The organism is Streptomyces sp. NPDC012888, from assembly GCF_042900645.1.
Classification (GTDB): Bacteria; Actinomycetota; Actinomycetes; order Streptomycetales; family Streptomycetaceae; genus Streptomyces.
The window spans coordinates 250,726-306,213 of record NZ_JBIBBM010000008.1 but is presented as its reverse complement, the minus strand read 5'-3'; the positions used below and the strand labels follow the sequence as shown (position 1 = coordinate 306,213).

At 73.3% G+C, this 55,488-nt stretch carries 50 protein-coding genes, 7 tRNA genes and 1 pseudogene (1 of these 58 only partly in view); 19 read left to right on the top strand and 39 right to left on the bottom strand.

Annotated elements, in window-relative coordinates:
- Window positions 1-103: 103 nt before the first annotated feature.
- Complete coding sequence (gene rpsD, locus ACFY61_RS17305) at window positions 104-715, bottom strand: 30S ribosomal protein S4 (protein WP_389472684.1); 612 nt, start codon at window positions 713-715, stop codon at window positions 104-106.
- Window positions 716-771: 56 nt separating this feature from the next.
- Here rpsD and ACFY61_RS17300 point away from each other — a divergent pair, with 56 nt between their 5' ends.
- Window positions 772-1,707: a DUF2470 domain-containing protein gene (locus ACFY61_RS17300; protein ID WP_389472682.1), complete on the top strand. Its 936-nt coding sequence runs from the start codon at window positions 772-774 to the stop codon at window positions 1,705-1,707.
- Between the two features lie 17 nt (window positions 1,708-1,724).
- On the opposite strand, the gene ACFY61_RS17295 is transcribed toward ACFY61_RS17300, so the two are convergent.
- From ACFY61_RS17295 to ACFY61_RS17280, 4 genes are read right to left on the bottom strand one after another with little or no spacing between them, the layout of a single operon-like run.
- Window positions 1,725-3,071 carry a replication-associated recombination protein A gene (locus ACFY61_RS17295; RefSeq protein WP_389472679.1) on the bottom strand — a complete coding sequence of 449 codons (1,347 nt, stop codon included), beginning with the start codon at window positions 3,069-3,071 and terminating at the stop codon, window positions 1,725-1,727.
- A 42-nt stretch (window positions 3,072-3,113) separates the two neighbouring features.
- Window positions 3,114-3,719 carry a vitamin K epoxide reductase family protein gene (locus ACFY61_RS17290; RefSeq protein ID WP_389472676.1) on the bottom strand — a complete coding sequence of 202 codons (606 nt, stop codon included), beginning with the start codon at window positions 3,717-3,719 and terminating at the stop codon, window positions 3,114-3,116.
- A gap of 57 nt (window positions 3,720-3,776) precedes the next feature.
- A complete protein-coding gene (gene hisS, locus ACFY61_RS17285) occupies window positions 3,777-5,039 on the bottom strand; it encodes a histidine--tRNA ligase (protein WP_389472673.1) in 1,263 nt (420 codons plus the stop codon).
- A 10-nt stretch (window positions 5,040-5,049) separates the two neighbouring features.
- Entirely contained in the window at window positions 5,050-5,763 is a 714-nt protein-coding gene (locus ACFY61_RS17280; RefSeq protein ID WP_389472670.1) for an MBL fold metallo-hydrolase, read from the bottom strand.
- Between the two features lie 157 nt (window positions 5,764-5,920).
- Between ACFY61_RS17280 and ACFY61_RS17275 the strand changes: the two genes are divergently transcribed.
- Window positions 5,921-6,697, top strand: coding sequence for a peptidylprolyl isomerase (locus ACFY61_RS17275; protein ID WP_389472667.1), 777 nt, complete (start codon window positions 5,921-5,923; stop codon window positions 6,695-6,697).
- A 183-nt stretch (window positions 6,698-6,880) separates the two neighbouring features.
- Complete coding sequence (locus tag ACFY61_RS17270; protein WP_389472664.1) at window positions 6,881-8,110, top strand: DUF349 domain-containing protein; 1,230 nt, start codon at window positions 6,881-6,883, stop codon at window positions 8,108-8,110.
- Window positions 8,111-8,199: 89 nt separating this feature from the next.
- Here the strand turns inward: ACFY61_RS17270 and ACFY61_RS17265 are convergent, their stop codons facing one another.
- From ACFY61_RS17265 to pgsA, 15 genes are all read right to left on the bottom strand, one after another.
- Window positions 8,200-10,635, bottom strand: a complete 2,436-nt coding sequence (locus tag ACFY61_RS17265) for a RelA/SpoT family protein (protein WP_389472662.1) — start codon at window positions 10,633-10,635, stop codon at window positions 8,200-8,202.
- Window positions 10,636-10,933: 298 nt separating this feature from the next.
- Window positions 10,934-11,485 (bottom strand): adenine phosphoribosyltransferase, encoded by a 552-nt coding sequence (locus ACFY61_RS17260; RefSeq protein WP_389472660.1) that lies wholly within the window; start codon window positions 11,483-11,485, stop codon window positions 10,934-10,936.
- On the bottom strand, window positions 11,482-12,552 hold the full coding sequence (gene secF / locus ACFY61_RS17255) for a protein translocase subunit SecF (RefSeq protein ID WP_389472658.1): 1,071 nt from the start codon (window positions 12,550-12,552) through the stop codon (window positions 11,482-11,484). The genes ACFY61_RS17260 and secF overlap by 4 nt, the downstream gene beginning before the upstream one ends.
- 1 nt (window position 12,553) lies before the next feature.
- Window positions 12,554-14,371: a protein translocase subunit SecD gene (secD, locus tag ACFY61_RS17250; protein WP_389472655.1), complete on the bottom strand. Its 1,818-nt coding sequence runs from the start codon at window positions 14,369-14,371 to the stop codon at window positions 12,554-12,556.
- A gap of 156 nt (window positions 14,372-14,527) precedes the next feature.
- Complete coding sequence (gene yajC, locus ACFY61_RS17245; RefSeq protein WP_389472652.1) at window positions 14,528-14,965, bottom strand: preprotein translocase subunit YajC; 438 nt, start codon at window positions 14,963-14,965, stop codon at window positions 14,528-14,530.
- A gap of 162 nt (window positions 14,966-15,127) precedes the next feature.
- Window positions 15,128-16,192, bottom strand: a complete 1,065-nt coding sequence (ruvB, locus tag ACFY61_RS17240; RefSeq protein ID WP_389472649.1) for a Holliday junction branch migration DNA helicase RuvB — start codon at window positions 16,190-16,192, stop codon at window positions 15,128-15,130.
- Between the two features lie 44 nt (window positions 16,193-16,236).
- Window positions 16,237-16,869 (bottom strand): Holliday junction branch migration protein RuvA, encoded by a 633-nt coding sequence (gene ruvA / locus ACFY61_RS17235; protein WP_389472647.1) that lies wholly within the window; start codon window positions 16,867-16,869, stop codon window positions 16,237-16,239.
- The gene (gene ruvC / locus ACFY61_RS17230) at window positions 16,866-17,399 is read right to left on the bottom strand and encodes a crossover junction endodeoxyribonuclease RuvC (protein WP_389472645.1); all 534 of its coding nucleotides are present in this window, start codon (window positions 17,397-17,399) and stop codon (window positions 16,866-16,868) included. Before ruvC ends, ruvA begins: the two co-directional genes overlap by 4 nt.
- 170 nt (window positions 17,400-17,569) lie before the next feature.
- Complete coding sequence (locus ACFY61_RS17225) at window positions 17,570-18,322, bottom strand: YebC/PmpR family DNA-binding transcriptional regulator (RefSeq protein WP_389472643.1); 753 nt, start codon at window positions 18,320-18,322, stop codon at window positions 17,570-17,572.
- 57 nt (window positions 18,323-18,379) lie between these two features.
- On the bottom strand, window positions 18,380-18,973 hold the full coding sequence (gene pdxT / locus ACFY61_RS17220) for a pyridoxal 5'-phosphate synthase glutaminase subunit PdxT (protein WP_389472640.1): 594 nt from the start codon (window positions 18,971-18,973) through the stop codon (window positions 18,380-18,382).
- 12 nt (window positions 18,974-18,985) lie between these two features.
- On the bottom strand, window positions 18,986-19,897 hold the full coding sequence (pdxS, locus tag ACFY61_RS17215; RefSeq protein WP_389472637.1) for a pyridoxal 5'-phosphate synthase lyase subunit PdxS: 912 nt from the start codon (window positions 19,895-19,897) through the stop codon (window positions 18,986-18,988).
- 139 nt (window positions 19,898-20,036) lie between these two features.
- Window positions 20,037-20,576, bottom strand: a complete 540-nt coding sequence (locus tag ACFY61_RS17210) for a hypothetical protein (RefSeq protein WP_389472636.1) — start codon at window positions 20,574-20,576, stop codon at window positions 20,037-20,039.
- A 115-nt stretch (window positions 20,577-20,691) separates the two neighbouring features.
- A complete protein-coding gene (locus ACFY61_RS17205; protein WP_389472634.1) occupies window positions 20,692-21,864 on the bottom strand; it encodes a glycosyltransferase family 4 protein in 1,173 nt (390 codons plus the stop codon).
- Entirely contained in the window at window positions 21,861-22,805 is a 945-nt protein-coding gene (locus ACFY61_RS17200) for a phosphatidylinositol mannoside acyltransferase (protein ID WP_389472632.1), read from the bottom strand. Before ACFY61_RS17200 ends, ACFY61_RS17205 begins: the two co-directional genes overlap by 4 nt.
- Window positions 22,805-23,470 carry a phosphatidylinositol phosphate synthase gene (gene pgsA, locus ACFY61_RS17195; RefSeq protein WP_389472631.1) on the bottom strand — a complete coding sequence of 222 codons (666 nt, stop codon included), beginning with the start codon at window positions 23,468-23,470 and terminating at the stop codon, window positions 22,805-22,807. Before pgsA ends, ACFY61_RS17200 begins: the two co-directional genes overlap by 1 nt.
- A 189-nt stretch (window positions 23,471-23,659) precedes the next feature.
- Between pgsA and ACFY61_RS17190 the strand changes: the two genes are divergently transcribed.
- The 3 genes from ACFY61_RS17190 to ACFY61_RS17180 all read left to right on the top strand — a co-directional run bounded on the left by ACFY61_RS17190 (window position 23,660) and on the right by ACFY61_RS17180 (window position 28,971).
- Window positions 23,660-25,861 carry an elongation factor G-like protein EF-G2 gene (locus ACFY61_RS17190; protein ID WP_389472745.1) on the top strand — a complete coding sequence of 734 codons (2,202 nt, stop codon included), beginning with the start codon at window positions 23,660-23,662 and terminating at the stop codon, window positions 25,859-25,861.
- Between the two features lie 125 nt (window positions 25,862-25,986).
- Complete coding sequence (locus ACFY61_RS17185; RefSeq protein WP_389472628.1) at window positions 25,987-27,657, top strand: hypothetical protein; 1,671 nt, start codon at window positions 25,987-25,989, stop codon at window positions 27,655-27,657.
- A gap of 111 nt (window positions 27,658-27,768) precedes the next feature.
- On the top strand, window positions 27,769-28,971 hold the full coding sequence (locus ACFY61_RS17180) for a hypothetical protein (RefSeq protein ID WP_389472626.1): 1,203 nt from the start codon (window positions 27,769-27,771) through the stop codon (window positions 28,969-28,971).
- Window positions 28,972-28,991: 20 nt separating this feature from the next.
- On the opposite strand, the gene ACFY61_RS17175 is transcribed toward ACFY61_RS17180, so the two are convergent.
- Both ACFY61_RS17175 and thrS read right to left on the bottom strand, forming a co-directional pair.
- Window positions 28,992-29,552, bottom strand: coding sequence for an HIT family protein (locus tag ACFY61_RS17175; protein ID WP_389472623.1), 561 nt, complete (start codon window positions 29,550-29,552; stop codon window positions 28,992-28,994).
- Window positions 29,553-29,654: 102 nt separating this feature from the next.
- The gene (thrS, locus tag ACFY61_RS17170) at window positions 29,655-31,631 is read right to left on the bottom strand and encodes a threonine--tRNA ligase (protein WP_389472621.1); all 1,977 of its coding nucleotides are present in this window, start codon (window positions 31,629-31,631) and stop codon (window positions 29,655-29,657) included.
- A gap of 124 nt (window positions 31,632-31,755) precedes the next feature.
- On the opposite strand from thrS, the pseudogene ACFY61_RS17165 reads away from it, so the two are divergent.
- Window positions 31,756-32,154, top strand: a pseudogene (locus ACFY61_RS17165) (GNAT family N-acetyltransferase); the annotation flags it as partial.
- A 54-nt stretch (window positions 32,155-32,208) separates the two neighbouring features.
- On the top strand, window positions 32,209-32,847 hold the full coding sequence (locus ACFY61_RS17160; protein WP_389472743.1) for a DinB family protein: 639 nt from the start codon (window positions 32,209-32,211) through the stop codon (window positions 32,845-32,847).
- 42 nt (window positions 32,848-32,889) lie between these two features.
- Here ACFY61_RS17160 and ACFY61_RS17155 read toward each other — a convergent pair whose 3' ends face one another.
- Complete coding sequence (locus tag ACFY61_RS17155; protein ID WP_389472618.1) at window positions 32,890-34,089, bottom strand: hypothetical protein; 1,200 nt, start codon at window positions 34,087-34,089, stop codon at window positions 32,890-32,892.
- Window positions 34,089-34,634, bottom strand: a complete 546-nt coding sequence (locus tag ACFY61_RS17150; protein ID WP_389472615.1) for a DUF4365 domain-containing protein — start codon at window positions 34,632-34,634, stop codon at window positions 34,089-34,091. The genes ACFY61_RS17155 and ACFY61_RS17150 overlap by 1 nt, the downstream gene beginning before the upstream one ends.
- A 176-nt stretch (window positions 34,635-34,810) precedes the next feature.
- Between ACFY61_RS17150 and ACFY61_RS17145 the strand changes: the two genes are divergently transcribed.
- A complete protein-coding gene (locus ACFY61_RS17145) occupies window positions 34,811-35,536 on the top strand; it encodes a 3'-5' exonuclease (protein WP_389472613.1) in 726 nt (241 codons plus the stop codon).
- Between the two features lie 106 nt (window positions 35,537-35,642).
- Here the strand turns inward: ACFY61_RS17145 and ACFY61_RS17140 are convergent.
- Window positions 35,643-35,714, bottom strand: a tRNA-Val gene (locus ACFY61_RS17140).
- Window positions 35,715-35,752: 38 nt separating this feature from the next.
- The gene (locus tag ACFY61_RS17135) at window positions 35,753-36,208 is read right to left on the bottom strand and encodes an SRPBCC family protein (protein WP_389472611.1); all 456 of its coding nucleotides are present in this window, start codon (window positions 36,206-36,208) and stop codon (window positions 35,753-35,755) included.
- 55 nt (window positions 36,209-36,263) lie between these two features.
- On the opposite strand from ACFY61_RS17135, the gene ACFY61_RS17130 reads away from it, so the two are divergent.
- Window positions 36,264-38,660 (top strand): SCO7613 C-terminal domain-containing membrane protein, encoded by a 2,397-nt coding sequence (locus ACFY61_RS17130; RefSeq protein WP_389472609.1) that lies wholly within the window; start codon window positions 36,264-36,266, stop codon window positions 38,658-38,660.
- Window positions 38,661-38,732: 72 nt separating this feature from the next.
- Here the strand turns inward: ACFY61_RS17130 and ACFY61_RS17125 are convergent.
- Window positions 38,733-38,804: transfer RNA gene (locus ACFY61_RS17125), tRNA-Val, on the bottom strand.
- Between the two features lie 75 nt (window positions 38,805-38,879).
- A complete protein-coding gene (locus ACFY61_RS17120) occupies window positions 38,880-39,305 on the bottom strand; it encodes a TIGR02611 family protein (RefSeq protein ID WP_389472607.1) in 426 nt (141 codons plus the stop codon).
- Window positions 39,306-39,482: 177 nt separating this feature from the next.
- Between ACFY61_RS17120 and ACFY61_RS17115 the strand changes: the two genes are divergently transcribed.
- A complete protein-coding gene (locus ACFY61_RS17115) occupies window positions 39,483-39,896 on the top strand; it encodes an SsgA family sporulation/cell division regulator (protein WP_030011909.1) in 414 nt (137 codons plus the stop codon).
- 177 nt (window positions 39,897-40,073) lie between these two features.
- Window positions 40,074-40,631, top strand: coding sequence for a CGNR zinc finger domain-containing protein (locus ACFY61_RS17110; protein WP_389472606.1), 558 nt, complete (start codon window positions 40,074-40,076; stop codon window positions 40,629-40,631).
- A gap of 22 nt (window positions 40,632-40,653) precedes the next feature.
- Here ACFY61_RS17110 and ACFY61_RS17105 read toward each other — a convergent pair whose 3' ends face one another.
- Together ACFY61_RS17105 and ACFY61_RS17100 are read right to left on the bottom strand one after the other, a co-directional pair.
- Entirely contained in the window at window positions 40,654-40,824 is a 171-nt protein-coding gene (locus tag ACFY61_RS17105; RefSeq protein ID WP_389472603.1) for a hypothetical protein, read from the bottom strand.
- Window positions 40,825-40,982: 158 nt separating this feature from the next.
- Entirely contained in the window at window positions 40,983-41,408 is a 426-nt protein-coding gene (locus ACFY61_RS17100; protein WP_389472601.1) for a hypothetical protein, read from the bottom strand.
- Window positions 41,409-41,554: 146 nt separating this feature from the next.
- Here ACFY61_RS17100 and ACFY61_RS17095 point away from each other — a divergent pair, with 146 nt between their 5' ends.
- Window positions 41,555-42,058, top strand: a complete 504-nt coding sequence (locus ACFY61_RS17095; RefSeq protein WP_389472598.1) for a DsbA family protein — start codon at window positions 41,555-41,557, stop codon at window positions 42,056-42,058.
- A 9-nt stretch (window positions 42,059-42,067) separates the two neighbouring features.
- Here the strand turns inward: ACFY61_RS17095 and ACFY61_RS17090 are convergent, their stop codons facing one another.
- Genes ACFY61_RS17090 through ACFY61_RS17080 form a run of 3 tightly spaced genes read right to left on the bottom strand, consistent with a single transcriptional unit; the run spans window position 42,068 to window position 44,814 of the window.
- Window positions 42,068-42,892, bottom strand: a complete 825-nt coding sequence (locus tag ACFY61_RS17090; protein WP_389472595.1) for a GNAT family N-acetyltransferase — start codon at window positions 42,890-42,892, stop codon at window positions 42,068-42,070.
- A 42-nt stretch (window positions 42,893-42,934) separates the two neighbouring features.
- A complete protein-coding gene (locus ACFY61_RS17085; protein WP_389472593.1) occupies window positions 42,935-43,759 on the bottom strand; it encodes an aminotransferase class IV in 825 nt (274 codons plus the stop codon).
- The gene (locus tag ACFY61_RS17080; protein ID WP_389472590.1) at window positions 43,756-44,814 is read right to left on the bottom strand and encodes a chorismate-binding protein; all 1,059 of its coding nucleotides are present in this window, start codon (window positions 44,812-44,814) and stop codon (window positions 43,756-43,758) included. Before ACFY61_RS17080 ends, ACFY61_RS17085 begins: the two co-directional genes overlap by 4 nt.
- 202 nt (window positions 44,815-45,016) lie before the next feature.
- Here ACFY61_RS17080 and ACFY61_RS17075 point away from each other — a divergent pair.
- The 5 genes from ACFY61_RS17075 to ACFY61_RS17055 all read left to right on the top strand — a co-directional run bounded on the left by ACFY61_RS17075 (window position 45,017) and on the right by ACFY61_RS17055 (window position 45,510).
- Window positions 45,017-45,089: transfer RNA gene (locus tag ACFY61_RS17075), tRNA-Gly, on the top strand.
- A 39-nt stretch (window positions 45,090-45,128) separates the two neighbouring features.
- A tRNA-Cys gene (locus ACFY61_RS17070) sits at window positions 45,129-45,202 on the top strand.
- A 1-nt stretch (window position 45,203) separates the two neighbouring features.
- Window positions 45,204-45,275: transfer RNA gene (locus tag ACFY61_RS17065), tRNA-Val, on the top strand.
- Window positions 45,276-45,311: 36 nt separating this feature from the next.
- Window positions 45,312-45,383 (top strand) — tRNA-Val (locus ACFY61_RS17060).
- Window positions 45,384-45,435: 52 nt separating this feature from the next.
- Window positions 45,436-45,510: transfer RNA gene (locus ACFY61_RS17055), tRNA-Val, on the top strand.
- 51 nt (window positions 45,511-45,561) lie between these two features.
- On the opposite strand, the gene ACFY61_RS17050 is transcribed toward ACFY61_RS17055, so the two are convergent.
- The 3 genes from ACFY61_RS17050 to ACFY61_RS17040 form a co-directional block, all read right to left on the bottom strand.
- Window positions 45,562-45,846 carry a zf-TFIIB domain-containing protein gene (locus tag ACFY61_RS17050; protein WP_389472587.1) on the bottom strand — a complete coding sequence of 95 codons (285 nt, stop codon included), beginning with the start codon at window positions 45,844-45,846 and terminating at the stop codon, window positions 45,562-45,564.
- A 98-nt stretch (window positions 45,847-45,944) separates the two neighbouring features.
- On the bottom strand, window positions 45,945-46,853 hold the full coding sequence (locus ACFY61_RS17045; protein ID WP_389472585.1) for a phosphotransferase family protein: 909 nt from the start codon (window positions 46,851-46,853) through the stop codon (window positions 45,945-45,947).
- A 745-nt stretch (window positions 46,854-47,598) separates the two neighbouring features.
- Entirely contained in the window at window positions 47,599-47,790 is a 192-nt protein-coding gene (locus tag ACFY61_RS17040) for a hypothetical protein (protein ID WP_389472583.1), read from the bottom strand.
- Between the two features lie 590 nt (window positions 47,791-48,380).
- Between ACFY61_RS17040 and ACFY61_RS17035 the strand changes: the two genes are divergently transcribed.
- A complete protein-coding gene (locus ACFY61_RS17035) occupies window positions 48,381-49,589 on the top strand; it encodes a protein kinase (RefSeq protein WP_389472740.1) in 1,209 nt (402 codons plus the stop codon).
- 51 nt (window positions 49,590-49,640) lie between these two features.
- Here ACFY61_RS17035 and ACFY61_RS17030 read toward each other — a convergent pair whose 3' ends face one another.
- From ACFY61_RS17030 to cobT, 3 genes are all read right to left on the bottom strand, one after another.
- A complete protein-coding gene (locus tag ACFY61_RS17030; protein WP_389472580.1) occupies window positions 49,641-50,513 on the bottom strand; it encodes a TrmH family RNA methyltransferase in 873 nt (290 codons plus the stop codon).
- Between the two features lie 42 nt (window positions 50,514-50,555).
- On the bottom strand, window positions 50,556-51,788 hold the full coding sequence (gene cobA, locus ACFY61_RS17025) for a uroporphyrinogen-III C-methyltransferase (RefSeq protein ID WP_389472577.1): 1,233 nt from the start codon (window positions 51,786-51,788) through the stop codon (window positions 50,556-50,558).
- An 802-nt stretch (window positions 51,789-52,590) separates the two neighbouring features.
- Window positions 52,591-55,488: the 3' portion of a nicotinate-nucleotide--dimethylbenzimidazole phosphoribosyltransferase gene (gene cobT / locus ACFY61_RS17020; RefSeq protein WP_389472575.1), read on the bottom strand. 366 nt of this gene lie beyond the right edge of the window; 2,898 of the gene's 3,264 nt are visible here — the last part of the coding sequence; its start codon lies beyond the right edge, outside the window; the stop codon is at window positions 52,591-52,593.

Below are 55,488 nucleotides of genomic sequence, written 5' to 3'. Positions count from 1 at the left end.
GCCCACGGCCGTCCACGCGGGGGCCGGCCGAAAAGGGGCCGGCCCGCCGCCCTCCCCCGGAGGGGCGGACGGCGGGCCGGAACAGCCTGTCGAGGACGGTGCCTCAGCGGGCGTAGTACTCGACGACGAGCTGCTCGTCGCAGATCACGGGGATCTCCTTGCGCTGCGGGTCACGGTCCAGGCGGAACGCCAGGGCCTTCAGGTTGACCTGCAGGTAACGGGGGGTCTCGCCCTCACCCGCGTAGCCACCCTCGCGGGCGACCTGGAACGGGTGCTTGTCGCGGCTGCGCTCGCGGACGGTCACGACGTCGTCGGGACGCACGCGGAACGACGGCTTGTCGACCTTGCCACCGTTGACCTCGATGTGGCCGTGGACGACCATCTGGCGGGCCTGGTAGATGGTGCGGGCGATGCCCGAACGCAGCACCAGGGCGTCCAGACGACGCTCGAGCTCGACGACGAGGGCCTCACCGGTCTTGCCGGCGACCTTCTTGGCGCGGTCGTAGGCGCGGGCCATCTGCTTCTCGGAGATGTCGTACTGCGCGCGCAGACGCTGCTTCTCCAGCAGACGGACCTTGTAGTCCGAGTTCTGCTTGCGGCCACGGCCGTGCTCGCCCGGCGGGTAGGGGCGGGCCTCGAAGTACTTGACGGCCTTCGGCGTCAGGGCGATGCCGAGGGCACGAGACTTCTTGACCTTGGGTCGCGACTGGTTCACGTGGAACCTACCTCCATGTAAGTTAGGTGAGCCTTACCTTATCCGAGGAGGACGTAATGTCTCGACCGCATGGGATCCCCCTGCCCAGTGCGCACCGCAGTTCGGACGAGAAACGATCCACGTCCGCTTACGACGACGATAGGCAAGGTCAGCCGCGTCCCAGGGAAGGCGCTCGACAGCTCACCGGAGCCGAGCGCGTACGAACCCTCGTTGATTCCAACGCCTCAGTATCCCTCACTCTCGCGGATGCTCGTGACACGCGCGATCCTGCGGACCTCGGGAAACGGGTGCCGGCCGCCAGGGCCGTCACCTCGGACGGGGACGTGATTCTCCTCGTTTCCGGGGAAACCCCGGCTGCCAGGGCAGCCGCTCACGCCCAGGACGACGACCTCACCGCAGTGATCGAGATCACTGATGTGGCGCCGGTGTCCGTCCCCCATCGTATCCGGGGCCGCGCCTGGCTGTCCGGCTGGCTGACCCCGGTCCGCGGCGCCGCCGAGCGGGCCGCCTGCGCGCGGCTGCTCGCGGAGCGCGACCCGGTCGGCGAGCTGCTGGGCCTCGGGGAGGCCCTGTCCGCCGACCCCGCGCCGGGGGCGTACGGGCGGCCGGCCTGGGTGCTGCTGCGGCTGGAGGTCGGCGCGATCACCGTGGACGACCTGTGGGGTGCGGAGCGGGTGGACCCGGACGAGCTGGGGCCCGCGGAGCCGGATCCGCTGCGGGAGCACGAGACGGAACTCCTGCAGCACCTGCACTCGGCGCACCGGGACCGGGTCCGGGACCTGCGCGCGCTGCTGGGCCCGCGGGCCGCCGGGGTGCGGGAGGCCGTACCGCTGGCCCTGGACCGGTACGGGCTGCGGGTCCGGTTCCTGGGCGAGCCGGGCGCGGACGGCGCGGCGTGCTTCGACGCCCGGTTCGACTTCCCGGAGCCGGTGGGGGACGTGTGCGGGATGCGGCGGGCGATGCGGGCGCTGTTCGGCGCGACGACCGCGTAGACCCCCGCCGACCGGGGTCAGTTGCCCTGGAGCCGGGACCGGACGCGTTCGACGACGTCCGCGTAGCGCGCTTCCGCGCCGTACCGGGTGGGCTCGTAGTACCGCTTGCCGTGGATGGCGTCCGGCGCGTACTGCTGCGCGGCGATCGCGCCCGGCACGTCGTGCGGGTAGACGTACCCCTGGGCGTGCCCCAGCTTGGCGGCGCCCTTGTAGTGGCCGTCCCGCAGGTGCGGCGGGACCGGGCCGGCCAGACCCGCCCGCACGTCCGCCAGGGCCGCGCCGATCGCCGTGGTGGCGGTGTTGGACTTCGGCGCCAGGGCCAGCGCGATCGTGCAGTGCGAGAGGGTGAGCGCCGCCTCCGGGAAGCCGATCATCGCGACCGCCTGCGCCGCGGCGACCGCCGTCGGCAGGGCCGTCGGGTCGGCCAGGCCGATGTCCTCGCTGGCGGAGATCATCAGCCGCCGGGCGATGAACCGCGGGTCCTCCCCCGCCTCGATCATCCGCGCCAGGTAGTGCAGCGCCGCGTCCACGTCCGAGCCGCGGATCGACTTGATCAGCGCCGAGGCCACGTCGTAGTGCTGGTCGCCGTCCCGGTCGTACTTGACCGCCGCACGGTCGACGGCCTCCTCCACCGTGGTGAGGGTGATCTCCGCCTCGCCCTTGGCCAGCGCGGCCCCCGCCCCGGCTTCGAGGGCGGTCAGCGCCCGCCTGGCGTCACCGCCGGCGATCCGCAGCAGGTGCGCCTCCGCGTCCGCGGCGAGCGTCACCGCACCATTCAGGCCCCGCTCCTCCACCAGCGCCCGGCGCAGCAGACCGGAGAGGTCCTCGTCGGTCAGCGGTTCGAGCGTGAGCAGCAGGGAACGGGACAGCAGGGGTGAGATCACGGAGAAGTAGGGGTTCTCCGTGGTGGCGGCGATCAGGGTCACCCAGCGGTTCTCGACGGCGGGCAGCAGCGAGTCCTGCTGGGCCTTGCTGAACCGGTGGATCTCGTCGAGGAAGAGGACGGTCTCCTTGCCGTACCCCCCGGCGGCCCGCCGCGCGCCCTCGATGACCGCGCGGACCTCCTTGACGCCCGCGGTGATCGCCGACAGTTCGACGAACCGCTTCCGGGTGGCCTGGCTGACCACGTACGCGAGGGTGGTCTTCCCGATGCCGGGCGGCCCCCAGAGGATCACCGAGGAGGCGCCCGCCGGTCCGCCGCCGTCACCGACGAGCCGGCGCAGCGGGGACCCCGGCTTGAGCAGGTGCTGCTGGCCGACGACCTCGTCCAGGGTGCGCGGGCGCATGCGGACGGCGAGCGGGGAGCTCGCGGGGTCCTTCTCCTGGCGGTCCTCGGCGGCGGCGGTGAACAGATCGGGTTCCACGCCTTGAAGCCTAAGCCAGACCGCCGACAGTCCGGCCGGGCGTCAGGAGGTCCAGAAGTCCCACCAGCGGGTCAGGACCAGCATGCCGATGATCCCGATGTGCAGGACCGGGAGCACCCAGGGGAACTCGCCGAGGAAGCCCCGGAGCCAGGCGGGGGCGGGCAGCAGCCCTTCGCGGACGTTGTGCGCGGTCACGTACCAGAACATGACGATGGTGGCGACCCAGGCCAGGCAGCACCACAGGCACAGCGAGTTGATCTCGTACAGCGACTGGTACGTCAGCCAGGCGCAGAACACCACGCCGAACAGCGTGCCTGCGTTGAAGGTGAGCCAGTACCAGCGGCGGAACCGGGCGCCGGCCAGCAGGCTCATGCCGACGCAGATCACGATCCCGTAGGCGACCAGCCCCAGCATGGGGTTGGGGAAGCCGAAGGCCGAGGCCTGTTCGCTCTTCATGATGTTGCCGCAGGCCACGACGGGGTTGAAGCTGCACCCGGGGACGAAGTCCGGGTCTTCGAGCAGCTTGAACTTGTCGATGGTGATGACCCACGCGGCCAGCAGTCCGGCCGCTCCCGTGATCACCAGCAGCCAGGCCAGCCCCCGGCTGCCGCCGACCGTCCGTGTGGTCTGTGCGCCCGCGTCTCTCATGCGGTGCATTCTGCCGCACCCGGTCCGGGGGCCTGGCCCCGGACCGGGTGGGCGGGGTCAGGCCAGCCTGGCGCGGACCGCGTCGACCAGTCCGTCCAGCGGCACGGAGGTCTGCTCGCCGGACTCCATCTCCTTGAGCTGGACGACGCCCTCGGCGAGGTCGCGGTCGCCCGCGATGATCGCCAGGCGGGCGCCCGAGCGGTTGGCCCCCTTCATCGCGGCCTTCAGGCCCTTCCCCCCGAACGAGAAGTCCGAGGCGATGCCCGCCGTGCGCAGCTGCGTCACCACGCCGAACAGGACGCGCTTGGCCTCCTCCCCCAGCGGTACCGCGAAGACCTCCGTGACCGGCGGGATGTCCAGCTCCACGCCCTCGGCCTCCAGGGCAAGGACCGTGCGGTCGACGCCGAGGGCCCAGCCCACCGAGGGCAGCGCGGGGCCGCCGATCATCTCGGAGAGGCCGTCGTAGCGGCCGCCGCCGCCGACCGCCGACTGGGAGCCCAGACCGTCGTGGACGAACTCGAAGGTGGTGCGGGTGTAGTAGTCCAGGCCGCGGACCAGCTTCGGGTCGTCCTCGAAGGCCACGCCCGCCGCGGTGATCAGCGCGCGGACCTCCTCGTGGTACGCCGTGCAGGCGTCGCACAGGTAGTCGCGCAGCAGCGGCGCGTCGACCAGCTGCTTCTGGACGTCGGGCCGCTTGTCGTCGAGCACCCGCAGCGGGTTGATGTCGGCGCGGCGGAGGGTCTCCTCGTCCAGGTCGAGTCCGCGCAGGAAGCCCTGCAGCGCCTCCCGGTAGACCGGGCGGCACTCCTTGTCCCCGAGCGAGTTCAGCAGGATCCGGAACCGGCGCAGGCCCAGCGCGCGGTACGCCTGGTCGGCGAGGATGATCAGCTCGGCGTCCAGGGCCGGGTCCTCCGCGCCGATGGCCTCCGCGCCGACCTGGGAGAAGTGGCGGTAGCGGCCCTTCTGCGGGCGCTCGTAGCGGTAGTAGGAGCCGGAGTACCAGAGCTTCACCGGCAGGCCGCCGGCCTTGTGGAGGTTGGCCTCCAGCGCCGCGCGCAGGACGGACGCCGTGCCCTCGGGGCGCAGCGCCAGGTTCGCGCCGCCCTTGGTCGTCAGCGTGAACATTTCCTTGGTCACGATGTCGGTCGACTCTCCGACACCGCGGGCGAAGAGCTCGACGTCCTCGAAGCCCGGCGTCTCGACGTAGCCGTAGCCGGCCTTGCGCAACGGCGCGGAGATGGCTTCTCGGACCGCCAGGTACTTCGCGGAGTACGGCGGGATCAGGTCGTACGTGCCCTTGGGGGCCTTGAAGGTGCTCACGGTGTTCTCGTCACATTCCTCGTCGTGGGGCGGCGGTCGGGTCCGCTCCCAGGCCGGCGGCGACCTCCCGGAGGTACGGGTTGGTCGCGCGCTCGCGGCCGATGGTGGTCTGGGGGCCGTGGCCGGACAGCACCACGGTCGAGTCGTCGAGGGGCAGGCACACGCGGGCCAGCGATTCGAGCATCTCGGCGTGGGAGCCGCCGGGCAGGTCGGTGCGTCCGATGGAGCCGGCGAAGAGCAGATCGCCGGAGAAGAACACCGACGGGACGTCGGCGCTCTCGGGCATCTGGAACGTCACCGACCCCTTGGTATGGCCGGGGGCGTGCGCGACGGAGAACTCCAGACCGGCCAGCTTCAGCGCGGCGCCGTCCGTCAGCGTGCGGACGTCGTCGGGCTCGCCCACGGTCAGCTCGCCCATCAGCGGCATCCCGATCGAACGCCCGAGGGCCTTCTCCGGGTCGCTCATCATGTAGCGGTCCTCGGGGTGGATCCAGGCGGGTACGTCGTGCGCTCCGCACACCGGGACCACGGAGGCCACATGGTCGATGTGGCCGTGGGTGAGGACCACCGCGACGGGCTTGAGCCGGTGCTTCCTCAGCGTCTCCTCGACTCCCTGGACGGCCTGGTGGCCCGGGTCGATGATGACGCACTCCTCACCGGCGGCGGGGGCGACCAGGTAGCAGTTGGTGCCCCAGGCCCCGGCGGGGAATCCGGCAATCAGCACGTTCGTCCTCACGTCGTGGTGGTCGGCCGGCGGGCCGGCGGGATATTGGTGCAGATCAGAGCCTACCGGCGCCGCTCATCGCACAGCGAACCCATATACGGTACGGCCAGAACCTGCCCGGACAGCGGTAGCAGACACGTACGAGGAGACGGCCCAGGTGGTCACGAGCGATCAGCGGCGGCGGCAGCTCGCCAGGGAGAAGTTCGAGCGTCAGCAGAGGAACCGCGCCGAGGCCCGGCGCAGGGCGCGCAGACGGACGGCGGTGGTCTCGGCGGCGGTGGCCGCCGCGCTCGCTGTGGTGATCGGCCTGGTGGTGGGCGGGGTCTTCGACGGCTCCTCCGACACCGTGGAGCCGGGCGCCGAGAGCAGCCCGTCCGCGGCGCCGACGCCGAAGAAGTCGCCGTCGCCCGCCATGGCGGTGGACACGAAGGCGAAGTACACGTTCTCGCTGAAGACCGGCCAGGGCGAGATCAGGATCGACATGGACGCGGCGAAGACCCCGCAGACCGTGAACTCGTTCAAGTCGCTGGCCGACAAGGGCTACTTCGACGGGACGAAGTGCCACCGGCTGACCACGGAGGGCATCTTCGTCCTGCAGTGCGGCGACCCGGAGGGCACCGGCATGGGCGGCCCCGGCTACAACATCCCGGACGAGAACCTCGACGCCCTCGGCAAGGCCGACGCGCAGGGCCAGGTGATCTACCCGGCCGGCACGGTCGCGATGGCCAACACCGGCCAGCCCGGCACCGGCGGGAGCCAGTTCTTCCTCGTCTACAAGGACAGCCCGCTGACGCCGACCTACACCCCCTTCGGCAAGATCGACCCGGCCGGGCTGAAGATCGTCCAGGACGTGGCCAAGGAGGGCACGGTGGACGGCGGCATCGCCCCGAAGAAGGCCGTCACCATCGAGAAGGCCGCGGTCACGAAGAACTGACGGGCCGGCGCCCCGGACCGGCCTGAGCACCCCCGCGGCGATATTCCGTCGTGCGGGATGCGGACAGCCGGCCCGGCGGTCGCCTATGTTTGCGTTGTGCAGGGCGGGCGCTGCCCGCCCCAGGAACTGTGGACGATGCCGAGGGGGTGGACCCCCGCGCAGGCATCAGGTGGAGGAGGCGCTGTGAGCAGCGACCCGTGGGGCCGCGTCGACGAGACGGGCACCGTGTACGTGCGTACTGCCGATGGCGAGAAGGTCGTCGGCTCGTGGCAGGCGGGCACCCCCGAGGAGGCCCTGGCCTATTTCGAGCGCAAGTACGAGGGCCTGGTGGTCGAGATCGGCCTCCTCGAACGGCGGGTGCGGACCACCGACCTGTCCGCCAAGGACGCCCAGATCGCGATCGACCACCTGCGCACGCAGGTCGAGGAGCACCACGCGGTGGGCGACCTCGACGCGCTGCGGGTGCGGCTGGACAAGCTGGTCGAGACCGTCGAGTCGCGCCGCGAGGAGCGCAAGGCGGCCAAGGCCAAGCAGACCGACGAGGCCCGCAAGGCCAAGGAGGACCTCGTCACCGAGGCCGAGCAGCTGGCGCAGAGCGACCAGTGGCGGTCGGCCGGCGAGCGGCTGCGCGCCCTGGTCGACACCTGGAAGGGCCTGCCCCGGCTGGACCGGAAGTCGGACGACGAGCTGTGGCACCGCTTCTCGCACGCCCGGTCGGCCTTCTCGAAGCGGCGCAAGGCGCACTTCGCCTCGCTGGACGCGCAGCGCGAGGAGGCCCGCAAGGCCAAGGAGAAGCTGGTCGCGGAGGCCGAGTCGCTGTCGAAGTCGACCGACTGGGGTCCGACGGCGGCCCGCTACCGCGAGCTGATGGCGGACTGGAAGGCGGCCGGCCGTGCCCAGCGCGAGTCGGAGGACGACCTGTGGAACCGCTTCCGCGGCGCCCAGGACGTCTTCTTCGCGGCGCGCAGCGAGGTCTTCGCCGAGCGGGACGCCGAGCAGGTGGAGAACCTGAAGCTGAAGGAGGAGCTGGCCGAGGAGGCCGAGAAGCTCGTCCCGGTGACCGACCTGAAGGCGGCGCGGGCCGCGTTCCGTTCGATCAACGAGCGGTGGGAGGCCATCGGCCACGTCCCGCGGGACGCCCGGCCGAAGGTCGAGGGCCGGATGCACGCGGTCGAGCGTGCCATCCAGGAGTCCGAGGAAGCGGAGTGGCGGCGTACGAACCCGGAGGCGCGGGCCCGTGCGGCCGGTCTGACGGGTCAGCTGCAGGCGGCCGTGGACAAGCTGCGCGGGCAGATCGACGCGGCGCGGGCGCAGGGCAACAACGCGAAGGCCGACAAGCTGTCGCGTGAGCTGGAGGGCCGTCAGGCCCTGCTGGACCAGGCCCTGAAGGGTCTGGAGGAGTTCGGCGGCTGAGCCGGCCGGCGGCGCCGTAGGCGCGTACGGCGAGGGCCCCGGGACGGACGTCCGTCCCGGGGCCCTCGCCTTTGCGTTGTTCCGGCGGGTCAGGGCCTGCGGGCGGAGGTGACGCGGTAGACGTCGTAGACGCCCTCCACGCCGCGGACCGCCTTGAGGACGTGACCCAGGTGCTTGGGGTCGCCCATCTCGAAGGTGAACCGGGAGGTGGCCACCCGGTCGCGGGAGGTCTGGACGGCCGCGGACAGGATGTTCACGTGCTGGTCGGAGAGGACGCGGGTGACGTCCGACAGCAGGCGGGACCGGTCCAGGGCCTCGACCTGGATGGCGACCAGGAACACCGAGGACTGCGTCGGCGCCCATTCGACCTCGAGGATGCGCTCGGGCTGCTGGGACAGGGAGTCCACGTTGACGCAGTCGGCGCGGTGAACCGATACGCCGCTGCCGCGGGTGACGAAGCCGATGATGGGGTCTCCGGGCACGGGGGTGCAGCAGCGGGCCAGCTTGACCCACACGTCCTCGACGCCCTTGACCACGACGCCGGGGTCGGCGCTGCCGCGCCGCTTGCCGCGGCCGCGCGACGGCGGGACGCTCTCCTCGATGTCCTCGTTTGCGGCGTCCTCGCCGCCGAGCGCCTGGACCAGTTTCTGGACCACGGCCTGGGCGGAGACGTGGCCCTCGCCGATGGCGGCGTAGAGGGAGGAGATGTCGGGGTAGCGCATCTCGTGGGCGAGGGTGACCAGGGAGTCGCCGGTCAGGATCCGCTGGATCGGCAGGTTCTGCTTGCGCATGGCCCGCGCGATGGCGTCCTTGCCCTGCTCGATGGCCTCGTCGCGGCGTTCCTTGGAGAACCAGGCGCGGATCTTGTTGCGGGCGCGCGGGGACTTCACGAAGCCCAACCAGTCGCGGGACGGGCCCGCGCCCTCCGCCTTGGAGGTGAAGACCTCGACGAGGTCGCCGTTGTCGAGGGTGGACTCCAGCGGGACGAGCCGGCCGTTGACCCGGGCCCCTATGGTGCGGTAGCCGACCTCGGTGTGCACGGCGAAGGCGAAGTCCACGGGGGTGGCGCCGGCGGGGAGGGCGATGACGTCGCCCTTGGGCGTGAAGACGAAGACCTCGTTGCGGGAGAGGTCGAAGCGGAGGGACTCCAGGAACTCGCCCGGGTCCTCGGTCTCCTTCTGCCAGTCCAGGAGCTGCCGCAGCCAGGCCATGTCGTTGACGGTGTCCTGGCCGGCACTGCCCTTGGCGGCCTTGGGGACGTCCGTACGGATCTTGGAGCTGCCGGCGACGGTCTCCTGCTTGTACTTCCAGTGCGCGGCGATGCCGTACTCGGCGCGGCGGTGCATGTCGAAGGTGCGGATCTGCAGCTCGACCGGCTTGCCGTTGGGCCCGATGACCGTCGTGTGGAGCGACTGGTACATGTTGAACTTGGGCATCGCGATGTAGTCCTTGAACCGGCCGGGGACCGGGTTCCATCGCGCGTGGACGGTGCCGAGGGCCGCGTAGCAGTCACGGACGGTGTCCACGAGGACGCGGATGCCCACCAGGTCGTAGATCTCGGCGAAGTCGCGGCCCCGCACGATCATCTTCTGGTAGACGCTGTAGTAGTGCTTGGGGCGGCCGGTGACGGTGGCCTTGATGCGGGCGGCCCGCAGGTCGGTCTGCACCTCGTCGGTGACGATGGCGAGGTACTCGTCCCGCTTGGGCGCGCGCTCGGCGACGAGGCGGACGATCTCGTCGTACATCTTCGGGTAGAGGATGGCGAAGGCGAGGTCCTCGAGCTCCCACTTGATCGTGTTCATGCCGAGGCGGTGGGCCAGCGGCGCGTAGATCTCCAGGGTCTCGCGGGCCTTCTTCTCCTGCTTCTCCCGCTTGAGATAGCGCATGGTGCGCATGTTGTGCAGGCGGTCGGCGAGCTTGATCACCAGGACGCGGGGGTCCTTGGCCATGGCGACGACCATCTTGCGGACGGTCTCGGCCTGGGCCGCCTCGCCGAACTTAACCTTGTCCAGCTTGGTGACGCCGTCGACGAGCAGGGCAACGGCGTCGCCGAAGTCGCGTCTGAGCTGCTCCAGGCCGTACTCGGTGTCCTCGACGGTGTCGTGCAGCAGCCCGGCCATGAGCGTGGCCGGGTCCATGCCGAGCTCGGCGAGGATGGTGGTCACGGCGAGGGGGTGGGTGATGTACGGGTCGCCGCTCTTCCGCTTCTGGCCGCGGTGCCAGCGTTCGGCGACCTGGTAGGCCTGCTCGATCTGGCGGAGGGTGGCCGTCTCGATCTTCGGGTCGTTGCTGCGGACTATGCGCAGCAGGGGCTCCAGGACCGGGTTGTACGGGTTGGAGCGCTGGACCCCGAGGCGGGCCAGCCGGGCACGCACCCGGTTGGAGGACCCGGCCGGCTTCAGCGGCGCGGGCCGGGAGGGAGCGGCGGGCGGCGCCGGCTTGGGCGCGGCGGGGGCCGCCGCCTTGGGCTGCTCGTCCGTCGGGTCGGGCTGCGCGGCGGAGATGGGCTGGACCTCGTCTGGCAAGAGCGCTCCTCGTGCGGATCCGGGGCCTCCGGTCGGGTCCGGATAACTCATGGTAGCGAGCGCGGCCCGGCGACGTTCCCCCGCCCGCGATCCGGACCCCGCGCCGGGCGCCGCCCGCGGCCGGCCCCACGGGCCTGCGCCCCGAACCCCGCTCCTCGAACGCCGGAGGAGCCGGATACGCGCCCCCTGAGCCGGACCGCAGGGCCGGCGGCGGTGGGCGGGGGCGGTGCGGCCGGGGAAAAGCCGAGCGGCGGGTTCCCCCGGGTGGGGGAACCCGCCGCTTCGGGTGGGTCGGGGGTCAGACCACGATCAGCGCGTCCAGCGGGGCGCCGGCCAGGGCCGGCTCCAGGCGGGCGCGGCCCGGGAGGAACGAGAGCTCCATCAGGACCGCGAGCCCGGCGACCCGCGCCCCGGCCCGCCGGATGAGCTCCAGCGAAGCCTCCGCCGTGCCCCCGGTCGCCAGGACGTCGTCGATGACCAGGACCCGGTCCTCGGCGCGCAGCGCCTCCGCGTGGATCTCGATCTCCGCCGTGCCGTACTCCAGCTCGTACGCCTGGGACAGCGTCGCCCCCGGCAGCTTGCCCGCCTTGCGGACCGGCACGAAGCCGAGCCCGGCGCGGACCGCGACCGGGGCCGCGAGGATGAACCCGCGCGCCTCCAGCCCGACGATCTTCGTCGCGCCGCACCGCGCGGCGAGGTCCGCCAGCGCCTCCGTCAGCGCGCCGAAGGCCCCGGGGTCCGCCAGCAGCGGGGTGATGTCCTTGAACACCACGCCCGGCTTCGGGTAGTCCGGCACGTCGGTGATCCGGCTGAGCAGCAGCTCCCGGACCTCGTCCGTGACCGCGGTCACCGACGCCGGCCCGTCGCCCGGTCGGCCCGGCCCTGCGCGATCACCTCGGGCGTCTCGCCGTCCTCGGCGTACGCCTCCTCCGGGTCACCGCCCTTCGCCGCGACCGCGGCCCGCTTGGCCTCCACCCGCTTCCGCAGCGCCTTCATGGCCGGCTCGCGCTCCTTGAGGTCCACGACCAGCGGCGTCGCGATGAAGATCGAGGAGTACGCGCCGGCGGCGAGGCCGACGAACAGCGACAGCGAGATGTCGTTCAGCATGCCCGCGCCGAGCACGCCGCCGCCGATGAACAGCAGGCCGGCGACGGGCAGCAGCGCCACCACGGTGGTGTTGATCGACCGGACCAGCGTGCCGTTGATGCTCTTGTTGGCCAGCTCGCCGTAGGTGTAGCGGGTCTGCTTGGTGATGTCCTTCGTCTGCTCCTTGAGGCTGTCGAACACCACGACGGTGTCGTACAGGGAGTAGCCGAGGATGGTGAGGAGGCCGATGACCGTACCCGGGGTGACCTCGAAACCGACCAGCGCGTAGATGCCGACGGTGATGGTGAGGTCGTGGATCAGCGCGACCAGGGCCGCCACGGCCATCCGCCACTCGAAGGCGATGGCGAGGTAGATCACCACGAGGACCATGAACACGCCGAGGCCGGTCCACGCCTTGTTGGCGATCTGCGAGCCCCAGCTGGGGCCGACCAGGTCCGCGTTGATGTCCGCCTCGGTCACCTTCAGCGCGCCGGCCAGTTCCTTCTTCACGTCGGCCGCGGCGTCGGTGTCCAGACCGGAGATCTGGATGCGCAGGCCGCCGGTGCCGAGCTCCTGGACGATCGCGTCGTGGCCGGAGGCCTTCTCGGCGTCCTCGGTGGCCTTCGCCACCGAGACGGCCGTCTTCGGGGTGGTGAAGACGGCGCCGCCCTTGAACTCGATGCCCATGTTGAGGCCCTGTACGGCCAGGGCCACGATGGCGGTGATGGTGATCAGGATGGAAACGCCGTACCAGACGAAGCGCTTGCCGACGAAGTCGTATCCGACCTCACCGCGGTACAGCTTGGCGCCGAGATCTCCCAGCTTCGACATCTCACGCCTCCTTTACGTCGACGGGGGCGGAGGTGCCGGCGGTACGACGGGACCGGCGCAGCGGCGGCTTGGCGCCGAGCCGCTTCGGGTCCAGACCGGACCACGGGTGCCCACTGGAGAAGAACTTGGTGCGCGCCAGCAGCGTCATGATCGGCTTGGTGAAGAGGAACACCACGACCACGTCGAGCAGGGTCGTCAGACCCAGCGTGAAGGCGAAGCCCTGCACCTTGCCGACGGTGACGATGAACAGCACGGCGGCCGCCAGGAACGACACGAAGTCGGAGACCAGGATGGTGCGCCGGGCCCGCGGCCACGCGCGCTCCACCGCCGGCTTGAGGGAGCGGCCCTCGCGGATCTCGTCGCGGATCCGCTCGAAGTACACGATGAAGGAGTCCGCGGTGATACCGATGGCCACGATCGCACCGCAGACGGCCGGCAGGTTCAGGGCGAAGCCGATGCCCTTGCCGAGCAGCGCCATGATCGTGTACGTGAGGATCGCCGAGACCAGCAGCGAGACGATCGCGATCAGGGACAGCCCGCGGTAGTAGACCAGCAGGTAGATCACCACGAGGGCGAGGCCGATGGCGCCGGCGATGAGACCGGCCTTCAGCTGCTCGCCGCCGAGCGCGGCGGTGACGGTGGTGACGCTGTCCTCCTGGAAGGACAGCGGCAGGGCGCCGTAGGACAGCATGTTGCCCAGGTCCTGCGCGGACTGCTGGGTGAAGCCGCCGGAGATCTCGGCGTTGCCACCGGTCAGCGCCTGCTGGACGTACGGGTCGGAGACGACCTGGCCGTCGAGCACGATGGCGAACTGGTTCTGCGGGGTCTGCTTGGTGGCGAGCTCACCGGTGATCTTGGCGAACTTGTCGGCGCCGGCGTCGGTGAACTTCATCGTGACGATCCAGGCACCGCGCTGCGGGTCCAGCTGGCCCTTGGCCTCGGCGACGTCCTGGCCGTCGACGGCGGCCGGGCCGAGCAGCCACTTGCCCCAGCCGGGGCCGCGCTGGCCGCAGGCGAGGGTGGGCTCGCCCGGCTTGGACTCCTGGCCGACCTTGAGGCGCTGGTCCTCCTTGGTGCAGTCCAGGGCGGCGAACTTCGCCTGGAGGGCGGCGTCACCGGCGTCGCCCGACGGGGTCGGGACGGGGGTGGCGGCCGGGGTGGTGGCCTTGTTGTCGTCTGCCTTCTTCGACTGGCCCGCCGACGGGGTCGGCGTGGGGGTGCCCGGGGCCTTGAGGCCCTCGGTCAGGGCACGGCCCTGCGAAGTGGCGCTGGACGACGGGGTGGCCGAGGGCGACGAGCCGCCCTTGCCGTCGGCCTTCGGGGAGCCGGAGGCGCTGCCCGACGGGCTCGGCGTGGCGCTCGGGGCGCCGGAGGAGTTGGCCGAGGGCGCGGTCTCGGGGGTCGCGCCCATGTCCTGGTAGGCCAGGACCGGCCGGAAGTAGAGCTGGGCGGTCGTGCCGACCTGCTCGCGGGCCTGCTTCTCGTTCGTCCCCTTGGGGATGTTCACGATGATGTGGTCGCGGCCCTGCGTCTGGACCTCGGACTCGGAGACGCCGAGACCGTTGACCCGGCGCTCGATGATCCCGACCGCCGTGTTCATGTTCGTCTCGTTGATCGCGTCCGGCTTGCCGGGCTCGCTCTTGGCCTTGAGCGTGATGCTCGTGCCGCCGGCGAGGTCGATGCCCAGCCGGGGAGTCGTCTGATTGGAGATGAACATCCCCGCGGTGAGCGCCACCATCGCGATCAGGATGATCGCCAGGGCGCGCCCCGGCCTCCCCTGAGCCCCCGTGGGCCGCCGGCCCTTCTTCGGTGCTGCCACCTTGTTGTATCTCCCTGTCCAACCGCCCCGCACCGGGTCAGTGCGCGGACGGCCACGAATATGTGGTGGGGACCCCTGCCCCCCGCAGAAACGGGTCGCTCACGGGGACCGCGCCCGGCCGCCGGTCAGGCGCCGTGCGGTCCCCGGTCCCGTGCCTTACTTGTCGCCGTCGGTCTTCGGGTCGGAGTCCTTGGGCTCGTCCTTCTTGCCGAGGTCGAGCTTCGGGGCCTCGCCCTGGTCCTGGCCGGCCTCGGTCAGCGACGAGGCGTCGTCCGGGACGACCGGCGTGTCGCCGTCCGCGTCGGCGGTGGTGCCGTGGACGATGCGGTTGTACTCGTCGTCCTCCAGCACGGCGCCGATGGCGTTCTTGGCGTAGATCGCGTGGACGCCGGGGGCCACCTCAAGGGTGACGGTGTCGTCGCCGACCTCCTTGACCGTGGCGTACATGCCGCCGATGGTGCGCACGCCGGTGCCGGGCGTCATCTTGTCGCGCATCTGGGCGGCCTGCTGCTGCTTCTTCTTGGCAGAGCGGGTCATCAGGAACATGGCCCCGATGAGCACGATGAACGGGAGGAAGGTCACGAGACTGTTCACGGGACGAAGATCCTTCGCACGGCCGCCGGAGGGCGGCCATTTCTACGGGGGTGGGCATGCCGACCTGCACGGTCGGCATCGGCGGAGTCTAGGCGAGTCCGCACCGATGGAACAACGCCCAGCATGGCACCGCAGTTCCTGACGGGGCGAACCTCCGCGCCGTCAGGCCCCGAACAACCCCTGTTGTCCGGTCTGCGCCTGCGGTGGCACGAGCCCCAGGTGGGCCCAGGCCGCCGGGGTGGCGACCCGTCCGCGGGGCGTGCGGGCCAGCAGGCCCTCCCGGACCAGGAAGGGCTCGGCGACCTCCTCGACCGTCTCGCGTTCCTCGCCGACGGCGACGGCGAGGGTGGACAGGCCGACGGGTCCGCCGCCGAACAGCTTGAGCAGGGCCTCCAGCACGGCCCGGTCCAGCCGGTCCAGGCCGCGGGCGTCCACCTCGTAGACGGCCAGGGCGGTGGCGGCCACCTCGCGGGTGATCACGCCGTCGGCCTTGACCTGGGCGTAGTCGCGGACCCGGCGGAGCAGCCGGTTGGCGATGCGGGGCGTGCCGCGGGAGCGGCCGGCGATCTCGGCGGCCCCGTCGGCGTCGATCTCCACGTCGAGCAGGCGGGCGGAGCGGTGGACGACCCGTTCGAGCTCTTCGGGGGCGTAGAACTCCATGTGGCCGGTGAAGCCGAAGCGGTCGCGGAGCGGCGGGGGCAGCAGGCCGGCCCGGGTGGTGGCGCCCACCAGGGTGAAGGGGGGCAGCTCCAGGGGGATGGCGGTGGCCCCGGGGCCCTTGCCGACGATCACGTCGACGCGGAAGTCCTCCATGGCCATGTACAGCATCTCCTCGGCCGGCCGGGACATGCGGTGGATCTCGTCGAGGAAGAGCACCTCGCCCTCCTGGAGGGAGGAGAGGATCGCGGCGAGGTCGCCGGCGTGCTGGATGGCGGGGCCGGAGGTGATGCGGATCGGTGCGCCCATCTCGGCCGCGATGATCATGGAGAGGGTGGTCTTGCCCAGGCCAGGCGCTCCGGACAGCAGCACGTGGTCGGCGGTGGCGCCGCGCTGGCGGGCGGCCTTGAGGACCAGGTCGAGCTGTTGGCGGACCTTCTCCTGGCCGACGAACTCGCCGAGGTCCTTGGGGCGCAGGGCCGCCTCGACGGCGCTGTCCTCGCCGTCGGCGGATGCTCCGACCAGCCGGTCCGCGGCCGCGGTGCCGGCCTCGTCCTCGTCCCAGTTCACGGTTGTCGTTCCGCCTTCTCGTTCGTACGGTCTGCCGGTCGCGGTCAGCGGGCGCGGTTGAGGGTCTGCAGGGCTGCGCGCAGCAGCTGGGGCACGGGGGCGGAGCCGGTGGCGGCGATGGCCTCCTCGGCCTGCCCGGCCACGGCGGCGACGGCGTCCTCGGCCTCGCGGGCGGCGTAGCCGAGGCCGACGAGGGCGGCGGCGAGCTGCTCCGACCAGGGGGCGGGTCCGGCCGCGGCGGCGCGCTGGGCGCCGACCAGGCCGCTGGTGCCGAGCGGGGCGCCCAGCTTGTCCTTCAGTTCCAGGAGGAGCTTCTGGGCGCCCTTCTTGCCGATGCCGGGGACGGCCGTGAGGGCCTTCTCGTCGCCGGTGGAGACGGCCAGCCGCAGGGCGTCGGGGCGGTGGACGCCGAGCATGGCCTGGGCGAGGCGGGGGCCGACGCCGCTGGCCGTCTGGAGGAGCTCGAAGACCTGCCGCTCGTCGTCGTCGGCGAAGCCGTACAGGGTGAGGGAGTCCTCGCGGACCACGAGGGAGGTGGCCAGCCGGGCCGGTTCGCCGACGCGCAGCCCGGCGATGGTGTCGGGGGTGCACTGGACGGCCATGCCCACGCCGCCGACCTCGATCACGGCGGTGGTGGGGGCGAGTGCGGCCACCGGGCCGCTCACGAAGGCGATCATCGGGTCCGGCCTTTCAGGGCGGCGTGCTGGGCGACCGCCTGCTGGAGGCGGTTCTGGGCGGGGGCCCGCCAGATGTGGCAGATGGCGAGGGCGAGGGCGTCGGCGGCGTCGGCGGGTTTCGGCGGGGCGTCCAGCCGCAGCAGCCGGGTCACCATGGCGCCGACCTGGGCCTTGTCGGCCCGGCCGCTGCCGGTGACGGCGGCCTTGACCTCGCTGGGGGTGTGCAGCGCCACCGGTATGCCGCGCCGGGCGGCACAGAGCATGGCGACCGCGCTGGCCTGGGCGGTGCCCATGACCGTACGGACGTTGTGCTGGCTGAACACGCGCTCCACGGCGACGAGTTCGGGGCGGTGTTCGTCGAGCCACGCCTCGATGCCGCGTTCGATGCCGACGAGCCGGGTGGCGGTGTCGGCGTCGGCGGGGGTGCGGACGACTCCGACGCCCAGCATGGTCAGGGGGCGTCCGGCTACGCCCTCGACCACGCCCACGCCGCACCGGGTCAGGCCCGGGTCCACCCCCAGTACGCGCACGCCCGCCCCCTCCTCGTTCACCGGTTCGTGCAGGCTACCGGGTGCCACTGACAGGCGCCGACGACGCGGCGGGCCGGCGGGGATGTGCCCCCGCCGGCCCGCCGTGCGCCTCATGACGTCACCGTGACGTCCGCCCGTCCGCCGCCGCGCGCGGCGTCCCGGCGGTGGGCCTACGCGTCGACCTTCTCCATGACCTCGTCGGACACGTCGAAGTTGGCGAAGACGTTCTGCACGTCGTCGCTGTCCTCGAGGGCGTCGATCAGCTTGAACATCTTCCGCGCGCCCTCCTCGTCCAGCTCGACCTGCATGGTCGGGACGAAGCTGGACTCGGCCGAGTCGTAGTCGATGCCGGCCTCCTGGAGCGCGGTGCGGACCGCGACCAGGTCGGTGGCCTCGCTGATGACCTCGAAGCTCTCGCCGAGGTCGTTGACCTCCTCGGCGCCCGCGTCGAGCACCGCGTTGAGGACGTCGTCCTCGGTCAGGTCGCCCTTGGGCAGCACCACGACGCCCTTGCGGTTGAACAGGTACGAGACCGAGCCGGGGTCGGCCATGGAGCCGCCGTTGCGGGTCATGGCCACGCGCACGTCGGAGGCGGCGCGGTTGCGGTTGTCGGTGAGGCACTCGATGAGCACCGCGACACCGTTCGGGCCGTAGCCCTCGTACATGATCGTGGCGTAGTCCACGCCACCGGCCTCGAGGCCACCGCCGCGCTTGACCGCGGAGTCGATGTTCTTGTTCGGGACCGAGCTCTTCTTCGCCTTCTGGATGGCGTCGAAGAGGGTGGGGTTGCCGTCCGGGTCCGCACCGCCGGTACGCGCCGCGACCTCGATGTTCTTGATCAGCTTCGCGAAGAGCTTGCCGCGCTTGGCATCGATCACGGCCTTCTTGTGCTTCGTCGTAGCCCATTTAGAGTGGCCGGACATCCGCCTGTCTCCTTCGCGTAACCAACAGTGTTCGTCTCCGATCCTACCGAAGCCGGGTCACGCCCCTGCGCGCACCATGTCGACGAAGTAGGCGTGCACGCGGTCGTCGCCGGTGAGCTCGGGGTGGAAGGAGGTGGCGAGGACGTTGCCCTGCCGCACGGCCACGGTGTGGCCGTCGTAGGTGGCGAGCACCTCGGCCTGCGCGCCCACGGACTCCACCCACGGCGCACGGATGAAGACGCCCTCGACGGGGCCGCCCTCGATGCCGGTGAAGTCGATCGCGGCCTCGAAGGACTCGTTCTGGCGGCCGAAGGCGTTTCGGCGGACGATCATGTCGACGCCGCCGAGCGTCTCCTGGTCCTCGCGGCCGTCGAGGATCTTGTCGGCGAGCATGATCATGCCGGCGCAGGTGCCGTAGACGGGCATTCCGGCCCGCACCCGCTCGCGCAGGGGCTCCAGCATGCCGAACAGGACGGCGAGCTTCGACATGGTCGTGGACTCACCGCCGGGGATCACCAGGGCGTCGACCTCGGCGAGCTCTTCGGGGCGCCGGACCGGCCTGGCCACGGCGTCCGCCGAGGCCAGGGCGATCAGGTGCTCCCGGACGTCGCCCTGGAGGGCCAGGACGCCGATCACGGGGGGATTGTTCATCGGGTTACTGCCTTACCAGCCGCGGTTGGCGTAGCGCTCGGCCTCGGGGAGGGTGTCGCAGTTGATGCCGACCATGGCCTCGCCCAGGTTGCGGGAGGCGTCCGCGATGATCTTCGGGTCGTCGAAGAAGGTGGTGGCCTTCACGATGGCGGCGGCGCGCTTGGCCGGGTCGCCCGACTTGAAGATGCCGGAGCCGACGAAGACGCCCTCGGCGCCGAGCTGGCGCATCAGGGCCGCGTCGGCCGGGGTGGCCACGCCGCCGGCGGAGAACAGGACGACCGGGAGCTTGCCGAGCTCGGCGACCTCCTTGACGAGCTCGTAGGGGGCGCGCAGCTCCTTGGCGGCGGCGTACAGCTCGTTGTGGTCCAGGGCGCGCAGCTGGCCGATCTCGTTCTTGATCTGGCGCAGGTGGCGGACGGCCTCGACGACGTTGCCGGTGCCGGCCTCGCCCTTGGAGCGGATCATGGCCGCGCCCTCGGCGATGCGGCGGAGGGCCTCGCCCAGGTTGGTGGCGCCACAGACGAAGGGGGTGGTGAAGGCCCACTTGTCGGAGTGGTTGACCTCGTCGGCCGGGGTGAGGACCTCGGACTCGTCGATGTAGTCCACGCCGAGGGACTGCAGGACCTGCGCCTCGACGAAGTGGCCGATGCGGGACTTGGCCATGACCGGGATGGAGACCGCGTCGATGATCTCCTCGATCATGTTCGGGTCGGACATCCGGGCCACGCCGCCGTCCTTGCGGATGTCGGCCGGGACCCGCTCCAGGGCCATGACGGCCACGGCGCCGGCGTCCTCGGCGATCTTCGCCTGCTCGGCGTTGACCACGTCCATGATCACGCCGCCCTTGAGCTGCTCGGCCATGCCGCGCTTGACGCGGGCGGTGCCGAGCTCGGGGGCCTGGGTGGTGTTGGGAAGCGTGCTCACGGGGTGACCTCACTCGAAGGAAGACGTCGGTACCGCAGGGGTACGAGTTGTACAGGGTCGAGGAAACCGCCCCCGACCAGTCCACTGCAAGAGCCAATAAGGAGCCGGTGGCTCCTTCCGAATTGGCCTTTCGGTACAACTAGGGCCGGTCGGCCAGGTCCGCCGGGGGCTCGTCGTCCATCTCGAACGCCAGCGGGAAGGGCGCGTGTCCCGCCAGTCTGAACCAGCGGACCTTGCGGTGGGTGCGCAGCGCGCGGGCGGCGCGCACCGCGTCGTTGTGGAACCGCCGGGCCATCGGCACCCGGCGGACCGCGGCGGCCAGTTCCTCGGCGGCGGCCTCGCCCCCCGGCGCCTCGCGCAGCGCCTCCACCTGCGTGGCGTCGCCGAACACGGCCCGCAGGGCCTGGCTGAGTTCGCTCTCGGCGACCTCCCGGTGCTCCTCCTCGGCCTGGCGGGCGGCGTGGGCCGCCTCGTAGAGCACCAGCGAGGACGCGGGGTCGAGGACGCCGGAGGTGGCGACCTCCAGCACCACCGACGCCCGCCGCAGCAGCTGTGCGTCGAGCGCGGCCCGGGCGGCGTCCATCCGGGAGTGCAGCCGGTCGAGCCGTCCGGCGGTCCAGCTGAGGTACACACCGACGACCGCGAGGCCCAGCACGATCCATACGAGCGTTTCGATCACGCCGGGTGACACTACCGTCCCGCTGCGGGGCCCGGGGCCGCAGGGCAGCCCGCGCGGTCGGCGCGGTCGGAGCGGTCGGAGCGGTCGGGGCCCCGGCGGTGCGGGGCAGGGGCGGTCAGTGCCCGGACGCCTCCCGGCCCAGGCCGAGCCTGGTGCGCAGCGACACCCGCTCGTCCGCGGCCACGGCCGCTGCGCCCATGGTCACCGTCTCGTAGACCGCCAGGATGTCCGCGCCGACCGTGGACCAGTCGAACCGGCGGACGTGGGCCGAGCCGTGCTTCGCGAGGGCGGCCCGCCGGGCAGGGTCCTCCAGCAGGGCCACGGCCGCGTCGGCCAGCGCGGCGGGGTCCTCGTTGGCGAACAGCTCGCCGGCCGCGCCCTGGTCCAGGACCTGCGCGAACGCGTCCAGGTCGGAGGCCAGCACGGTCGCGCCCGCCGACAGCGCCTCGACCAGGATGATGCCGAAGCTCTCGCCGCCGGTGTTCGGGGCCACGTACACGTCGACGCTGCGGAGCAGGCGGGCCTTGTCCTCGTCGGAGACCATGCCCAGGAACTCCACCCGGGAGCGGAGCGCCTCCGGCAGCGTGGCCACGGCCTCCTCCTCGTCGCCGCGGCCCGCCACGAGCAGCCGTACGTCCGGGCAGGCCTCCGCGATCCGGGGGAAGGCGGCCATCAGCACGGGCAGGCCCTTGCGGGGCTCGTCGATGCGGCCGATGAACCCGAGGGTGCGGCCCGACCAGTCCGGGTTGGGCTCGGCGCGGGCGAAGAACTCCACGTCGACGCCGTTGGGGATGACGACGGCGTCGCCGCCCAGGTGCTCGACCAGGGTGCGCCGGGCGTACTCGCTGACCGCGATCCGGGCGCGGATCTTCTCCAGCGCCGGCTGGAGGATCGGGTACGCCGCGATCATCGCGCGGGAGCGCGGGTTCGAGGTGTGGAAGGTGGCCACGATCGGGCCCTGGGCGGCCCAGCAGGACAGCAGTCCCAGCGAGGGCGACGCCGGCTCGTGGATGTGGATCACGTCGAAGGTGCCGTCGTGCAGCCAGCGCCGCACCCGGGCCGCCGACAGGAAGCCGAAGTTCAGCCGGGCCACCGACCCGTTGTACGGGACGGGGACGGCACGGCCGGCGGAGACCACGTACGGCGGCAGCGGGGTCTCGTCGTCGGCCGGGGCCAGCACCGAGACCTCGTGGCCCAGCCGGATGAGGTGTTCCGCGAGGTCGCGGATGTGGAACTGGACCCCGCCGGGGACGTCCCAGGAGTAGGGGCAGACGATACCGATCCTCATGCCGTGGCCTCCCCCGCCCCGGCGGAGCGCGCCGGGGCCTCCTCCGGCGTCGACAGGTCGTCCAGCCAGAGCCGCTGGAGCATGTGCCAGTCCTCCGGGTGAGCGGCGATGCCGGAGGCGAACGCGTCGGCCACCGCCTGGGTCATCACCACGGTCTTCTCCTTGCGGGTGCCGGTTTCGGGGACCTCCACCGGGGGGTGGATCCGGACGTGCATCCGCGGGCTCTCCCCGTACCAGAGGGTGGCCGGGAGCAGTACCGCCCCGGTCTGCTGGGCCAGCAGCGCCGGGCCGGCCGGCATCCGGGCGGCGGCGCCGAAGAACCGCACCTCCACCCCGGAGGCGGACAGGTCGCGGTCGGCGACCAGGCAGACCAGGCCGCCGGCGCGCAGCCGGCGGGCGAGCACGCCGAAGGCGGCGCCGCCGCTGTGCGGGAGGACCTCCATGCCGAGGCTCTCCCGGTAGGCCACGAAGCGGTCGAACAGCGACTCCGGCTTCAGCCGCTCGGCGACGGTGGTGAAGGGCAGGCCCAGGTGTGCGGTGACCCAGGCCCCGGCCAGGTCCCAGTTGGCCAGGTGCGGGAGGGCGACGACCACGCCCCGGCCGGAGGCGATCGCCTCGCGCAGGACGTGCTCGTCCTCCATGGCGACGTCCTGCCCGAAGCGCTCCTTGGGGATGGTCGGCAGCCGGAACGACTCCATCCAGTAGCGCATGTACGAGCGCATGCCCGCCCGGGAGAGCTCCCGCAGGCGCTCCGGTCCGGCCTCCGGCACCACGCGGGCGAGGTTGGACTCCAGCCGCAGCACGCTCTTCCCGCGGCGCTTCCACGCGAAGTCCGCGATCCGCCGCCCGAGGGCGACCGCCGCGGGCTCCGGCAGCTTCTTGACCCCGGCCCAGCCCAGCCCGTACAGCCGGTCGGTCAGCCCGTCACGTACCGAGCCCATCAGACCGTGCCGCTTTCCGCGGTGCCGGCCGCCGCGTCCGCCTCCGCGGCCTCCCGGCGTACGGTGACCACCCGCTGGACCAGCGTGACCAGCGAGCCCACCGCGACGACCCACAGCGCCACCGGCAGCAGCACGCCGAACCACGACGGCGCGCCGAAGGCCTGCAGCCCGGACAGGCCGGCCGCGACCAGCGACACCACAAGCCGCTCGGCCCGCTCGACCAGCCCGTTGACCGCCACCGGCAGGCCGATCGATTCGCCGCGCGCCTTGGTGTACGACACCACCTGGCCGCTGGCCAGGCAGAAGATCGCCACCGCGCACAGCAGCTCGTCGTTCCCGCCGCCCGCGTACCAGAGCGCCAGACCGCCGAAGATGGCCGCGTCCGCGACCCGGTCCAGCGTGGAGTCCAGGAAGGCCCCCCACCGGCTGGACACGCCCGCCTGGCGGGCCATGTTCCCGTCCACCAGGTCGGAGAAGACGAAGGCGGTGATGGTGATCGTGCCCCAGAAGAACTCTCCGCGCGGGAAGAAGACGAGGGCACCCGCCACCACCCCGGCGGTGCCGATCAGCGTGACCGCGTCCGGGCTCACCCCGCGGCGGAGCAGAAACGCGGCGAACGGCGTGAGAACACGCGTGAAGAACGCACGCGCGTACTTGTTCAGCATGGCCTTCCCAGGGGGTAGCTGGGCCGCACGGCCACCACGGCCACCGGCTGGCCCATCGTAGCCAGCGCCCGGCGCGCCGCACGCCGCGCACCCACCGTCGCGTCACCCACGTATGGACGGAGGGTGACGGCGGTGCAAAGCTTCAAGAACTCCATCCTCCTCACCGTCGCACCGGGAGGCACGAGCAACATGGGCGACAAGACGCAACGGCAACAACCCGGAGCCGCCGGCAGGGCACCCACGGCCGACCGGCCCTCATCCGTACGGAACGTGGTGCTGGTCGGCCATACCGGCGCGGGGAAGACCACCCTGGTCGAGGCCCTCGCCCTGACCGCCGGGGCGCTGAACCGGGCCGGCCGGGTCGAGGACGGCGGCACCGTCTCCGACTACGACGAGATCGAGCACCGCCAGCAGCGCTCGGTCCAGCTCTCGCTCGTCCCGGTCGAATGGGGCGGAATCAAGATCAACATCCTGGACACCCCCGGATACGCCGACTTCGTCGGGGAACTAAGGGCCGGTCTGCGCGCCGCGGACGCGGCCCTTTTCGTCATCTCCGCCTCCGACGGGGTCGACGGAGCCACCCGCATGCTGTGGGAGGAATGCGCCGCCGTCGGCATGCCCCGGGCCATCGTCGTCACCCATCTGGAGGCATCCCGCGCCGATTACGCCCAGATGACCTCCGTCTGCGGCGAGATCTTCGGCGGCGACGACCCCGACGCCGTCGTCCCCCTCTACCTGCCGCTGTACGGGCCCCCCGGCCCCGACGGCCACTCCCCCGTCCACGGCCTGCTCGGCCTGCTCTCCCGCCGGGTCTACGACTACCGCTCGGGCGAACGCGTGGAACGCGACCCCGACCCCGCCGAACTCGAACTCATCTCCGAGGCCCGCAACCGCCTCATCGAGGGGATCATCGCCGAGAGCGAGGACGAGTCCCTGATGGACCGCTACCTCGGCGGCGAGGAGATCGACCTCAAGACCCTCGTCGAGGACCTGGAGCGGGCCGTCGCACGCGGCACCTTCCACCCCGTCCTCATGGCCGCCCCGGCCGCCGACGGCGCCCGCCAGGGCCTCGGCACCGTCGAACTCCTCGAACTGGTCACCGGCGGTTTCCCCACCCCCCTCGAACGGCCCCCCGTCGCCGTCACCACCCCGGACGGCAGCAGCCGCCCGGACGTCGTCTGCGACCCCGACGGCCCCCTGGTCGCCGAGGTCGTCAAGACCTCCTCCGACCCCTACGTCGGCCGGATCTCCCTGGTCCGCGTCTTCTCCGGCACCCTCCGCCCGGACACCACCGTGCACGTCTCCGGCCACGGCCTCGCGGACCGCGGCCACGAGGACCACGACGTGGACGAGAAGATCGGCGCCCTCACCGCCCCCTTCGGCAAGCAGCAGCGCACCCTCGGCCAGGCCATCGCCGGCGACCTCGCCTGCGTCGCCAAGCTCACCCGCGCCGAGACCGGCGACACCCTCTCCGCCAAGGAGAGCCCCCTGCTCATGCAGCCCTGGGTGATGCCCGACCCGCTGCTCCCCGTCGCCATCGAGGCGCACAGCAAGGCCGACGAGGACAAGCTCTCCCAGGGCCTGGCCCGGCTCGTCGCCGAGGACCCCACCATGCGGCTGGAGCAGAACCCGCACACCCACCAGGTCGTGCTGTGGTGCCTGGGCGAAGCCCACCAGGACCTGGCCCTCGACCGGCTGCGCACCCGCTACGGCGTCCAGGTCGACCCCGTCCCGCACAAGGTCAGCCTCCGCGAGACCTTCGGCGAGCGGGCCAGCGGCCGCGGCCGGCACGTCAAGCAGTCCGGCGGCCACGGCCAGTACGCCATCTGCGAGATCGAGGTGGAACCCCTGCCGCCCGGCAGTGGCATCGAGTTCGTCGACAAGGTGGTCGGCGGGGCGGTCCCCCGCCAGTTCATCCCCTCCGTGGAGAAGGGCGTGCGCGCCCAGGCCGCCAAGGGCGTCGCGGCCGGCTACCCGCTGGTCGACGTACGCGTCACCCTGCGGGACGGCAAGGCGCACTCGGTCGACTCCTCCGACGCCGCCTTCCAGACGGCGGGCGCCCTGGCCCTGCGCGAGGCGGCCGCCGAGGCCCGCATCCACCTCCTCGAACCCGTCGCCGAGCTGGCCGTGATGGTCCCCGACGAGTACGTCGGCCCGGTGATGAGCGACCTGGCCGGGCGCCGCGGCCGGGTGGTCGGCACCGAACCGGCCGGCCCCGGCCGCAGCCTGGTCCGCGCCGAGATCCCCGAGATCGAGATCGGCCGGTACGCGGTCGACCTGCGCTCCGTCTCCCACGGCACCGGCCGCTTCGACCGCAGTTACGCCCGCCACGAACCCATGCCGCCCCAGTTGGCGGACAAGATTCGCGAACAGGCGGAGAGGGGAACCTAATTGTCATAGCGTGTGACCGGCCGCCCACCCAACGCACTTGCGGTGGGCGGCGTTTCCCTGTCCCATGAAAGGCCGGGGAAGGCACACGGAGCACCACGGAACGGCACGTATTGGGGGCGGCAGCGGTGGCGGACGACGGTTTCGACTTCAGGCCGGGGGCGCAGGTCCCGCTCCAGGGCGGGGGCGGCCAGACCGCCGCGACCAACGCGCTCGCCTCCGCCGCCTACCGGGACGGCTACGGCACCCCCCTGTCCGACATAACCAAGGCCGACAACGAGCACTACAAGTCGACCGTCAAGCCGGGCCGCTCCTGGGCCACCATCTTCAGGCCGAGCCTCGGCGAGGCCTTCAGCCGGGCCGTCGAGACCCGGATGCTCGGCGCCGGCCGCAAGCCCCTGATCCAGGCCTTCGGCGCCGACCCGCAGACCGTCGTCGAGCACTGCCTCTCCGCCAACCGCATCCGCCGGGAACGCGACAAGAAGCTGCGGCTGATCACCCTGGTGTGCGGGGTGCTGTTCCTGCCCGGCATGCTGCTCTGGATGGGCCTCTTCCAGCTGCGGAAGTCCCTCGCCAAGAGCGAGGGCAAGCACACCTCCTGGCTGGGCACCACCATCCTGGTCGGGATCGCCCTGGTCGTGGCCGTCCTGATGTTCCGGCTGCCCTACTCCGGCTTCTGGGCCTACTACCTCCGGGGCATGATCATCGCCCCGGCCGTCGGCTGGCTCCTCGCCCGCCGGATCTGCCTGAACACCGCCGTCGACCTGCGTTCCCGCTGGGACGGCCTGCTCTCGGGCGGCGGCGTCGCGGCGAAGATCCCCGAGGCGGTGCCCGGCAACCCGGGAGAGAAGTCCGCCGAGGAACTCCGCCACCAGCTGGCCAAGCTCACCGCCGAGGACCGCAGCAACTCCGTCTTCTACGCCGGCCCCAAGGGCGTGCTCGGCATGGGCACCCGGTGGGGCAGCTGGCAGATGGCCGAGGACCTGGTCCCCAAGGGCGACGGCACCGAGATCCACCCCTTCCGCAGCTGGGACGTCATCCGCGCCATCCACGACCAGCTCCGCCTGATCCAGCGCGGCCCGCTGCACACCGGCGGGTTCCCCGCCCCCGACATCAAGCACTGGATCGTCACCCCGGTCGGCGAGGGCGCCACCGAGGTCACCCGACCCAGCGGCGAGAACGTCGACGCCTTCCAGGTCAAGCCGCACGAGATAACCCGCATCTGCAACGAACAGCAGTTCAGCGCGGGGAACCGGCACTACCTCGGCATCCAGTGGCCCCTCTGGGACGGCCAGCTCGTGATCACCATGATGGTCACCGTCACCGTCCTCTACCAGACCCTGCGGATCGAGGTCACCGGCCACGCGCTCGGCCCCGTCCACGGACTCTTCACCACGAAGTCCGAGCCGGAGAAGAAGGAAGTGGCCAAGACCTTCCGGTTCTGGGAGACCACCGAGCACGTCCTCCCGGTGGTCGACACCTCCGAGGTCGTCCGCCTGATGGTCCGGGCCCCGCTCACCTGGTACCCGCCGCTGCTGGAGTGGCTCGGCGGCAAGCTGGTCCTGCCGGAGCCCTTCGGAGTACGGCACGTCTGGGCCGGCTCGATGTGGCGGCACCGCTTCATGGCGGACGACGCGATCCGCACCGCCACTCCCGTACTGCGCGTGGTGCACGCCGCCGCGCTGCGGGTGCTGGAGGAGAACAACTGCGACGTCGAGAAGTTCTCCAACCGCGCCGCGGTGGTCAGCGGCCTCGTCCAGGACGCGGCCCCGCGCAAGGCGGACGTGTACGACGCGTAGACCTCTCGCCGGGGTGCCGCCATCCGAAGGAACCCCGCGTGCCGCACGCCCGGCCCGGTGCCGCCGCGGGGAACACCTTCAGGGACGCAGGTCCCACGTAAGGCGGTCCACATGGCTGACAAGACCGTGGATGCGGCGAAGGCCCGCGCGGCCCGGCAGAAGAAGGAGGAGCGGCCCAGCGCGGAGGACACCCCGATCCTCCGCGGCCGAGCGGCCCTCTTCGCGCGCAGACTCAGCAAGAAGACCCCCGTCTGGGCCTCCCGCCGCGAGATGGGGCCGTGGGAACAGAAGGAGGGCCTCCTCGCGCGGATCGCCGAGCTGGAGCCCATCCTGGGAGCGGCCGAGCGGCGTGCGCTCAGGGATCCCGACCGGCGCGACGTCGCCACGCAGTACGCGGCTCAAGCCCGCAGCGAGCTCGACATCGCCAAAGCCGTGCTGGAGCACCACAGCCACGCCCTGATGCGCCGGGCCTCGCACCTGGGCGTCGCCCAGTCCCATGTCGACTCCGCGCTGAACCTCATGATCTGGCTGTGCTCGGCCGACGACATCAAGGCCCTGCTGCCCCAGATGCTCCGCTTGATCGACGATCAGTTCGCCACCGGCGACCCCCAGCGGATCAGGGCGACGGAGATCGCCCACGCCCTCCGGGAGAAGAACAGCACCATCTCCACCAGTGACCGGGCCTTCCTCGCGGGGACGGTCAGTCTCGCCCGGCGCCTGATCCGCAAGGAGACCCTCCGGGTCCGCAGCTTCGTGCGGATCGTGCTGGTGGTCGCCTGGGCCCTGCTCGTGGCGGCAGCCGCCCTCGCGGTCCTCACCTTCCGGTGGAGCGACGAGGTCCCCCTCTGCTTCACGCCGGAGAACATGAGGGAGTACCACATCATCTGCCCCACCGGGAGCACCACTCCGGTCCCCCCGACTGAGCCCCCCACCACCGCGGAAGTCAGGAGTGCCACGCAACGGGCGGACTACCTCGTGGTCCAGATCGGCGGCGTTCTGGCCGCGTCGGTCGCCGCAGCGGCCACCCTGCGCCGCATCAGGGGCACGTCCCTGCCGTACAACGTGCCCGTCGCCCTCGCGTTCCTCAAACTGCCCATGGGGGCGCTGACAGCACCTCTCGGGCTGCTGCTGATGCGCGGTGGCTTCATTCCGGGGCTCAGCGCCCTGGACTCATCGGCCCAGATCATCGCCTGGGCCATCGTCTTCGGCTACTCGCAGCAACTGTTCACCAGGTTCGTCGACGCCCAGGGGCAAGCCCTGCTGAACGCCGTACACGGCCACCAGGCCGCCGCCCAGCAGGCCGCTCACCCCTGAGCCGTGCAACGGCAGGGTTGCTAGTCGAGCGGCCAGGCGTCCGCCAGCATCTGGCGGGTGTCGGCGAGGAGCTGGGGCAGGATGCGGGTGTGGCCGACGATCGGCATGAAGTTCGTGTCCCCGCCCCAGCGGGGCACGATGTGCTGGTGCAGGTGCGCGGCGATGCCGGCGCCGGCGGCCGCGCCCTGGTTCATGCCGATGTTGAAGCCGTGCGCCCCGGAGGCCTTGCGCAGCGCGACCATGGCCCGCTTGGTGAGGTCGGCGAGCTCGACCGTCTCCGGGCCGTCCAGCTCGGTGTAGTCGGCGACGTGCCGGTAGGGGACGACCATCATGTGACCGCCGTTGTAGGGGTAGAGGTTCAGCACCGCGTACACGTGCTTGCCACGGGCCACGACCAGACCGTCCCCGTCGGACATCTCCGGAATCCCGCAGAACGGACAGCCGTCGCCGGCCTCCGGGCCGGTCGGCTTGTTCTCGCCCTGGATGTAGGCCATCCGGTGGGGGGTCCAAAGCCGCTGGAACGCGTCCTGCGTCCCCACGCCGTTCTGCTGCTCCGGGTCAAGGGTCATGGGATGCAGCATATGACCTCGCCGGGCGGTACGAGGAAGGCCCCCGGGAAGTGATCGCTTCCCGGGGGCCTTCCTCGTACGTTCCTCGTACGGTCCTCTTGCGGAGCCCGGCCGTCAGACCTGGACGCGGTCCTCGACGACCTTGACCAGCTTGGCGAGGGCCTCGTCCTTGGGGATGCCGTTCTCCTGCGAACCGTCGCGGTAGCGGAAGGAGACCGTGCCCGCAGCCATGTCCTCGTCGCCGACGATGATCATGAACGGGACCTTCTGCTTCTGCCAGGTCCGGATCTTCTTCTGCATGCGGTCGGACGAGGCGTCCACCTCGACCCGCAGGCCCTTCTTCTTCGCCTCGGCGGCGAACTCCTGCAGGTACTCGACGTGCGCGTCGCCGATCGGGATGCCGACCGCCTGGACCGGGGCCAGCCACGGCGGCATGGCGCCCGCGTAGTGCTCCAGCAGTACCGCGAAGAAGCGCTCGATCGAGCCGAACAGCGCGCGGTGGATCATGACCGGGCGCTGGCGCGAGCCGTCGGCCGCGGTGTACTCCAGGTCGAAACGCTCCGGGAGGTTGAAGTCGAGCTGGACGGTCGACATCTGCCAGGTGCGGCCGATGGCGTCGCGCGCCTGCACGGAGATCTTCGGGCCGTAGAACGCGGCGCCGCCCGGGTCGGGGGTCAGCGGGAGGCCCTGCTTCTCGGCGACCTGCTGGAGGACCGCGGTGGCCTCCTCCCAGACCTCGTCCGAGCCGACGAACTTGGTCTCGTCCTTGGTGGACAGCTCCAGGTAGAAGTCGGTCAGGCCGTAGTCGCGCAGCAGGTTGAGCACGAAGGTGAGGGTGCGGTCGAGCTCGTCGGCCATCTGCTCACGGGTGCAGTAGATGTGCGCGTCGTCCTGGGTGAAGCCGCGGGCCCGGGTCAGGCCGTGGACCACGCCCGACTTCTCGTACCGGTACACGGTGCCGAACTCGAACAGGCGCAGCGGCAGTTCGCGGTAGGAGCGGCCGCGCGCGTCGAAGATCAGGTTGTGCATCGGGCAGTTCATGGGCTTGAGGTAGTAATCGGTACCACCGTCGAGCTGCATGGGGGGGTACATGCCCTCCGCGTACCAGTCCAGGTGGCCGCTCTTCTCGAAGAGCGCGCCCTTGGTGGCGTGCGGGGAGTAGACGAACTCGTAGCCCTCCTCCTCGTGCCGGCGGCGCGAGTAGTCCTCCATGGTGCGGCGGATGATGCCGCCCTTGGGGTGGAAGACGGCGAGGCCGGAGCCGATCTCGTCCGGGATGGAGAACAGGTCCAGCTCGTTGCCGAGCTTGCGGTGGTCGCGCTTCTCGGCCTCGGCGAGGAAGTCGAGGTGCGCCTTCAGCTCGTCCTTCGAGGGCCAGGCGGTCCCGTAGATGCGCTGGAGCATCGGGTTCTTCTCGCTGCCGCGCCAGTAGGCGGCCGCGTTGCGCATCAGCTTGAACGCCGGGATGTTCCGGGTGGTGGGCAGGTGCGGACCGCGGCAGAGGTCCTTCCAGCACAGCTCGCCGGTCTTGGCGTCCAGGTTGTCGTAGATGGTCAGCTCGCCGGCACCGACCTCGACGTTCGCGCCGTCGTCGGTGGAGGCCGAGCCCTTGATGCCGATGAGCTCCAGCTTGTACGGCTCGTCCGCGAGCTCCTCGCGGGCGGCCTCGTCGCTGACCACGCGGCGGGAGAACCTCTGCCCCCGCTTCTGGATCTCCTGCATCTTCTTCTCGATGGCCTTGAGGTCATCGGGGGTGAAGGGCCTGGCGACGTCGAAGTCGTAGTAGAAGCCGTCCCGGACCGGCGGGCCGATGCCCAGCTTGGCCTCGGGGAAGAGCTCCTGCACGGCCTGGGCCATGACGTGCGCGGTGGAGTGGCGCAGGATGTCGAGGCCGTCCGGGGAGGAGATCTCCACCGGCTCGACGGCCTCGCCGTCCCGGACCTCGTACGACAGGTCCTTGAGCTCGCCGGCGACGCGGGCGGCGATCACGGTGCGCTCACCGGAGAAGAGGTCGGCCGCAGTGGTGCCCGTGGTCACCACGCGCTCTTCCCGCTCGGAATCGCGTTGGATGATCACACGGACGTCTGACACCGGTCTCTCCTGACTGATGGGGGGTGCCGCAGCGGTCACTGCGCGCGCCTGAATCGTACCGAGCGGGGCGGGCCGTCCGCTAAACGGTTAGGGCGGGCCCGGCCCGGCCGGTAGCTTCGACCGGATGGAACAGACTGACGGTATACGGCTGCGCGCGCTGGACCTGTCCGACGAGGGGACCGCCCGCCGGGTTCACCGGGTGGGCCGTGACTCCTATGCCGTGGAGGCCGCGCTGATCGGCTTCGACGGGATTCCCGCGCTGGGCGAGGACCTGGCGGCGATGCGGGCGCAGCCGCTGCGCTGGCTGGGCGCGCTCGGGCCGGACGGGGAGGTGGCCGGCTTCGTGGCCTGGCAGCCGGCCGCGGGCGGCGGGGTGTCCGTCGACCGGCTCTGCGTGGCTCCGGGGTGGTTCCGGCGCGGCATCGGCTCGCGGCTGTTGCGCCGGCTGCTGGACGGGGAGGCCGCCGGGCGCGCGGTGACGGTGACCACGGGCGCGGCGAACGGGCCCGCCGTCGCGCTGTACGAGCGGCTGGGGCTGGTCCGGGGAGAGGACTTCTCCCCCGTGCCCGGGCTGGTGATGGCGTCCTTCCGGCGGCCGGGGACCGTGCCGCCGCGGCTGCTGCCGCTGCTGGAGCAGTTCGACCACGCGAGCGGGCGGCTGCTGGACCGGCTGGTGGCGCCGGTCCGCGACAGCGGCAACGGGACGGGGGTCGGGAACAGCCCGCTGACCGACGCCGAATACCTGTGGGAGCCGGTGCCGGGCTGCTGGTCGGTCCGGCGGCGCACGGACGGGCCGGGGGCCCGGGCCACGCTGCTCACCGGCCGGGGCGCCTGGGGCCGGGACGCCGCGCCGGCCCCGCACCCGGAGCCGCCGCCGTTCACGACGCTGGCCTGGCGGCTGTCCCACCTGACGGAGATGCTGCTGCTGCGCGCGGACCACACCTCGGGGAGCCGCTCGCTGACCCGCGAGTCGTTCGAGGTCGCCGGTGACGCGGCGGCCGCGGTGGCGGCGTACCAGGAGGCTTCGGCCGCGTGGCGGCGGACGCTGCTGGGCGCGGACGAGGCGGCGCTGGACACGGTGGGGCACAGCGCGTACCCGTACGGGAGCGATCCGGAGGACCCGTTCCTGGAGACCGTGTGGTGGGTGAACCAGGAGGTCCTCCACCACGGGGCGGAGATCGCCCTCCTCCGCGACCTGTACGCGTCCACCGCCTGAAGGTGCGGGCAGTCGTTGCGCTGGGCGGCCGCCCGAGGTGGGCTACGCGTCCGGCAGGTCCGGGGGGTCCTCCTCGTGGAGGGACTTGAGCAGGCGGTCCCGCTCCACCGCGTCCAGCGCGACCGGCACCACCCCCGTGGCCCCCGTCAGCCGCCGGAAGCCGCCGCGCCGCTGGAGCCGTCCCGCGATGCGGATCGGCAGCCCGTCCAGGTGGGCGTGGCCCGCCGTCCGGTAGGCCTCCTCGCCGAGCACCGCCCGTACGTACGGGACGTCCGCCCCGGCCAGCACCCGGATCCGGACCGCTCCCCCGCCGCCGGCCGCCGAGCGCCGCATCCGGACCACGGTCCCGGTGAGCCGCACCGGCACGGCCGGCTCGTGCCGGGTGTACCGCGCGGCCGCCTCGCGGAGCACCGGCAGGTCCCCCGGCGAGAACTCGACCGGCTCGGGCCGGGCCGCGCAGCCGGCGGGCACCCCGGCGGCCGGCGCCCAGGCCAGCCCGATCCGGGCTCCCTCGGAGCCGCGGACCAGCGCGATCAGGGCCTCGGCGAGCTCCCGGCTGACGCCGGCCCCGACCGCGCTGTCGAAGGCGTCCATGCCGCCGGTCGCGCGCCGGTAGTCCACGGCCTCGCGGGCGGCGTGCAGCGCGTGGTGGAGCCGGGTGACGATGCCCCGGCCGCCGTCGACGGGTACGTACGCGGTGAGCCGCCGCCCGCCCGGAGCCGGCCCGACCAGCACCCCTTCGAGCGCCCGGCGGGCCTGTCCGCGGTTGCGGGCGCCGTGGTAGCCGGCCCGGGCCCGGTCCGCGAGCGCTCCGGCGAGGAGCATCCGGTGCGCGGCGGAACGGAGTTGCTCCTGGGCGCTCCAGGTGGCCTGTGTGCCGGCGGCGGTCTCGCGGGTCCAGCGGACCTCGTCGCTGGGTACGGCCAGCCCGTACAGCACCTCCCGGGCCGAGGGCAGTCCGCTGCGGGAGAGCGCGGTGAGGGCCTCCTCCAGCAGGTCGCCGCAGTCCGGGAAGGAGCGGTCCTCCGGGACGAGGACGCTGGTGCCGGGCCGGCCGGGCGGGGTCCAGCGGCCGTACCGGCCGGGCGGGCCGCCGCGCCGCTGCCAGCCGTGCCGGTGCAGCAGGGCGCCGAGCACGGCGGGGTCGACGAGGGCCGCGTCGGGTCCGTCGGCGGGCCCGGCGAGGTCGGGCTCGGCGAGGTCCGCCGGTACTGGTTCGAGATGGGCTGGGTGCCAGTGCATCAGGGTGTCCCTCCCGACCCGACCCGGGTCATGATCTCGCACAGCGCCCGGTCGTCGAAGATCCGTGTGGTGGGGATCCGGACGGTGGTCCGGCGCCGGCCTGTGACGGGGTGTCCGGCCAGGTTGGTCCAGTAGCAGCAGTGCCGCAGGGCGAGCCGGTCGTGGGCGGCGCGCAGCCAGTCGTCGCGCCGTCTCGGTACGAGCATCACCACGAGGATCTTGGGGACGGCGACCGGCGTGCGGGCCAGCTTCACCAGGTGCTCGTTGTCGAGGGTGAAGGCGAAGGTGGGGCCGGGCGGGTCCGCCGCTGTCTGGTAGGTGGCCTTGAGCTGCACCTTGATGGTCACCTCGTCGTCGACGACGTGTTCGGCGGCGCCGTGGCTGACGTGCCAGTCGATGCCGTTGTCGGGGAACGGCTGGGAGAGCGAGCAGCCGGCGGCCGCCGCGACGGCGTGCAGGTAGCCCACCTGGAGGGTCTCCATGCAGGCGGTGGTGGCGAGGCTGCCGCGCAGGACCTCACCCGGCTCGGGATGCGCGAGCGCCATGGCTCCCCATGCCTTCCAGGCTCGTCTGGCCGGATTCTGACGACCGCTCACCCGTACGGTCCCCCACCGGTGTTGTCTCCGCACGCGGCTCCGCGCAAACGGCGTACGGGGCAAACCTGCCGGGTATCAGGCAGGCGGGCAGGCCGCGCCTGCCCTTCGGGGACGAGGAGTTCGCCATGACGCGCTGGTATGAGGGGCCGCTGGCCGCATTCGACACGGAGACAACGGGAGTGGACGTCGAGGAGGACCGCATCGTGTCCGCCGCGATCGTCGTCCAGGAGTGTGCGGGGGGTCGCGCCCGGGCGACCCGCTGGCTGGTCAATCCGGGCGTGCCGGTGCCCGCCGAGGCCACCGGGGTTCACGGCCTGACGGACGATCACCTCCGGCGCAACGGGCGGTGGCCGGCGCCGGTGATGGAGGAGATAGCCCGGTCGCTGGCGGAGCAGCAGGTGGCGGGGCGGCCGGTGGTGGTGATGAACGCGCCGTTCGACCTGACGCTGCTGGACCGGGAGTTGCGGCGGCACCGCGCCTCGTCGCTGTCCCGGTACCTGGACAACCGACCCCTGACGGTGCTGGATCCGCGGGTGCTGGACAAGCACCTGGACCGGTACCGCAAGGGCCGCCGGACGCTGACGGACCTCTGTGCGCACTACGGGATAGAGCTGGCGGAGGCGCACGACGCGGCGGCGGACGCGCTGGCCTCGCTGGAGGTGGTGCGGGCGGTGGGCCGCCGGTTCGCCTCGCGGCTGGAGCGGCTGAGCCCGGCGGAGCTGCACACCCTGCAGGCGGTGTGGCACGCGGCTCAGGCGCGGGGCCTGCAGGCGTGGTTCGCGCGCAACGGTACGGAGGAGGCGGTGGACCCGCACTGGCCGCTGCGCCCGGACCTGCCGACTGCCGCGTGAGGCACGTACCCGCCGCACCCGCGTCACCGGCCGAGGTGGCCGCGCGGAACGGGCGTACGGGGCAACGAAAAAGCCGGTCCGTCTGAGACGGACCGGCCTCTCCCGGTGGGCGATACTGGGATCGAACCAGTGACCCCTTCGGTGTGAACGAAGTGCTCTCCCGCTGAGCTAATCGCCCGGGAACGCACTGAACCATACAGGCCCGTGGAGGTTCGTTCAAACCGCTTCCAGCCGGGCGGCCAGGCCGCGGCGTCCGGAGCGCATCATCAGGGCGTGGTTGAGCCGGAAGAAGGGCCGCCCGGGGACGGCCAGCCGCCGCATCAGGGGCTTGCGGACGACGACCTCCTGGTCGTAGACGGCGCGGGTGCCGCCGGCCGGGGCCGGCAGCAGGGTCCACCGCACCCACCCTTCGAGGTCGCCGCCCAGCGCCGCCTCCAGCACCCCGCCGCCGGGGTCGGTGCGCCGGGCGGTGACGGTGACGCGCAGGTCGTACGGGAGGAGGGAGCGGAAGACGGCGGTGCCGGAGCGCCCGTCCCGCGGGTCGGGTTCGACGCGGCGGATCTGGGGCCACCAGTGCGGGTATTCGGCGGTGCGTTCCAGGGTGGCGTAGACGCGGGCGGGCGGGGCGGCCAGGTACCAGACGCTGTGGAAACGGTAGTGACTCCAGTCCATGGATTGAGTATCCGTACCCATGTGCCGGGGCTGTGAGCGGCACCACACTGCGGGCATGGAGAACGCCCTGCCGCCGGCCGAGGAGCTGGCCCTGGTCGACCGCGAGTTGGCCCGACTCGACGCCCACCGTGCGCATCTGCTGCGGCGCCGGGCCTGGTTGCTGGAGGTGCTGCGGGCTGCGGGCGCGGCTCAGGGCCCGGCTCCGGTTCCGGGCGCGGCTCCGGTTCGAGGCTCGGTTCCCGGTCGGGGTCCGGGTCCGGAGGCTTCGGGTCCGGGTGCGCAGAACGTGCTGCTGGTGCTGGGTGCGGTGCTGCTGGCCGTGGCGGCGCTCGCGTTCACGCTGGTGAGCTGGGGCTCGATGGGCATCGGTGGCCGCGCGGCGGTGCTGGGCGCGGTGACGGCCGGGGCGCTGGCGGCTCCCGCGGTGCTGCTGCGCCGGGGGCTGCGGTCCACGGCCGACGCGGTGGCGGGCGTGGGGTTCACGCTGACGGTGCTGGACGCGTACGCCGTGTACGCGGTGGGGACGCCGGGGGTGGACGGTACGGCGTACGCGGCGGGGGCGGCGGCCGTGCTGGCGGCGGTGTGGGCGGGCTACGGCCAGGCGCTGCGCGGGCTCCGGCTGCCGCTGCCGGTGGCGGTGGTGGCGGCGCAGCTCCCGCTGCCTCTGGCGGCGCTCGCCTCGTCGGCGGGGGCGCTCGGGGTGGGCTGGGCGCTGCTGGTGACGGCGGCGCTGGACGGCGCGCTCGCGGTGTGGGTCCGGCCGCGGAAGGTGGTCCGGTGGTGTGCCGGGGTGTCCGGGGCGGTTCTGGGTGCGGCGGTGCTGCTGCTGGGGCTGGTGCTGTCGGCGGGTGCCGGGGGCGGGTCGGCCGCGGTGCCCTCGGGGGCGCTGCTGGCGGCGGTGGCGGCCGGGTGCGTGGCGGTGGCCTGGCGGGCGGCCGGGTCCGTGCCGGCGGCGGGTGCGGCCGCGGCGGCGGGCGGGTTCGCGGTGGTGGGCGCGGTGGGCGGGGTGCTGCGGCCGCCGCTGGAGTCGGACTGGCTGGTGGTGGCGTACCTGGTGGTGGCGCTGCCGCTGGTGCCGGTCGTGGGTGCGGGGCGGGTGCCGCGGCCGGTGCGGCTGGGCGTGGCGGCGGCCGGGGCGGCCGTGGCGGGGCTGGCGGTGGTGGCGGCGGCTCCGGCGGCCGTGCTGCTGGTGGTGTCCCGGCTGGGGGCGGTGACCGAGGTGTGGGCCGGGTCGACGCCGGGCGTGGTCGTGCTGTGGCCGGGTGCGGCGGTGCCGGTGGTGCTGCTGCTGGTGGCGGTGGCCGCTGCGGGTGTGGCCCGGGTTCCGGGGCGGGTGGGCGCGTGCGCGGTTCCGGTGGCGGTGGTGGCCGGCTGGGCCGGGCTGTTCGTGGCGCCGGCGGCGTGGGGGCTGCCGGCGGCGGTGGTGACCGCGGCGGGGACGGCGGTGGTGCTGGCCGGGGCTGCGGCGGCCCTGTGGTGGCGCGGGCCGGGTGTGCGGGTGGCTGCCGGGGTGTGCGCCGCGGTCGGCGCGCCGGTGGTGGCGCTGGCGGCGCTGGACGGCCGTGTGGCGACGTTCGCGGTGCCGGCGGTGCTGGGCGCGGCGGGGGCCGTTGGGGCGCTGTACGGGGCTGCGGGGCGGGTGGCGCGGTCCGTGGCGGCGGTGGGGGCCGTGGGGTGCGCGGCGGGGCTGTCGGCGGCGCTGGGGGCGCTGTGGGGGCTGCCGGTGCACGTGTGGGGGCTGCTGGTGCTGGTGGTGCCGGCCGCGGTGGCGATGCGTCCGCCGTCCGGGCGGGCCGCGGTGGTGCGGGTGCCGGTGGAGGTGGCGGCCGCGGTCGTGGCGGCGGTGGCGGTGCTCCTGGCGGCCGGGGAGCCGTCCTGGCTGGCGCTGCTGCTGGCGCTGGCCGGGGTGGTCTGCGCGGGTGCGGCGGTACGGGGGGACCGGCGCCGGGTGGGCTGGGCGGCCGGGGTGCTGTTCGTGGCGGCCACCTGGGTGCGGCTGGCCGCGTCGGGGGTGGCGGTGCCGGAGGCGTACACGCTGCCGGTGACGGTTCCGGCGCTGGTGGTGGGGTTGCTGCGGCGGCGTCGGGACCCGGGGGCCGGGTCCTGGGCGGCGTACGGGCCGGGGCTGGCGGCGACGCTGGTGCCCAGCCTGGTGGCGGCCTGGGGGGACGCGCACTGGCTGCGGCCGCTGCTGCTGGGGGTGGCGGCGCTGGCGGTGACGCTGGCGGGGGCTCGGTGGCGGCTCCAGGCGCCGCTGCTGCTGGGCGGGGCGGTGCTGGCGCTGGACGCGCTGCACGAGCTGACGCCGGTGGTGGTGCAGGTGGTGGACGCGCTGCCGCGCTGGCTCCCGCCCGCGTTGGCGGGCCTGCTGCTGCTGGCGGTGGGGGCGACGTACGAGCGGCGGCTGCGGGACGCGCGCCGGCTGAGGCGGGCGCTGGGGCGGCTGGGGTAGCCGCCGGGCGCGGGACCGGGCCGGGGAACGCCGAAGGCCCGGAGACTCTCGGTCTCCGGGCCTTCGTCCGGGTGGGCGATACTGGGTTCGAACCAGTGACCTCTTCGGTGTGAACGAAGCGCTCTCCCACTGAGCTAATCGCCCGGGCGCACCGCAAACATTACCGCATGTCAGCGGTGCTGCCGACCACCGTCCGGCACAGGGCGCGGCGGGCGGCGCTCACTGGTCCGGGAGGTCCCACGGCATGGTCATGCCGTACTTCCACAGGTAGAACCCGAGCAGGGTGCCCGCGATCACCAGGCCCGCCGTGGTCAGGATGATGTTGCGGCGGCGGACCTTGGGGTCGAGGGCCTTCTTGGCGGCCTCGGTGACCTTGCGCTTGGTCCAGCGCAGCACCAGCTGGGCCCAGACGAACTCGGTGGCCCAGATCGCCATGCCGGCGAAGATGATCACCCAGCCGGGGCCCGGCAGGGGCAGCAGCACGATGCCCGTGCCGACGACGGCGAGGCCGACGACGAACACGCCGACCTGCCAGCTGAGGTGGAGGGTCCTGCGCGCCTTGATGAAGTCGGGCGCCCGCGAGCCGAGCGGCGGCTCCGCGTCGGGCGTTCCGGTGGTCTTGCCTTCGTCACTCCCCGTATCCATGCGCTCGAATCTACCGGAGCCGGAAGCACACCGGAATCGCCGTTTGGATCCGCCGTCCGAGGGACCCGAAGGTCCGCAAAACGGTCAGAGGGGTTTACAACGGCACCGTAGGTGGCATGTCGATTTCGCCGACGTGCGAATCCCCGAGCGCACACTGAGCGAAAGGCCCTGGCGCTTATGAACACCACGGTCAGCTGCGAGCTGCACCTGCGCCTCGTTGTGTCGAGCGAGTCCTCACTGCCTGTTCCCGCGGGCCTGCGGTATGACACGGCCGACCCCTACGCCGTGCACGCCACCTTCCACACCGGCGCCGAGGAGACGGTCGAGTGGGTCTTCGCCCGCGACCTCCTCGCGGAGGGCCTGCACCGGCCCACCGGTACCGGAGACGTCCGGGTCTGGCCGTCCCGAAGCCACGGCCAGGGCGTCGTCTGCATCGCCCTGAGCTCCCCGGAGGGGGAAGCGCTGCTCGAAGCCCCCGCCCGGGCGCTGGAGTCCTTCCTGAAGCGGACGGACGCCGCGGTTCCACCAGGGACCGAGCATCGGCACTTCGACCTCGACAAGGAGCTCTCCCACATCCTGGCTGAAAGCTGACTGCGTCCGACCGGACCGGCCCAGCCCAGCCCGACCACCGCTCGACACCGTCCGACTCGGGGCGACGGTGCGAGTCGGACCGCCCCCGCACAGTTGCGCACCGGCGCTGTTCCCGTGGAAACCGTCCACGGGAACAGCGCCGGTGCGATTTTCCGGCGAAGCGCTAGAGTCGGCCACGTGCAGATTCCTCACGACACCCGCCGGGCCCTCGACGTGGTCGTCGCCCTGGTGAACACCGCTCCCGAGTCCGACCAGCCGGACGGGCTGCCGGACCTGGGCGCCCTGCGGGCGTTCGTGAACGAGCATTCCATCAGCGACGTCGGCGAGCTCGGGGCCCGCGACCTCGCCGGGGTGCGGACGGTGCGGGGGAAGTTCTCGCAGGTGTTCTCCGCGCGGAACCCGCGGGCGGCCGCCGTGCTGATCAACGAGCTGGTGGCGACGGCCGGCACCACTCCGCAGCTGACCGACCACGACGGCTACGACTGGCACGTGCACTACTTCGCGCCGGGCGCCTCGGTGGGCGACCACCTGGCGGCGGACGGCGGCATGGCGCTGGCGTTCATCGTGGTCTCGGGCGAGCAGGAACGGTTGCGCCGCTGCGAGGCGCCGGACTGCCGGCGCGCCTTCGTCGACCTCTCCCGGAACCGGTCCCGCCGCTACTGCGACAGCCGGACCTGCGGGAACCGGCTGCACGTGGCCGCGTACCGGGCCCGGCGCAAGGAAGCGGCCGAGTAGGGCCGTCTGGCCACGGCCCGGTTCACAGCAGGAACAGGTCGTGCACGGCGGCGAGCAGCAGCAGGGTCCCGATCACCGCCAGGAAGATCATCAGTGGCGGCTGGGAGAGCGCGAACAGGCACCCGCGGGGTTCCTCGGCGGCGGCGGGGACGGACAACCGCCCGGGCGGCTCGCCCTGTGATGTGTCGAGCATGTCGCGCCGATGATGGCGCAGCCGCCCACCCCCCTCCCCTCAACACGCCCGTGTTCGCTCGGTAGTTCGCGAAACACCGCACTTCCTGACCGGCGTCCGTCCGAGCCGGACCGGCCCGTGATCACCTGCGATCGGCGGGCCGGTGCGCCGCGCGACGGTCAGATCCCGTGCTTCTTCAGGATCGCCTCGATGTCGGAGAAGTCGTCCTCCGCGGCGGCCCGGCCCCGGGGCTTCGCCGGGGGCCGCGGGTCCGAGGCGGTCGGAGCGACCGCCCGGGGCTGCGGGGCACCCTTCGCCACCGCCTCGGGGGCCTTCCCGCCGCGGCCACGGCCGCGGCGCTCCACGGCACGGGTGGTGAGCAGCAGCAGCCAGGCCAGGCCGAGCAGGCCGAGGCCGGCCCAGACGGCCGGGTCGAAGACGACCCCGGACAGCCACTCCACCGCGCCGGTCAGGACCAGGCCGACGGGCACGAGGGAGTAGGCGGCGATCCGGGTCGCGGCGAGGAACCGCCGCCGGTACGCCGTGATCGCGGCGATGCCCAGGCCCGCCGCGGACACCGCGGAGCAGATGGTCTCGGCAAGCATGCGGTCCTCCAGACCTGTACGGTTCGTCGCCTCCATCCTGCACCGGCGGCGGGCGGCGCGGCCACGGTGCGGCGGTCCGCGGGGCGGATCTCCGGGAGATCTCGGGGTCGTGCCTCCTCCCCCGGGCGGGCTGGGAGACTGTCCCCATGACCCATTCCGTCGTTCTCGAAGTCTGGTGCGAACTCCAGTGCCCGGACTGCCACACCGCCCTCGACGACGTGCGCGCCCTGCGCGCCCGTTACGGGGACCGGCTGGACATCGTTCTGCGCCACTTCCCGCTGGAGAAGCACAAGCACGCCTTCGCGGCCGCTCAGGCCGCCGAGGAGGCGGCGGAGCAGGGCCGCGGCTGGGACTTCGCCGAGGCCGTCCTGGCCCGGACCGCGGAGCTGGGCGAGCGCGGCGAGGCGCTGCTGCTCGACGTGGCCCGCGAGCTGTCGCTGGACGCCGAGGAGCTGGACACCGCGCTGATCGACGGCCGGCACATCCTGGTCGTGGACGCCGACCAGGCCGAGGGCAAGGCCATCGGCGTGACCGGCACCCCGACCTACGTGATCGGCGGGGAGCGGCTGGACGGCGGCAAGTCCCAGGAGGGCCTGCGCGCCCGCGTCGAGGAGATCGCCGACCGGCTGCTGGCCGCCGACCGGGGCTGACGGACGTGCCTAGAGGAGGTCCTTCGCGCAGTTGAGGAAGGTGGAGCGGTAGCCGAGCGAGTCGTAGAGGCGGCGCGCCGGGGTGTTGCCCGCGAAGACCTGGAGGCCCAGGTTCCGTGAGCCGGCGGCGAGCGCGGTGCGCTCGGCCAGCAGCATCAGGCTCCGGCCGTGGCCCCGGCCGCGGTGCGGGGCCGCCACCTCGACGTCGAAGACGTACGCGCCGCCGTCCTTGTGGGCCAGCCACAGGTTGCCGACCCGTTCGCCGTCCGCCTCCAGCACCAGCAGGTCGGCGCCCGGGGTGTGCAGGCCCCGGGGCAGCGACTGGGCGTGGTCGGCCAGGGACTTGGCCCGGGCGGCCTCGGCGGGCATGCCGCGGCTGCGCCAGTCCTCGGCGTACCCCTCGATCGCCCGCTCCAGCCAGGTGCCGTACTCGGCCTCCGTCATCGGGCGGGCCTGCGTCCCGGCGGGAAGGGCCGGCGGTTCGGCCGGGAGTTCCTTGACCATGTTCCGGCTGTTCTCGACGTAGCCGAGGGCGGTCGCCAGCCGGAGCGCGGCGGCCGCGTCGGCCGGCACGCGGATCCTGACCCGGCGGCAGTCCCAGGAGCGCAACACCTCCTCGGCCGCCAGCGCGGCCACCGTGCCGCGGCCACGGCGCCGGTCCCGCTCGTCGATCACGAGGTCGCGGATCTCGCCGACGTACGGCCCGAAGGGCGTGTCGTTGGCGAGCAGCAGCGAGCCGACCCGACGGCTGTTGACGCGGACCTCGTACGGGCGGGAGCGCGCGCCCGCGCCGTTCTCCTGGGGCGGCCCGCTCGGCCGCAGGGTGGTGGTCATCAGGGATGTTCTACCCACCCCGCGGCGGCACGTCAGCCCCTTTTACGGGTCGAGGTCTGCCCCGGAGCGCTCGTCGAAGATCCGCGCCGCCTCGGCGGTGACCGGGCCGGGCGTGGCCCCGCCCAGTTCCCGCCCGTCGATCCGGTGGACGGCCTGCACGTCGCGGAGGGTGGAGGTCAGGAAGATCTCCTCGGCCTCGTCCAGGGCGGACATCGGCAGGTCGGTCTCCTTGGCGCCGGCCCACTCCACGACGAGCTCCCGGGTGATGCCGGCCAGGCAGCCCGAGGACACCGGCGGGGTGTGCAGCTCGCCGTCCAGGACGACGAAGACGTTCGAACCGGTGCCCTCGCAGAGCCGTCCGACGGTGTTGCCGAACAGCGCCTCGGAGGCCCCCGACCGGTGCGCCTGCGCCAGCGCGACCACGTTCTCGGCGTACGAGGTGGACTTCAGCCCGGCGATGGCGCTGCGCTCGTTCCGCACCCAGGGGACGGTGATCACGGCGGTGGTGTCCGGGCGCCGGGTGGTCTCGCCGAGCGCGACGACCAGGGTGGGGCCCTCCTCGCCGCGGTCGGAGCCGAGCGGCGAGAGGCCGCCCGTGTAGGTGACGCGGAGCCGGCCGAGCGGCACCGGGTTCGCCTCCAGCACGGCCGCGCAGGCCCGCCGCACCTCGTCGTGGTCGGGGTCGGGCAGGCCGAGGCCGCGCGCCGACCGGGTCAGCCGTTCCAGGTGCCGGGTCAGGGCGAACGCCTTGCCGTCCTGCGCCTTCAGCGTCTCGAAGACGCCGTCCCCCACCGTCAGCCCGTGATCGAACACGGACACCACCGCGCTGTCGGTGTCCCGCAGCGCTCCGTCGAGCCAGATCCTCACCGTACGGTCCCTCCACTCGCCTCGTACGTACCCGACGCTACCGCGAGCAGCCGGGCCGCCTTGAGTTCGGTCTCCGCCCATTCGCGTTCGGGGTCTGAGCCCCAGGTGATGCCGGCGCCGGTGCCGAACAGCAGGCGCGGGCCGCCGGGACCGCGGCGGTCGATCCAGAAGGTGCGGATGCCGACGGCGAGCTCGGCGGTGCCGCGGTCGGCGTCCACCCAGCCGATGCCGCCGCAGTAGGGGCCGCGCGGGGCGGTCTCCAGGGCCTCGATGATCCGCAGGGCGGAGGACTTGGGGGCGCCCGTGACGGAGCCGGGCGGGAAGGTGGCGGCGAGCAGCTCGGGCCAGCCGGCTCCGGCGGCGAGTTCGCCGCTGACCGTGGAGACCAGGTGGACCAGGCCCGGGTGCTCCTCGATGGCGCACAGCTCGGGGACGGTGACGGAGCCGGTGGTGCAGACGCGGCCGAGGTCGTTGCGGACCAGGTCGACGATCATGACGTTCTCGGCGTGGTCCTTCTCCAGCAGGTCGTCGGCGGTGCGGCCGGTCCCCTTGATCGGGCCGGACTCGACGTACCGGCCGGAGCGGCGGAGGTAGAGCTCCGGGGAGGCGGTGGCGATCTCGACGCCGTGCGCCGGGAGCCGAATCGTTCCTGCATAGGGGGCCGGGTTGCCTCGCGCCAGCCGCGCGGTCAGCGCGTCCACGTCGGCGGTCTCCGGCCGCGGCAGTGGCGCGGACAGCACGCGGCACAGGTTGGCCTGGTAGACCTCCCCCGCCGCGATGTGCTCGCGGATGCGCCGCACTCCGGAGACGTAGCCGGACCGGTCGAGCGAGGAGGTCCAGTCCTCGGCGGCCGGGCCCAGCCAGGCACCGGGGGCGGGGGCCGGGACCGGGTCCGGGCGTACGTCGCCGAAACGGGCGCAGGTCAGCCGCCCCTCGAAGTCTGCCGCGACCGCCCAGAACCCGGTGGAGTCGAGGGCGGCGGGGTCGTGGGTGACGTCGCGGAGGTCGGTCGCGAGGAGGCCGCCGAAGCGGGCCATGGGCTGCAGGTCTTGCACGGCTGTGAGTCTAGGGCCGGTGTCCGAAAGGCGCCGGTGAGCGGCGGGAGGAGGCGGCCTCCGCGGTGACGGCCGTGTGACCTGTGGTGATCGAGCGGCAGCACGCTGCGGAAACGCGTTTTTGAGCTGGCCCGGGAATCCGCTAGAGTTCAACACGTCGCCGGGGAGCGAAGGAAAACAACCCCAAGCAACACGGCGACATGCGGACGTGGCTCAGTTGGTAGAGCATCACCTTGCCAAGGTGAGGGTCGCGAGTTCGAATCTCGTCGTCCGCTCGATGTGGGGGATCATCCCGAACCCCTGCATTCACTCCTGGTGGAGTGGCCGAGAGGCGAGGCAACGGCCTGCAAAGCCGTCTACACGGGTTCAAATCCCGTCTCCACCTCCAAGGACGATTAGCTCAGCGGGAGAGCGCTTCCCTGACACGGAAGAGGTCACTGGTTCAATCCCAGTATCGTCCACTGGGACCCCCGGGTCCCGGATCCACGGATCCGCCCGCGCGATTAGCTCAGCGGGAGAGCGCTTCCCTGACACGGAAGAGGTCACTGGTTCAATCCCAGTATCGCGCACGCAGTACGCGGCACCCTGGCGCTTCCGGCGTCGGCGGTGGCTCGTGCACCCGCGCGATTAGCTCAGCGGGAGAGCGCTTCCCTGACACGGAAGAGGTCACTGGTTCAATCCCAGTATCGCGCACCACCCGACAAGCCCCGGCCGTCTCCACGGCCGGGGCTTTCGCGTTCCCCCGGGTCAGGAGGAGAAGAGCATCCGGCCGAAGCCGCGGTGGCCGTGGCCGTGGCCGTGGTGGCCGTGGTGCTGCGGGGCGCCCCAGGCGGGCGCGGGAGCGGCGTGCTGCGCCGGGTAGGCGGGCGGCGCCGGCGGCGGCGGGACCTGGCCGTACTGGCTCTCCAGACGGGTCAGGGCCTCCAGCTCTCCGTAGTCCAGGAAGATGCCGCGGCAGCCGCTGCACTGCTCGATCTGGACACCGCTGCGGTTGTACGTGTGCATCATCGCGTGACACTTCGGGCACTGCATGATCGGCTCACTCCTCGCCGTGGGACGTCGTCACCGGAAAGATGCCCGGCGACATGACGCTCACCCTACGACGGAGGTACCGGCTCCAACTCCGCTGGTCATGTAGCTATTCGGCCACAAGTGTCGGTCATCGCCCTTTCCACGTCGTCGAGTCCGCGGCCCTCTTCGGCCGCCTTGGCCACGGCGGTCGCGGCGGTCTGCACGGTCAAGGCCCGGGCGGCCGCCTCCAGTTCCGGCCACGGGTCGGTGCCGGGCGGGCCCGCGGCGGGGCCCCCGGACGCGCGGTAGGCGTCGAGGAAGCGCAGCCAGACGGCGGGGTCGAGGAGGCCCGCGGCGTACCAGGCGGCGGGCCGGGCCAGGTCCCAGGCCGGCGCCCCGACGCCGAGGTCGTCGACGTCGATCAGCCGCCAGCCGGCCGGGACGCGCACCAGCTGGCCCAGGTGCAGGTCGCCGTGGCAGAGGGTGCGGGACGGCGGGGGCGGCGCCTGGTCCCTCGCCCAGGCGGGCAGGGTACGGGCTGCGGCGCGCACCGCGGCGGCGGCGCGTGCGTCGGCGCCGGGCCCGGCGGCCGCCATGCGCTCCAGCGCACGGGCCAGCTTGGCGGGGCCGCGCATCGGGGGGACGGGGCCGGGCATGCGGTCCAGCGGCGTCCGGTGCAGGGCGGCGAGCAGGCGTGCGGCGGCCTCCCAGGGGGCGTCCCCGGGGCGCTCCGGATCGACGGGCGCCCCGTACGGCCAGAGGGTTGCGGGACGGCCGAGCAGCTCGGCGGCGGCCGGGCGCAGCGGGGGCAGCAGCACGGTGGACAGCGCGGGGCTGGCGGCGACGGCCAGGCGGGCGGCGAGTGCGGCGCGGGCGGTGTCGTGGGCGTGGGCCTTGGCGACGACATCGCCGACGCGGACGACCGTGCCGTCGGGGCGGTCGGCGAGGACGCGGGGTGGGGCGGGGCGGGGGGCCGGGACGGTGCCCTGCGCCAGCGCGGCCAGCGCGCGGGTCAGCCCAGCGTCCACGTCACGTCCCCCTCCAGCCGCCCCTCGCCCGGCCCGCCGATCCTACGGCCCTCCCCCGACCCGGCGGACCGCCCGGCTCCGGACGGGGGCGGGCGGGCGCGGTCGGGCTCGGCGGGCGCGGGGTGTGGGGCGGCGCCCCACGTGGCCGGCGGAGCCCCGGCCGGACCCGCTCAAACACCGCTCGGGCTGGAGGTGCCCCGCCGGGACTTGGTCGCGCGGCAACACCCCGCCGAGCCACTCCAGCCCTGCCGGCGCACCCGACCCCGCCGGCCCATCCCGCCTCGCCGGGCCACTCCAGTCTCGCCGGCGATTGAGGCGCGGGGTGTGGGGCGGCGCCCCACGAGGGCGCGCGGAGCCCCCGCCGGGCCCGCTCAAACGCCGCTCGGGCTGCAAGGCCCGCCCGGACTTGGTCGCGCGGGCAACGCCCCCGCCGAGCCATTTCAGCCTCGCCGGCGATTGAGGCGCGGGGTGTGGGGCGGCGCCCCACGTGGCCGGGCGGAGCCCCCGCCGGGGCTGGGAGGCCCGCCCGGACTTGGTCGCGCGGGCAACGCCCCCGCCGGGCCGCTCCAGCCCCGCCGCCGATTGGGGCGGGCGGGGCTGGGGGACGGGCAAAGGGTGCTGGCCCGGGCGACTCCCCAGTCGCACGGGCCAGCACCCTTTACCTGCCGTCCGCCGTCCCCCGTCCCCACGGGGTTGACGGGCCGTGTCCCAAGCCCGGGCCGCTCTCCCGGACCCGGGGCGCCGCTCAGCGCCCCAGCAACGCACCCACGGACGACGCCTGTGTCACCACCTGTTCCCAGCCGCCGAAGAGGACGACCAGGAGGGTGGCGAGGGGGATGACCATGGCCGCGGCCACCAGCGGGTGCCGCTTGCCGGACGCGGGCTGGTGCGCGTTGAACGCGAACGCCTTACGTCCCGGCCCTGCGATGTGCGCCATGGTCCTCTCCCTTGGTTTCGGCAGCGGCGGGTGAGTGACCTCGGGGGACGAGATGGCCACCCGCCGCTTGACCACAACAGTAGGAGCGCGGGGCGGCCGAGTCCTCATGCCTCCGTACCCTTTGGCGGGCCTCCAGGAGGATGACAGGGCACCTGCCGGTGTACTCCCCTGGGTGGAGACGGCGCGGCCGGTCTGCGGGTCTTCCCGGAGGGGAGACCCCCGAACCCGGTACCGGCTGACCACTCCGGGTGACTTCGATCACTTCGGCGCAGGCGCCGCGGACCGCCCGCCGCGCCCCGCCGTCCCGCCCGGTCGGGCGCCGCGCCGCGCGCCGGGGGCGTGCGCCCGGCGTCCACCGCGAGCCCGCCCGCGCCGCCGTTCTCCGCCAATCCCCGCTGTGCGGTGGATCTTTGGCGGGTGCGCGCGCCGCGGAGGGCGTACCGACCCGTGCGTCTGAGCACCCCTCAAGTGGCCCCGCCCGTACTGACGATCGAATCTCCTGATGAGGGCGCGGCCTCTGAGCGCGCGTGGCGGATGGTCCGTAAGCTGTGCCACGTCAACAGGACGACCGGTCAGTCAGCGGGGTGGACATGGCGATGATGCGGCTCCGGCGCGAGGACCCGCGTGTCGTCGGCTCGTTCAGGCTGCACCGGCGGCTCGGTGCCGGCGGCATGGGCGTGGTCTACCTGGGTTCGGACCGGCGCGGCCAGCGGGTCGCGCTCAAGGTCATCCGGCCCGACCTGGCCGAGGACCAGGAGTTCCGGTCGCGGTTCGCCCGCGAGGTGTCCGCAGCCCGGCGGATCCGGGGCGGCTGTACCGCCCGGCTGGTCGCGGCCGACCTGGAGGCCGAGCGTCCCTGGTTCGCCACCCAGTACGTGCCCGGGCCCTCGCTGCACGACCGGGTCGCCGAGGAGGGGCCGCTGACCGCCGCGCAGATCGCGGCGGTGGGTGCCGCCCTGTCGGAGGGTCTGGTGGCGGTCCACGAGGCCGGTGTGGTGCACCGGGACCTCAAGCCGTCGAACATCCTGCTGTCCCCCAAGGGGCCGCGGATCATCGACTTCGGCATCGCCTGGGCCACCGGCGCCAGCACCCTCACCCACGTCGGCACCGCCGTCGGCTCCCCCGGCTTCCTGGCACCCGAGCAGGTGCGCGGCGCGGCCGTCACCCCTGCCACCGACGTGTTCGCGCTGGGCGCCACCCTCGCGTACGCGGCGACCGCCGACTCCCCCTTCGGACACGGCAGTTCCGAGGTGATGCTGTACCGCGTGGTGCACGAGGAGCCGCAGCTGCACGGGGTGCCCGACTCCCTGGCACCGCTGGTGCGCGCCTGCCTCGCCAAGGACCCGGAGGACCGGCCGAGCACCCTCCAGCTGTCGATGCGGCTCAAGGAGATCGCCGCCCGCGAGGCCCAGGGCCTGAACGACGGGCGGCCTCCGGTCCAGCGGGCCCGGCAGGCGGACCGGCCGACCGGCCGGCTGCCCGAGGCCTACGCCGAACAGCGCACCGAGCGGCGGTCGGCCGCCACTCCGGCGCCGCGTCCGCAGGGCGGCCCGAACTCCCGGCCCTCGTCACCGCGGAACCAGGGCTCCGGCTCCGGCCCCGCCTCCCGCCCGACGGCGGGCCGCACCGGCAGCCGGCCCGGGGGGCGTCCGGGGGCCCGTCCGGCGGCGCGCACCACGGGGGCGGGGCGCAGGCCCGGGCGTCCGGCGGACCCGCGGCTGCTGCGGCAGCGGCTCATCGTGTTCGTCGTGGTGACGCTGGTCGTGGCGCTGGGCATCGCGGCGGCGCAGAAGCTCTGATCTCTTCCCCCCCGGTCCCGGCCCGGCCCGGGCCGGGTGGGGTGGGGTGGGTCAGGCGGGGTCCTGGCTGCCCTGGCCCTGGCCTTGTCCCTGTCCCTGGCCCTCTCCTGGTCCCTGGCCCGGGCCCGCGACCGCGTAGAAGGCGACGGCCGCGGCCGCGCCCACGTTCAGCGAGTCCACGCCGTGCGCCATGGGGATGCGCACCCACTCGTCGGCGGCGACCAGCGCCTGCGTGGACAGGCCGTCGCCCTCGGCCCCCAGCATCAGCGCCACCCGCTCCAGGGTGTGCGGTGCGGCGACGTCGATCGGCGAGGCCTTCTCGTGCGGGGTGAGCGCGAGCAGCTTGAACCCGGCCTCGCGGACCGTGTCCAGGCCCTTGGGCCAGCTCTCCAGGCGGGCGTACGGCACGGAGAACACCGCGCCCATGGAGACCTTGACGGAGCGTCGGTAGAGCGGGTCCGCGCAGTCCGGGGACAGCAGGACGGCGTCCATGCCCAGGGCCGCGGCGCTGCGGAAGATGGCACCGATGTTGGTGTGGTCGTTGACCGCCTCCATGACCACCACGCGACGGGCGCCGGCGAGCAGCTCCTGGGCGGTGGGCAGCGGCTTGCGCTGCATGGAGGCGAGGGCACCGCGGTGCACGTGGTAGCCGGTGACGCGCTCGGCGAGCTCCGGGCTCACCGCGTACACGGGAGCCGGGAGCTCGTCGATGACGTCGCGCATGACGTCGACCCACTTGGCGGACAGCAGCATCGAGCGCATCTCGTACCCGGCGTCCTTGGCCCGTCTGATGACCTTCTCGCCCTCGGCGATGAACAGGCCCTCGGCGGGTTCGCGGCGGCGCCGGAGTTCGACGTCGGTCAGGCCCGTGTAGTCGCGCAGGCGCGGGTCGTCGGGGTCCTCGACGGTGATGAGATCAGCCACAGGGTGATACTGCCTTGTCCTGGGTGTGGTGCCAACGGTCGGTCAGTTGCCGGCGGGGGCCGGCGGGTGGACCGCCACGACGTCACCGATGACGATGACGGCGGGCGGGCGGACCTCCTCGGCGAGGACGACCTCGCCGACGGTGGCGAGGGTGGCGTCCACGCGGCGCTGCGCGGCGGTGGTGCCCTCCTGGACGACGGCGACCGGGGTGCCGGCCGGCTTGCCGTGCTTGACCAGGGCGGCGGCGATGGCGCCGATCTTGTCCACGCCCATGAGGATCACCAGGGTGCCGGTGAGGCGGGCGAGGGACTCCCAGTCGACGAGCGAGCGCGGGTCGTCGGGGCCGACGTGGCCGCTGACGACGGTGAACTCGTGGGCCACGCCCCGGTGGGTGACGGGGATGCCGACGGCGCCCGGCACGGAGATGGAGCTGGAGATGCCCGGCACCACGGTGCAGGGGATGCCGGCCTCGGCGAGCGCCTGGAGCTCCTCCATGCCGCGGCCGAAGACGTACGGGTCGCCGCCCTTGAGGCGGACCACGGCCTTCCCGGCGCGGGCGTGCTCGACGAGGGCGTTGTTGATGGCCTCCTGCGCCATGAACCGGCCGTACGGGATCTTCGCCGCGTCGATGACCTCGACGTGCGGCGGGAGTTCGGCGAGGAGGTCGCGGGGGCCGAGCCGGTCGGCGATGACCACGTCGGCCTGGGCGAGCAGGCGGCGGCCGCGGACCGTGATCAGGTCCGGGTCGCCGGGGCCGCCGCCGACGAGGGCGACGCGGGGGGTGCCGGCGGGGTTGCGGTGCGCGGGGGCGGTGAGGGAACCGTCGCGCAGGCCCTCGACGATGGCGTCGCGGACGGCGGCGGAGCGGCGCGGGTCGTTGCCGGTCAGCACGGCGACGGTGACGCCCTCACTGCGGCCGGTGGCGGGGGTCCAGGCGGTGGCGGCGGAGGCGTCGTCGGCGCGGACGCACCAGACGCGCTCGCGCTCGGCCTCGGCGGAGGCGCGTTCGTTGACCTCGCGGTGCTGGGTGGCGATCAGCGCGTACCAGGCGTCGGCGAGGTCGCCGTCCTGGTAGCGGCGGCGCTCCCAGCGGATCTCGCCGGCCTCGGCCATGGCGTCCACGGAGGGGGTGGCGGAGGGGGAGATCAGCAGGACGTCGGCGCCGGCCGCGACGAGGGCGGGGAGGCGGCGCTGGGCGACCTGACCGCCGCCGATGACGACGACGCGGCGACCGGCGAGGCGGAGCCCTACGGGGTAGGCGGGGGTGTCGGCCATGGCTGGGCGGCTCCTGAGGGCGGCGGTGTGTCTCTGTCGTGCCGCTGCGTCGCTGGAGCGGCCTTGTCCGGGGTGACGTGCGGTTTCACGCCGTGCGGGTCCACGATACGGCCCCGGGGGGCGGGGGGTGCCGACTGGGGGGCGAGGGGCCTTTGGCTCCGCCGGCGCTCGAGGCGCGGGGGGCGGGGCGGTGCGCATCTGACCGGGCAGAGCCCTGGCCCGGCCCGCTCAAGCGCCGCTCGGGCTTGATATGCCCCGCCCGGGCGCGGCTGCGCGGGCAGCGCTTCCGCCGGGCCACTCCAGCCCGGCCGGCAGGTTCAGCCCCGCCGGCCCAAGCCTCGCCGCCGATTGAGGCGCGGGGTGTGGGGCGGCGCCCCACGTGGCCGGGCGGAGCTCCCGCCGGGCCCGCTCAAACGCCGCTCGGGCTGGATTGGCCCGCCCGGACCCGGCTGCGCGGGCAACGCCCCCGCCGGGCCACTCCAGCCCGGCCGGCAGGTTCAGCCCCGCCGGCCCATTCAGCCTCGCCGCCGATTGAGGCGCGGGGTGTGGGGCGGCGCCCCACGTGGCCCGGCGGAGCTCCCGCCGGGCCCGCTCAAACGCCGCTCGGGCTGGGAGGTCCGCCCGGACCCGGCTGCGCGGGCAATGCCCTCGCCGGGTCATCCCAGCCTCGCCGGCGATTGAGGCGCGGGGTGTGGGGCGGCGCCCCACGTGGCCGGGCGGAGCTCCCCGGGGCCCGCTCGAGCGCCGCTCGGGCTGGGGGGTCCGCCCGGACCCGGGCGCGCGGGCAGCGCCCGCGCCGCGGCTACTTTTCCGTGACGCCCGCGGAGTCGAACGTCGCCACCTCGTGCATCGCCCGCGCCGCGCTCTGGACCAGCGGCAGGGCCAGGAGGGCGCCCGTGCCCTCGCCCAGGCGGAGGTCCAGGTCCACCAGGGGCCGCAGGCCCAGCTTGTTCAGGGCCGCCACGTGCCCCGGCTCCGCGCTGCGGTGGCCCGCGATGCACGCCGAGAGGGATTCCGGGGCGATGGCTCGGGCCACCAGGGCGGCCGCGCCCGCGCTGACGCCGTCCAGGATGACCGGTGTACGGAGCGAGGCCGCGCCCAGGATCAGGCCGACGATCGCCGCGTGCTCCAGGCCTCCCATGGCGGCCAGGACGCCGATGGGGTCCTCCGGGTCGGGGCGGTGGAGTTCCAGCGCGCGCCGGACCACGTCCACCTTGCGCGCGTGGGTCTCGTCGTTGATGCCCGTGCCGCGGCCGGTGACCTCCGCGGCGTCCACCCCGGTGAAGACCGAGATCAGCGCCGCCGACGGAGTCGTGTTGGCGATGCCCATCTCTCCTGTAAGGAGGGCCTTGTTGCCGGCCGCGACCAGGTCGCGGGCCGTCTCGATGCCCACCTCGATCGCCGCGACGGCCTCCTCGCGGGACATCGCCGGGCCGACGGCCAGGTCGGCGGTGCCCGGACGGACCTTGCGCGGGAGCAGGCCCGGGGTGGCGGGGAGGTCCCCGGCGACGCCCACGTCGATCACGCAGACCTCGGCCCCGACCTGGTTGGCGAACGCGTTGCACACCGCGCCACCGCCCAGGAAGTTCGCCACCATCTGCGAGGTGACCTCCTGCGGCCAGGGGGTGACGCCCTGGGCGTGGACGCCGTGGTCGCCCGCGAAGATCGCGACCGCCGCCGGCTCCGGGATCGGCGGCGGGCAGACCCGGGACAGGCCGGCCAGCTGCGCCGAGATGATCTCCAGCATGCCGAGCGCGCCGGCGGGCTTCGTCATCCGCTTCTGGCGTTCCCAGGCCTCGCCGAGCGCCTTGGCGTCCAGCGGGCGGATGCCGGCCACGGTCTCGGCGAGCAGGTCGTGCGGCTCCTCGCCGGGCAGCGCGCGGCGGCCGTACGTCTCCTCGTGCACCACCCAGGACAGGGGGCGCCGCTTGGACCAGCCGGCCTGCATCAGCTCCGGCTCGTCGGGGAACTCGTCGACGTAGCCGACGCAGAGGTAGGCGACGACCTCGAGGTGCTCCGGCAGGCCGAGGGCGCGGACCATCTCGCGCTCGTCGAAGAAGGAGACCCAGCCGACGCCGAGGCCTTCGGCACGGGCGGCGAGCCACAGGTTCTCGACGGCGAGGGCGGAGGAGTACGGGGCCATCTGCGGCTGGGTGTGCCGGCCCAGGGTGTGGCGGCCGCCCCGCGTGGGGTCGGCGGTCACCACGATGTTCACCGGGGTGTCGAGGATGGCCTCGATCTTCATTTCCTTGAACTGCTTGGCCCGGCCCTTGGGGAGGGACTTGGCGTAGGCCTCGCGCTGCCGCTGGGCCAGCTCGTGCATGGTCCGCCGGGTATCGGCGGAACGGATGACGACGAAGTCCCAGGGCTGGGAGTGGCCCACGCTCGGGGCGGTGTGCGCGGCCTCGAGGACGCGCAGCAGCACCTCGTGCGGGATCGGGTCGGTGCGGAAGCCGTTGCGGATGTCGCGGCGTTCGCGCATGACGCGGAGGATGGCCTCGCGCTCGGCGTCGGCGTAGCCGGGGGCCGGCTCGCCCGGGGAGGGGACGACCGGCTCGGGCGCGGCCGCCTCGGCGGTCTCGGCGGGGTGGGCGGCCTCGGCTGCCTCCGGCTGCTGGGCTGGCTCCTCGGCGGGGGCCGCGGCGGCCGCGGGGGCGGCCGGAGGCGCGAAGACGAAGTCGTCCTCGGTGGACGGCTCGGAGGGGGCGGTGGACGCGGCCACCGGCTGCTCGGCCGCCGGCTCTTCGGCCACGGGCTGCTCGGCCACCGGATGCTCCGCTACCGGCTGCTCCGCTACGGGGTCCTCGGCGGGGGCCGGGGCGCCCGGCAGCGGCCCGCCGGCCACGAGTACGTCGGCCAGCGCGGCCGGCGGCGCGGCGGCGGGGACGGTGACGGGGGCGACGGCCTCGGCGGCCGGAGCGGCCTGCGGCTCCGCGTGCTGGCGGGCGGGCTCGGCGGGGGCGGCCGCCGGCTCGGGCTCGGCCGGGACCGGCGCGACGGGCGGCTCGGCGGCCGGGGCCTCGGCCACGGGCTGCACGGGCTGCTCGGCGGTGACGGGCTGCTCCGGCGCCGCCTCGACGGGCTCGGCCGGCGCGTTGACCGGCTCGGCCGCGGGCACGGTCTCCGGGGCGGGCACGACGCCGTCCAGCGCGACCGGTCCGCCGGTCTCCGCGAGGGCCTCGGGCTGCGGCTGGGCCGGGGCGGGCTCCGCCGCGGGCGCGGCGAGCTGGTCCGGCTGCGGCTCGGCCGGGCCGGTGAAGAACTCGGCGGCCGCGGCGGGCTGCTGCTCGGCCGGCTCGGGGGTGTAGGGGACGGCCTGCGCGAGCAGCCCGGCCTCGGCGGGCCCGGGCTGCTCCGCCGCGGCCTGCACCACCGTTTCTGCGGCCGCCTCCACGGGCTCGGGCGCGGGCACGGGCTCGGGCGCGGGCACGGACTCGGGTGCGGCGACCGCCACGGGCTGCTGTTCCGCCACCGCCACCGCCACGGCCTCGGACTGCGGCTGCTGCGGCTGCTGCTGTGCCCAGGGCGCGCCGGCCTGCACCGGGATGTCGAGGTACTCGGGGCCGGGCTGCTGCACCGGGCCGCGGTCGGCGAGGGACCGCACGAGGCCGGCGGAGGCGTCGGGCACCGGCGGGCCCATGTGCAGGGGGCGGCGGGCGGGCGGGGCCACGGGCGCGGCCGGGGCGGGTGCCGGGGCGGC

Excerpts from the sequence above, each read along its gene's own strand:
- ACFY61_RS17225 (WP_389472643.1), bottom strand. The coding sequence starts at position 18,322 with ATGTCCGGCCACTCTAAATGGGCTACGACGAAGCACAAGAAGGCCGTG.
- ACFY61_RS17155 (WP_389472618.1), bottom strand. The coding sequence starts at position 34,089 with ATGCACTGGCACCCAGCCCATCTCGAACCAGTACCGGCGGACCTCGCC.
- ACFY61_RS17145 (WP_389472613.1), top strand. The coding sequence starts at position 34,811 with ATGACGCGCTGGTATGAGGGGCCGCTGGCCGCATTCGACACGGAGACA.
- ACFY61_RS17130 (WP_389472609.1), top strand. The coding sequence starts at position 36,264 with ATGGAGAACGCCCTGCCGCCGGCCGAGGAGCTGGCCCTGGTCGACCGC.
- ACFY61_RS17205 (WP_389472634.1), bottom strand. The coding sequence starts at position 21,864 with ATGAGGATCGGTATCGTCTGCCCCTACTCCTGGGACGTCCCCGGCGGG.
- ACFY61_RS17175 (WP_389472623.1), bottom strand. The coding sequence starts at position 29,552 with ATGCTGCATCCCATGACCCTTGACCCGGAGCAGCAGAACGGCGTGGGG.
- ACFY61_RS17300 (WP_389472682.1), top strand. The coding sequence starts at position 772 with ATGTCTCGACCGCATGGGATCCCCCTGCCCAGTGCGCACCGCAGTTCG.
- ACFY61_RS17180 (WP_389472626.1), top strand. The coding sequence starts at position 27,769 with ATGGCTGACAAGACCGTGGATGCGGCGAAGGCCCGCGCGGCCCGGCAG.
- ACFY61_RS17115 (WP_030011909.1), top strand. The coding sequence starts at position 39,483 with ATGAACACCACGGTCAGCTGCGAGCTGCACCTGCGCCTCGTTGTGTCG.
- ACFY61_RS17120 (WP_389472607.1), bottom strand. The coding sequence starts at position 39,305 with ATGGATACGGGGAGTGACGAAGGCAAGACCACCGGAACGCCCGACGCG.
- ACFY61_RS17050 (WP_389472587.1), bottom strand. The coding sequence starts at position 45,846 with ATGCAGTGCCCGAAGTGTCACGCGATGATGCACACGTACAACCGCAGC.
- ACFY61_RS17105 (WP_389472603.1), bottom strand. The coding sequence starts at position 40,824 with ATGCTCGACACATCACAGGGCGAGCCGCCCGGGCGGTTGTCCGTCCCC.
- ACFY61_RS17190 (WP_389472745.1), top strand. The coding sequence starts at position 23,660 with ATGGGCGACAAGACGCAACGGCAACAACCCGGAGCCGCCGGCAGGGCA.
- ACFY61_RS17200 (WP_389472632.1), bottom strand. The coding sequence starts at position 22,805 with ATGGGCTCGGTACGTGACGGGCTGACCGACCGGCTGTACGGGCTGGGC.
- ACFY61_RS17040 (WP_389472583.1), bottom strand. The coding sequence starts at position 47,790 with ATGGCGCACATCGCAGGGCCGGGACGTAAGGCGTTCGCGTTCAACGCG.
- ACFY61_RS17150 (WP_389472615.1), bottom strand. The coding sequence starts at position 34,634 with ATGGCGCTCGCGCATCCCGAGCCGGGTGAGGTCCTGCGCGGCAGCCTC.
- ruvA (WP_389472647.1), bottom strand. The coding sequence starts at position 16,869 with ATGATCGCCTTCGTGAGCGGCCCGGTGGCCGCACTCGCCCCCACCACC.
- ACFY61_RS17135 (WP_389472611.1), bottom strand. The coding sequence starts at position 36,208 with ATGGACTGGAGTCACTACCGTTTCCACAGCGTCTGGTACCTGGCCGCC.
- ACFY61_RS17100 (WP_389472601.1), bottom strand. The coding sequence starts at position 41,408 with ATGCTTGCCGAGACCATCTGCTCCGCGGTGTCCGCGGCGGGCCTGGGC.
- ACFY61_RS17290 (WP_389472676.1), bottom strand. The coding sequence starts at position 3,719 with ATGAGAGACGCGGGCGCACAGACCACACGGACGGTCGGCGGCAGCCGG.
- pgsA (WP_389472631.1), bottom strand. The coding sequence starts at position 23,470 with ATGCTGAACAAGTACGCGCGTGCGTTCTTCACGCGTGTTCTCACGCCG.
- ACFY61_RS17090 (WP_389472595.1), bottom strand. The coding sequence starts at position 42,892 with ATGACCACCACCCTGCGGCCGAGCGGGCCGCCCCAGGAGAACGGCGCG.
- cobA (WP_389472577.1), bottom strand. The coding sequence starts at position 51,788 with ATGGCCGACACCCCCGCCTACCCCGTAGGGCTCCGCCTCGCCGGTCGC.
- ACFY61_RS17035 (WP_389472740.1), top strand. The coding sequence starts at position 48,381 with ATGGCGATGATGCGGCTCCGGCGCGAGGACCCGCGTGTCGTCGGCTCG.
- pdxT (WP_389472640.1), bottom strand. The coding sequence starts at position 18,973 with ATGAACAATCCCCCCGTGATCGGCGTCCTGGCCCTCCAGGGCGACGTC.
- secF (WP_389472658.1), bottom strand. The coding sequence starts at position 12,552 with ATGTCGAAGCTGGGAGATCTCGGCGCCAAGCTGTACCGCGGTGAGGTC.
- ACFY61_RS17095 (WP_389472598.1), top strand. The coding sequence starts at position 41,555 with ATGACCCATTCCGTCGTTCTCGAAGTCTGGTGCGAACTCCAGTGCCCG.
- ACFY61_RS17160 (WP_389472743.1), top strand. The coding sequence starts at position 32,209 with ATGGCGTCCTTCCGGCGGCCGGGGACCGTGCCGCCGCGGCTGCTGCCG.